Source organism: Ferrovibrio sp. GW821-FHT12E11, assembly GCF_058806975.1.
This window is the reverse complement of sequence record NZ_JBXAQG010000001.1, coordinates 275,996-331,322: the sequence shown is the minus strand read 5'-3', so window position 1 is coordinate 331,322 and position 55,327 is coordinate 275,996. Positions and strand designations below refer to the sequence as shown.

The 55,327-nt window shown below is 65.6% G+C and carries 54 protein-coding genes and 1 pseudogene (2 of these 55 cut by a window edge); 35 read left to right on the top strand and 20 right to left on the bottom strand.

The window, feature by feature from the left end; all coding sequences use genetic code 11:
• The 6 genes in view from glmU to AC1ROT_RS01680 are tightly spaced (at most 10 nt apart) and all read left to right on the top strand, a layout consistent with a single transcriptional unit that may run on beyond the window.
• A protein-coding gene (glmU, locus tag AC1ROT_RS01705; RefSeq protein ID WP_492997014.1) for a bifunctional UDP-N-acetylglucosamine diphosphorylase/glucosamine-1-phosphate N-acetyltransferase GlmU crosses the window boundary here: on the top strand, nt 1-55 show its end. The gene continues 1,295 nt to the left of window position 1, outside the view; only the last 55 of its 1,350 coding nucleotides appear in the window; its start codon lies off the left edge, out of view; the stop codon is at nt 53-55.
• Nucleotides 56-65: 10 nt separating this feature from the next.
• Nucleotides 66-1,892, top strand: coding sequence for a glutamine--fructose-6-phosphate transaminase (isomerizing) (glmS, locus tag AC1ROT_RS01700; RefSeq protein ID WP_492997013.1), 1,827 nt, complete (start codon nt 66-68; stop codon nt 1,890-1,892).
• 5 nt (nt 1,893-1,897) lie between these two features.
• Nucleotides 1,898-2,503 (top strand): tyrosine phosphatase family protein, encoded by a 606-nt coding sequence (locus AC1ROT_RS01695; protein ID WP_492970467.1) that lies wholly within the window; start codon nt 1,898-1,900, stop codon nt 2,501-2,503.
• Entirely contained in the window at nt 2,490-3,845 is a 1,356-nt protein-coding gene (gene gor / locus AC1ROT_RS01690; protein WP_492997012.1) for a glutathione-disulfide reductase, read from the top strand. Before AC1ROT_RS01695 ends, gor begins: the two co-directional genes overlap by 14 nt.
• A gap of 1 nt (nt 3,846) precedes the next feature.
• Entirely contained in the window at nt 3,847-4,362 is a 516-nt protein-coding gene (cobU, locus tag AC1ROT_RS01685) for a bifunctional adenosylcobinamide kinase/adenosylcobinamide-phosphate guanylyltransferase (RefSeq protein ID WP_492997011.1), read from the top strand.
• On the top strand, nt 4,359-5,816 hold the full coding sequence (locus AC1ROT_RS01680) for a cobyric acid synthase (protein ID WP_492997010.1): 1,458 nt from the start codon (nt 4,359-4,361) through the stop codon (nt 5,814-5,816). Before cobU ends, AC1ROT_RS01680 begins: the two co-directional genes overlap by 4 nt.
• On the opposite strand, the gene cbiB is transcribed toward AC1ROT_RS01680, so the two are convergent.
• Nucleotides 5,800-6,768 (bottom strand): adenosylcobinamide-phosphate synthase CbiB, encoded by a 969-nt coding sequence (gene cbiB / locus AC1ROT_RS01675; RefSeq protein ID WP_492997009.1) that lies wholly within the window; start codon nt 6,766-6,768, stop codon nt 5,800-5,802. The two genes, AC1ROT_RS01680 and cbiB, sit on opposite strands and share 17 nt — an antisense overlap.
• Nucleotides 6,769-6,818: 50 nt before the next feature.
• On the opposite strand from cbiB, the gene cobD reads away from it, so the two are divergent.
• Nucleotides 6,819-7,871 (top strand): threonine-phosphate decarboxylase CobD, encoded by a 1,053-nt coding sequence (gene cobD, locus AC1ROT_RS01670; protein ID WP_492997008.1) that lies wholly within the window; start codon nt 6,819-6,821, stop codon nt 7,869-7,871.
• On the opposite strand, the gene AC1ROT_RS01665 is transcribed toward cobD, so the two are convergent.
• Complete coding sequence (locus AC1ROT_RS01665; RefSeq protein ID WP_492997007.1) at nt 7,868-8,758, bottom strand: AraC family transcriptional regulator; 891 nt, start codon at nt 8,756-8,758, stop codon at nt 7,868-7,870. The two genes, cobD and AC1ROT_RS01665, sit on opposite strands and share 4 nt — an antisense overlap.
• A 147-nt stretch (nt 8,759-8,905) precedes the next feature.
• On the opposite strand from AC1ROT_RS01665, the gene AC1ROT_RS01660 reads away from it, so the two are divergent.
• Nucleotides 8,906-9,661: an SDR family oxidoreductase gene (locus AC1ROT_RS01660; RefSeq protein ID WP_492997006.1), complete on the top strand. Its 756-nt coding sequence runs from the start codon at nt 8,906-8,908 to the stop codon at nt 9,659-9,661.
• A 70-nt stretch (nt 9,662-9,731) separates the two neighbouring features.
• Here the strand turns inward: AC1ROT_RS01660 and AC1ROT_RS01655 are convergent, their stop codons facing one another.
• From AC1ROT_RS01655 to AC1ROT_RS01640, 4 genes are read right to left on the bottom strand one after another with little or no spacing between them, the layout of a single operon-like run.
• Nucleotides 9,732-10,517 carry an ABC transporter permease gene (locus tag AC1ROT_RS01655; protein WP_492997005.1) on the bottom strand — a complete coding sequence of 262 codons (786 nt, stop codon included), beginning with the start codon at nt 10,515-10,517 and terminating at the stop codon, nt 9,732-9,734.
• The gene (locus AC1ROT_RS01650; RefSeq protein WP_492997004.1) at nt 10,517-11,389 is read right to left on the bottom strand and encodes an ABC transporter permease; all 873 of its coding nucleotides are present in this window, start codon (nt 11,387-11,389) and stop codon (nt 10,517-10,519) included. Before AC1ROT_RS01650 ends, AC1ROT_RS01655 begins: the two co-directional genes overlap by 1 nt.
• The gene (locus tag AC1ROT_RS01645; RefSeq protein WP_492997003.1) at nt 11,386-12,450 is read right to left on the bottom strand and encodes an ABC transporter ATP-binding protein; all 1,065 of its coding nucleotides are present in this window, start codon (nt 12,448-12,450) and stop codon (nt 11,386-11,388) included. The genes AC1ROT_RS01650 and AC1ROT_RS01645 overlap by 4 nt, the downstream gene beginning before the upstream one ends.
• A gap of 4 nt (nt 12,451-12,454) precedes the next feature.
• On the bottom strand, nt 12,455-13,552 hold the full coding sequence (locus tag AC1ROT_RS01640; protein ID WP_492997002.1) for a polyamine ABC transporter substrate-binding protein: 1,098 nt from the start codon (nt 13,550-13,552) through the stop codon (nt 12,455-12,457).
• A 215-nt stretch (nt 13,553-13,767) separates the two neighbouring features.
• Here AC1ROT_RS01640 and AC1ROT_RS01635 point away from each other — a divergent pair, with 215 nt between their 5' ends.
• From AC1ROT_RS01635 to AC1ROT_RS01625, 3 genes are all read left to right on the top strand, one after another.
• Nucleotides 13,768-14,820 (top strand): glycosyltransferase family 4 protein, encoded by a 1,053-nt coding sequence (locus AC1ROT_RS01635; RefSeq protein WP_492997001.1) that lies wholly within the window; start codon nt 13,768-13,770, stop codon nt 14,818-14,820.
• A 213-nt stretch (nt 14,821-15,033) separates the two neighbouring features.
• Nucleotides 15,034-16,164 (top strand): helix-turn-helix transcriptional regulator, encoded by a 1,131-nt coding sequence (locus AC1ROT_RS01630; protein ID WP_492970478.1) that lies wholly within the window; start codon nt 15,034-15,036, stop codon nt 16,162-16,164.
• 95 nt (nt 16,165-16,259) lie between these two features.
• A complete protein-coding gene (locus tag AC1ROT_RS01625; protein WP_492997000.1) occupies nt 16,260-17,198 on the top strand; it encodes a 2-hydroxyacid dehydrogenase in 939 nt (312 codons plus the stop codon).
• Nucleotides 17,199-17,262: 64 nt separating this feature from the next.
• Here AC1ROT_RS01625 and AC1ROT_RS01620 read toward each other — a convergent pair whose 3' ends face one another.
• Complete coding sequence (locus tag AC1ROT_RS01620) at nt 17,263-18,126, bottom strand: transglycosylase SLT domain-containing protein (RefSeq protein WP_492970480.1); 864 nt, start codon at nt 18,124-18,126, stop codon at nt 17,263-17,265.
• 118 nt (nt 18,127-18,244) lie between these two features.
• Here AC1ROT_RS01620 and AC1ROT_RS01615 point away from each other — a divergent pair, with 118 nt between their 5' ends.
• From AC1ROT_RS01615 to AC1ROT_RS01585, 7 genes are all read left to right on the top strand, one after another.
• Nucleotides 18,245-19,372, top strand: coding sequence for a hypothetical protein (locus tag AC1ROT_RS01615; RefSeq protein WP_492996999.1), 1,128 nt, complete (start codon nt 18,245-18,247; stop codon nt 19,370-19,372).
• Nucleotides 19,373-19,405: 33 nt separating this feature from the next.
• Nucleotides 19,406-19,807, top strand: a complete 402-nt coding sequence (locus AC1ROT_RS01610; protein WP_492970482.1) for a rhodanese-like domain-containing protein — start codon at nt 19,406-19,408, stop codon at nt 19,805-19,807.
• Nucleotides 19,804-20,910, top strand: a complete 1,107-nt coding sequence (locus tag AC1ROT_RS01605; RefSeq protein WP_492996998.1) for a CaiB/BaiF CoA transferase family protein — start codon at nt 19,804-19,806, stop codon at nt 20,908-20,910. The genes AC1ROT_RS01610 and AC1ROT_RS01605 overlap by 4 nt, the downstream gene beginning before the upstream one ends.
• Complete coding sequence (locus AC1ROT_RS01600) at nt 20,910-21,671, top strand: SDR family NAD(P)-dependent oxidoreductase (RefSeq protein ID WP_492996997.1); 762 nt, start codon at nt 20,910-20,912, stop codon at nt 21,669-21,671. The genes AC1ROT_RS01605 and AC1ROT_RS01600 overlap by 1 nt, the downstream gene beginning before the upstream one ends.
• A gap of 42 nt (nt 21,672-21,713) precedes the next feature.
• The gene (locus AC1ROT_RS01595) at nt 21,714-22,496 is read left to right on the top strand and encodes an SDR family oxidoreductase (RefSeq protein ID WP_492970485.1); all 783 of its coding nucleotides are present in this window, start codon (nt 21,714-21,716) and stop codon (nt 22,494-22,496) included.
• A 160-nt stretch (nt 22,497-22,656) separates the two neighbouring features.
• Nucleotides 22,657-23,247 carry a TetR/AcrR family transcriptional regulator gene (locus AC1ROT_RS01590; protein WP_492996996.1) on the top strand — a complete coding sequence of 197 codons (591 nt, stop codon included), beginning with the start codon at nt 22,657-22,659 and terminating at the stop codon, nt 23,245-23,247.
• On the top strand, nt 23,244-23,669 hold the full coding sequence (locus AC1ROT_RS01585; RefSeq protein ID WP_492970487.1) for a PaaI family thioesterase: 426 nt from the start codon (nt 23,244-23,246) through the stop codon (nt 23,667-23,669). Before AC1ROT_RS01590 ends, AC1ROT_RS01585 begins: the two co-directional genes overlap by 4 nt.
• A gap of 3 nt (nt 23,670-23,672) precedes the next feature.
• On the opposite strand, the gene AC1ROT_RS01580 is transcribed toward AC1ROT_RS01585, so the two are convergent.
• Nucleotides 23,673-24,125 carry a carboxymuconolactone decarboxylase family protein gene (locus AC1ROT_RS01580; RefSeq protein WP_492996995.1) on the bottom strand — a complete coding sequence of 151 codons (453 nt, stop codon included), beginning with the start codon at nt 24,123-24,125 and terminating at the stop codon, nt 23,673-23,675.
• Nucleotides 24,126-24,363: 238 nt separating this feature from the next.
• Here AC1ROT_RS01580 and AC1ROT_RS01575 point away from each other — a divergent pair, with 238 nt between their 5' ends.
• The 4 genes from AC1ROT_RS01575 to upp are packed head-to-tail and all read left to right on the top strand — an operon-like array spanning nt 24,364 to nt 29,105.
• Nucleotides 24,364-25,911, top strand: a complete 1,548-nt coding sequence (locus AC1ROT_RS01575) for an acyl-CoA carboxylase subunit beta (RefSeq protein WP_492996994.1) — start codon at nt 24,364-24,366, stop codon at nt 25,909-25,911.
• Nucleotides 25,908-27,194, top strand: coding sequence for a GTP cyclohydrolase II (locus AC1ROT_RS01570; RefSeq protein ID WP_492996993.1), 1,287 nt, complete (start codon nt 25,908-25,910; stop codon nt 27,192-27,194). Before AC1ROT_RS01575 ends, AC1ROT_RS01570 begins: the two co-directional genes overlap by 4 nt.
• Before the next feature lie 5 nt (nt 27,195-27,199).
• A complete protein-coding gene (locus AC1ROT_RS01565; RefSeq protein WP_492996992.1) occupies nt 27,200-28,438 on the top strand; it encodes a URC4/urg3 family protein in 1,239 nt (412 codons plus the stop codon).
• 28 nt (nt 28,439-28,466) lie between these two features.
• Nucleotides 28,467-29,105 carry a uracil phosphoribosyltransferase gene (gene upp, locus AC1ROT_RS01560; RefSeq protein ID WP_492970492.1) on the top strand — a complete coding sequence of 213 codons (639 nt, stop codon included), beginning with the start codon at nt 28,467-28,469 and terminating at the stop codon, nt 29,103-29,105.
• A 2-nt stretch (nt 29,106-29,107) separates the two neighbouring features.
• Here upp and AC1ROT_RS01555 read toward each other — a convergent pair whose 3' ends face one another.
• The 5 genes from AC1ROT_RS01555 to AC1ROT_RS01535 all read right to left on the bottom strand — a co-directional run bounded on the left by AC1ROT_RS01555 (nt 29,108) and on the right by AC1ROT_RS01535 (nt 35,085).
• Nucleotides 29,108-29,890, bottom strand: coding sequence for a heme ABC transporter ATP-binding protein (locus tag AC1ROT_RS01555; protein WP_492996991.1), 783 nt, complete (start codon nt 29,888-29,890; stop codon nt 29,108-29,110).
• Nucleotides 29,887-30,933: a FecCD family ABC transporter permease gene (locus AC1ROT_RS01550; RefSeq protein WP_492970494.1), complete on the bottom strand. Its 1,047-nt coding sequence runs from the start codon at nt 30,931-30,933 to the stop codon at nt 29,887-29,889. The genes AC1ROT_RS01555 and AC1ROT_RS01550 overlap by 4 nt, the downstream gene beginning before the upstream one ends.
• A 2-nt stretch (nt 30,934-30,935) precedes the next feature.
• The gene (locus AC1ROT_RS01545; protein WP_492970495.1) at nt 30,936-31,820 is read right to left on the bottom strand and encodes a heme/hemin ABC transporter substrate-binding protein; all 885 of its coding nucleotides are present in this window, start codon (nt 31,818-31,820) and stop codon (nt 30,936-30,938) included.
• A 64-nt stretch (nt 31,821-31,884) separates the two neighbouring features.
• The gene (locus AC1ROT_RS01540) at nt 31,885-32,949 is read right to left on the bottom strand and encodes a hemin-degrading factor (RefSeq protein ID WP_492996990.1); all 1,065 of its coding nucleotides are present in this window, start codon (nt 32,947-32,949) and stop codon (nt 31,885-31,887) included.
• 69 nt (nt 32,950-33,018) lie between these two features.
• A complete protein-coding gene (locus AC1ROT_RS01535; protein ID WP_492970497.1) occupies nt 33,019-35,085 on the bottom strand; it encodes a TonB-dependent hemoglobin/transferrin/lactoferrin family receptor in 2,067 nt (688 codons plus the stop codon).
• A 388-nt stretch (nt 35,086-35,473) separates the two neighbouring features.
• Between AC1ROT_RS01535 and AC1ROT_RS01530 the strand changes: the two genes are divergently transcribed.
• The 3 genes and pseudogenes from AC1ROT_RS01530 to AC1ROT_RS01520 all read left to right on the top strand — a co-directional run.
• Nucleotides 35,474-36,106 (top strand): FecR domain-containing protein, encoded by a 633-nt coding sequence (locus AC1ROT_RS01530; RefSeq protein ID WP_492996989.1) that lies wholly within the window; start codon nt 35,474-35,476, stop codon nt 36,104-36,106.
• Nucleotides 36,107-36,579: 473 nt separating this feature from the next.
• Nucleotides 36,580-37,710 carry a type III PLP-dependent enzyme gene (locus AC1ROT_RS01525; RefSeq protein ID WP_492970766.1) on the top strand — a complete coding sequence of 377 codons (1,131 nt, stop codon included), beginning with the start codon at nt 36,580-36,582 and terminating at the stop codon, nt 37,708-37,710.
• 238 nt (nt 37,711-37,948) lie between these two features.
• Nucleotides 37,949-39,628, top strand: a pseudogene (locus AC1ROT_RS01520) (PAS domain-containing sensor histidine kinase); the annotation flags it as partial.
• Between the two features lie 30 nt (nt 39,629-39,658).
• Here the strand turns inward: AC1ROT_RS01520 and AC1ROT_RS01515 are convergent.
• Nucleotides 39,659-40,645: an NADPH:quinone oxidoreductase family protein gene (locus tag AC1ROT_RS01515; RefSeq protein WP_492996988.1), complete on the bottom strand. Its 987-nt coding sequence runs from the start codon at nt 40,643-40,645 to the stop codon at nt 39,659-39,661.
• Nucleotides 40,642-42,036 (bottom strand): MFS transporter, encoded by a 1,395-nt coding sequence (locus tag AC1ROT_RS01510; protein WP_492996987.1) that lies wholly within the window; start codon nt 42,034-42,036, stop codon nt 40,642-40,644. Before AC1ROT_RS01510 ends, AC1ROT_RS01515 begins: the two co-directional genes overlap by 4 nt.
• Here AC1ROT_RS01510 and mtnA point away from each other — a divergent pair.
• From mtnA to AC1ROT_RS01495, 3 genes are all read left to right on the top strand, one after another.
• Nucleotides 41,947-43,041: an S-methyl-5-thioribose-1-phosphate isomerase gene (gene mtnA / locus AC1ROT_RS01505; protein WP_492996986.1), complete on the top strand. Its 1,095-nt coding sequence runs from the start codon at nt 41,947-41,949 to the stop codon at nt 43,039-43,041. The two genes, AC1ROT_RS01510 and mtnA, sit on opposite strands and share 90 nt — an antisense overlap.
• A 97-nt stretch (nt 43,042-43,138) precedes the next feature.
• On the top strand, nt 43,139-45,193 hold the full coding sequence (locus AC1ROT_RS01500; RefSeq protein WP_492996985.1) for a bifunctional aldolase/short-chain dehydrogenase: 2,055 nt from the start codon (nt 43,139-43,141) through the stop codon (nt 45,191-45,193).
• Nucleotides 45,190-45,753 (top strand): septation protein A, encoded by a 564-nt coding sequence (locus AC1ROT_RS01495; protein ID WP_492996984.1) that lies wholly within the window; start codon nt 45,190-45,192, stop codon nt 45,751-45,753. Before AC1ROT_RS01500 ends, AC1ROT_RS01495 begins: the two co-directional genes overlap by 4 nt.
• Here the strand turns inward: AC1ROT_RS01495 and AC1ROT_RS01490 are convergent.
• The gene (locus tag AC1ROT_RS01490) at nt 45,750-45,971 is read right to left on the bottom strand and encodes a biotin/lipoyl-binding carrier protein (protein WP_492996983.1); all 222 of its coding nucleotides are present in this window, start codon (nt 45,969-45,971) and stop codon (nt 45,750-45,752) included. The genes AC1ROT_RS01495 and AC1ROT_RS01490 overlap by 4 nt on opposite strands.
• A 208-nt stretch (nt 45,972-46,179) precedes the next feature.
• Between AC1ROT_RS01490 and AC1ROT_RS01485 the strand changes: the two genes are divergently transcribed.
• From AC1ROT_RS01485 to AC1ROT_RS01460, 6 genes are all read left to right on the top strand, one after another.
• Nucleotides 46,180-46,488, top strand: coding sequence for a hypothetical protein (locus AC1ROT_RS01485; RefSeq protein WP_492996982.1), 309 nt, complete (start codon nt 46,180-46,182; stop codon nt 46,486-46,488).
• The gene (locus AC1ROT_RS01480) at nt 46,485-46,844 is read left to right on the top strand and encodes a hypothetical protein (RefSeq protein ID WP_492996981.1); all 360 of its coding nucleotides are present in this window, start codon (nt 46,485-46,487) and stop codon (nt 46,842-46,844) included. The genes AC1ROT_RS01485 and AC1ROT_RS01480 overlap by 4 nt, the downstream gene beginning before the upstream one ends.
• 220 nt (nt 46,845-47,064) lie before the next feature.
• Nucleotides 47,065-47,514 (top strand): hypothetical protein, encoded by a 450-nt coding sequence (locus AC1ROT_RS01475; protein ID WP_492996980.1) that lies wholly within the window; start codon nt 47,065-47,067, stop codon nt 47,512-47,514.
• 11 nt (nt 47,515-47,525) lie between these two features.
• Nucleotides 47,526-47,750, top strand: coding sequence for a hypothetical protein (locus AC1ROT_RS01470; protein ID WP_492996979.1), 225 nt, complete (start codon nt 47,526-47,528; stop codon nt 47,748-47,750).
• Complete coding sequence (locus tag AC1ROT_RS01465; protein ID WP_492996978.1) at nt 47,750-48,661, top strand: hypothetical protein; 912 nt, start codon at nt 47,750-47,752, stop codon at nt 48,659-48,661. Before AC1ROT_RS01470 ends, AC1ROT_RS01465 begins: the two co-directional genes overlap by 1 nt.
• A gap of 285 nt (nt 48,662-48,946) precedes the next feature.
• Nucleotides 48,947-49,792 carry an SPOR domain-containing protein gene (locus tag AC1ROT_RS01460; protein ID WP_492996977.1) on the top strand — a complete coding sequence of 282 codons (846 nt, stop codon included), beginning with the start codon at nt 48,947-48,949 and terminating at the stop codon, nt 49,790-49,792.
• Nucleotides 49,793-49,799: 7 nt separating this feature from the next.
• Here AC1ROT_RS01460 and AC1ROT_RS01455 read toward each other — a convergent pair whose 3' ends face one another.
• The 4 genes from AC1ROT_RS01455 to AC1ROT_RS01440 form a co-directional block, all read right to left on the bottom strand.
• Nucleotides 49,800-50,369 (bottom strand): hypothetical protein, encoded by a 570-nt coding sequence (locus AC1ROT_RS01455; protein ID WP_492996976.1) that lies wholly within the window; start codon nt 50,367-50,369, stop codon nt 49,800-49,802.
• A 14-nt stretch (nt 50,370-50,383) separates the two neighbouring features.
• Nucleotides 50,384-50,932, bottom strand: a complete 549-nt coding sequence (locus tag AC1ROT_RS01450) for a response regulator (protein WP_492996975.1) — start codon at nt 50,930-50,932, stop codon at nt 50,384-50,386.
• 282 nt (nt 50,933-51,214) lie between these two features.
• The gene (typA, locus tag AC1ROT_RS01445) at nt 51,215-53,035 is read right to left on the bottom strand and encodes a translational GTPase TypA (RefSeq protein ID WP_492970508.1); all 1,821 of its coding nucleotides are present in this window, start codon (nt 53,033-53,035) and stop codon (nt 51,215-51,217) included.
• Nucleotides 53,036-53,252: 217 nt separating this feature from the next.
• On the bottom strand, nt 53,253-54,245 hold the full coding sequence (locus AC1ROT_RS01440; protein WP_492996974.1) for a LysR substrate-binding domain-containing protein: 993 nt from the start codon (nt 54,243-54,245) through the stop codon (nt 53,253-53,255).
• Between the two features lie 80 nt (nt 54,246-54,325).
• Between AC1ROT_RS01440 and AC1ROT_RS01435 the strand changes: the two genes are divergently transcribed.
• Nucleotides 54,326-55,327: the 5' portion of an MFS transporter gene (locus AC1ROT_RS01435; protein ID WP_492996973.1), read on the top strand. The gene runs 375 nt beyond the window's last position; the window shows 1,002 of its 1,377 coding nt (coding positions 1-1,002); it begins with the start codon at nt 54,326-54,328; its stop codon lies off the right edge, out of view.

Here is a 55,327-nt window from a genome sequence, read left to right as displayed (position 1 = left end):
CGGCCTGGCCGCGAAGTTCCGCGCCATGAAGTCGGCCCTCAAGACTAAAAAGTAGGAGCAGCAGTATGTGTGGCATTGTGGGAGTGGTGGGGACGCGCAATGTCGTGCCGCTGCTGATCGACGGGCTGAAGCGCCTAGAATATCGCGGCTACGATTCCGCCGGCATCGCCACTCTGGTGCAGAGCGGCGCCATCGAACGGCGCCGTGCCGAGGGCAAGATCGTCAATCTGGAAGAGCGTCTGACCCAGCAGCCGCTGCAGGGGTTCATCGGCATCGCCCATACGCGCTGGGCCACCCATGGCGCACCCAACGAGGCCAATGCGCATCCGCATGCCACGGCGCGCGTGGCGCTGGTGCATAACGGCATCATCGAGAATTACCGCGAACTGGGCGAGGAACTGGTGGCCAAGGGCCACAGCTTCACCAGCCAGACCGATACCGAAGTGGCCCTGCACCTGATCGACCAGTATCTGGCCGAAGGCAACGATCCGGTTGCCGCGGTGCAGGCTGCGCTGAGCCGCCTACGCGGCGCCTTTGCGCTCGGCATCCTGTTCCATGGCAAGGAAGACCTGCTGATCGGCGCCCGTCGCGGCGCGCCGCTGGCCGTGGGCTTTGGCAATGGCGAGATGTATCTGGGCTCCGATGCCCTGGCGCTGGCGCCGCTGACCGACAGGATCGCCTATCTGGAAGAAGGCGACAGCGTGGTGCTGACCCGGGCTGGCGCGCAGTTCTACGATGCCGCCAATGCGAAGGTGGAGCGCGTGGTGAAGCCGACCGCGATCAGCGGCGCCATGATCGGCAAGGGCAACTACCGCCACTACATGCAGAAGGAAATCTACGAGCAGCCGGCGGTGATGGGCGACACCATCAATACCGTGGTCAGCCCGACCGACCGCCTGGTGCATCTGCCCGATCTCGGCCTCGATCTGGCCAAGATCACCCGCATCACCATCGTTGCCTGCGGCACGTCATATTACTCCGGCCTGGTGGCGAAATACTGGCTGGAGCGCTATGCGAAAATCAATGTCGAGGTCGATGTGGCTTCGGAATTCCGCTACCGCGAAGCCCCGGTCGATCCTGCCGGGCTGGCGATCTTTATCTCGCAGTCGGGCGAGACCGCCGATACGCTGGCCGCGCTGCGTTATGTGAAGCAGAATGGCGGCCGTACGCTGGTGATCGTCAATGTGCCGGAAAGCAGCATGGCGCGCGAAGCCGACGGCGTGCTGCCGACCAAGGCCGGCCCGGAAATCGGCGTCGCCTCGACCAAGGCCTTTACCTGCCAGCTGGTGACGCTGGCCGCCTTCACCCTGGCCATGGCGCAGGCCCGCAAATCCCTGCCGGCTGCCGATCTCGCCCGCATGATGGCGGCGCTGATGGAGGTGCCGGCCCAGGCGGCCGAGGTGCTCAACCACGACGATGCCCTGCATGCCCTGGCCGAGAAGATCATGGATGCGCGCGACGTGCTGTATATTGGCCGCGGTCCCTGCTATCCGCTGGCCATGGAAGGCGCGCTGAAGCTCAAGGAAATTTCCTATATCCATGCCGAAGGCTATGCGGCGGGCGAGCTGAAGCATGGTCCGATCGCGCTGATCGACGAAGTGGTGCCGGTGATCGTGATCGCGCCGAGCGACAGCCTGTTCGAGAAAACTATCTCCAACATGCAGGAGGTGATGGCGCGCGGCGGCAAGGTAATTTTCATGTCGGACAGGAAGGGCTTCGCCCATATCGACGAGCGCACCTTCGCCACCGTCGAACTGCCCGAGGTCGATCCCTTTGTGGCGCCGATCCTCTATGCCATTCCGGTGCAGCTGCTGGCCTATCATGTCGCCGTGCTGAAAGGCACCGATGTCGATCAGCCGCGCAACCTGGCCAAATCCGTAACCGTAGAGTGAGCTGAATGAGTGTCCGCGACCGGGGCCTGCTGCCCTATGACCTGAGCATCTGTGGCGTTGCCGAGCTGGAACAGTTTGCCGGCAACGTGACGCATATCCTCGGTATCCTCGATCCCGGCACGCCGCAGCCGGACGGCTATGTGCATCACCCGCAGGCGCTGCGCGATGAATTCCGCTTCTACGATATCGTCACCGAGGCGGCCGGCCGCACCCTGCCGACCGAGCATGACGTGGCCGCCATCCTGAAGGTGGGCGAGAAGCTGGCGGCGCAGCCGGTGAAGCATCTGCTGGTGCATTGCTATGCCGGCGTCTCGCGTTCGACCGCTTCGGCCGTCGCCCTGATGGCCCAGCGCAATCCGGGCCGCGCGGCCGATATCTTTGCCGCCCTGGGCGATATCCGTCCCAAGGCCTGGCCCAATACGGTGATGATCGGTCATGCCGACCGCCTGCTCGGACTGGGCGGCACGCTTGTCGAAGCGCTCCGCCTGCACCACATTGCGGTGGCTCACCGCTATCCTGAGGTCCGCACCCTGATCTCCAGCGTCGGCCGTGGGCATGAACTGCCTGCCGAATACGCTGCCGAAGGACCGGACCCGCATGACCCAGTATGATTTCGACCTCTTTGTGATCGGCGGCGGTTCCGGCGGTGTGCGCGCCGGGCGTATCTCCGGCGGCTATGGCGCGCGTGTTGGCGTGGCCGAGGAATACCGCTATGGCGGCACCTGCGTGATCCGCGGCTGCGTGCCGAAGAAGCTGCTGGTCTACGGTTCGGAATATGCCCATGCCTTCGCGGATGCCGCCGGCTTCGGCTGGACGGTGCCGGAGCCGAGCTTCGACTGGGCGACGATGATCGCCAACAAGGACAAGGAAATCGCCCGGCTCGAAGGCATCTACCGTAAGCTGTTCGAGAATGCCGGCGCAAAAACCTTCGACGGCCGCGCCACGCTCAAAGACGCCCATACCGTGGTGATCGGCGACAAGACAGTGACGGCCGACAAGATACTGATCGCCACCGGCGGCCATCCGGTCAGGCCGGCGATCCCGGGCGCCGAGCTGATGATCAGCTCGAACGAGGCTTTCCATCTGAAAGACCAGCCGAAGCGCATCGCGGTGGTCGGCGGCGGCTATATCGCGCTGGAATTCGCCGGCATCTTCAACGGCTTTGGCTCGGCCGTCACCGTGCTCTATCGCGGCGACCAGATCCTGCGCGGCTTCGACGACGATATCCGCAACCATCTGGCCGGCGAGCTGGTCAAGAGCGGTATCGACCTGAAGCTGAAAACCGACGTGACGAAGGTTGAGAAGGCGGGCGCCGCCCTGCTGGTGCATCTGACCGATGGCAGCACGCTGGAGGTCGATGCCGTGATGGCCGCCACCGGCCGCAAGCCCAATACCGACGGCCTCGGCCTGGAGGCCATCGGCGTGAAGACCGATGCCGATGGCGCCGTGGTGGTGAACGAATATTCGCGCACCAGCGTGGAGAATATCTATGCCGTGGGTGACGTCACCAACCGCATCAACCTGACGCCGGTGGCGATCCGCGAGGGTCATTGCTTTGCCGATACAGTGTTCGGCAACAAGCCGCGTTCGCCCGATCATGCCGATGTGCCGGCCGCCGTGTTCAGCCAGCCGCCGGTGGGCACGGTCGGTTTGAGCGAGGCCGACGCCCGCAAGCAGTATGGCGACGTCGATATCTACCGCACCAGTTTCAAGCCGCTGCGCGCCACCGTCTCGGGTGGCCAGGAGCGCGTGATGATGAAGCTGGTGGTGGATGCGAAATCCGACCGCGTGATCGGTGCCCATATGGTGGGCGAGAGCGCCGGCGAGATCCTGCAGGGCATTGCCATTGCCATCAAGGCGAAGGCGACCAAGGCCGATTTCGACGCCACCATCGGCATCCACCCGACGGCGGCGGAAGAATTTGTCACCATGCGCGAGAAGGTGAAAGCCTGAGATGGCAGCCGGGCCGCGCACCGATGCGAAGATCACCCTGATCCTCGGCGGTGCGCGCTCGGGCAAGTCGCGGCTGGCCGAGCAGCTGGCCGCCGAACGCCAGGGGCCGCTGGTCTATATCGCCACAGCCGATGCCTGGGATGACGAGATGCGCCAGCGCATCGCCGAGCATGTCGCGCGGCGCGGGCCGCGCTGGCAGACCGTGGAAGCGCCGCTGGAGATCGGCCTGCCTGTGGATGCCGGCGCCGTGCTGGTCGACTGCCTGACCCTGTGGTTGTCAAACCTGATGCATGCCGGCCGCGATATAGCGGCCGAGACCGAGCGGCTGATCGGGGCACTGAAGGCGGCGCGCTGTCCGGTGCTGCTGGTCTCCAACGAGGTCGGCCTCGGCATCGTGCCGGAGAATAAACTCGCACGTGACTTCCGCGACCATCAGGGCCGGCTCAACCAGGCCATCGCTGCGGCGGCGGATCATGTGATCTTCACCGCCGCCGGCCTGCCGCTGGTCCTGAAATGACGGCACGCGCGCTCATGTTCCAGGGCACCGGCTCCGATGTGGGCAAGTCGGTGCTCTGCGCCGGCGTGATCCGGGCGCTGGTCCGGCGCGGCCATCGCGTGCTGCCGTTCAAGCCGCAGAACATGTCGAACAATGCCGCCGTCACCGCCGATGGCGGCGAGATCGGCCGGGCGCAGGCGCTGCAGGCGCGCGCCGCCAATGTGCCGACCAGCGTGCATATGAATCCCGTGCTGCTCAAACCCCAGGGCGACCGCACCAGCCAGATTATCGTGCAGGGCAGGATCTATGCGCAGAGCGATGCGCGCGGCTATTTAAGCCGCAAGGCCGAACTCTGGCCCTTCGTCGCCGAAAGCTTCGCTAGGCTGCAGGCCGAGGTCGATTTCGTCATCGTCGAGGGCGCCGGCTCGCCGGCTGAGGTGAATCTGCGCGCCAACGATATCGCCAATATGGGATTCGCCACGCGGGCCGGTGTGCCCGTGGTGCTGGTGGGCGATATCGACCGTGGCGGCGTGATCGCCTCGCTGGTCGGCACGGCGGCGCTGCTGGAGCCGGAAGAGAAGGCGCTGGTTGCCGGCTATGTGATCAACAAGTTCCGCGGCGATGCCAGCCTGTTCGACGAGGGCCTGCAGGTCATCACGCAGCGTACGGGCTGGCGCAGTTTCGGCGTGCTGCCGCATCTGGCCGAAGTCAGTCGCCTGCCGGCGGAAGACGCGCTGGGGCTGGATAACGCCGAGGCCGGCGCCGGGGATACCGTGATCGCCGTGCCGCGGCTGAAGCATATCGCCAATTTCGACGACTTCGATCCGCTGCGACAGGAGCCGGGCGTGCGCCTGGTCTTCGTGCCGCCGGGCCAGCCGCTGCCGGCCGATGCGGCGCTGGTCATCCTGCCCGGCTCGAAGGCCACCATCGCCGATCTGAAATATCTGCGCGAACAGGGCTGGGATGGCGATCTGACCGCACATCTGCGGCGCGGCGGCCGCGTGCTGGGCATCTGCGGCGGCTACCAGATGCTGGGCCGCAGCATCAGCGATCCATCCGGCATCGAGGGTGCGCCGGAAGCGATCGAGGGCCTCGGCCTGCTGCAGGTCGATACCGTGCTGACCGATGCCAAGACCTTGATCGAGACCCGCGGCTTCGAACGCTTCACCGGCGAAGCCGTGCAGGGTTACGAGATGCATGTGGGCAATACAGCGGGTCCGGACACCGCACGGCCGTTGCTGCGCCTGCAGGGCCGTCATGACGGCGCCGCCGCGCTGGATGGCCGCATCGCCGGCTGTTACCTGCATGGCCTGTTCGGCAGCGATGCCTTCCGTGCCGCCTATCTGTCGCAGCTTACCGGGCGCTCTGTGGCGACGGGCGATTACGAGGCCGGCGTGGATGCGGCGCTGGATGCGCTGGCCGAAGCTGTCGAGCGGCATCTCGACATGGATGCGCTGATCAAAGCAGCGCGCTGACCAGGGCTGCGCCGAACAGCAGCGCCACGGCGATGCGATACAGATGCAGGCCACGGCGGATATCGCCGGCCACGGCCTCGGCGCGGCCATCACCCATCCAGTGATCCTCGACCCAGGTTTCGCCATAGCGGCGCGGCCCGGCCAGTTTCAGGCCGAGTGCGCCGGCCATGGCGGCTTCCGGCCAGCCGGCATTGGGCGAGCGGTGCCGGCCCGCATCGCGTTCCACGGCCTTGAAGGCCCCGGCGGCGCTGGCGTTCGGCAGCAGCGCGGCAGCCACAATCAGCAGCAGGGCGCTGAGCCGCGAGGCGGGCAGGTTGACCAGATCGTCCAGCCGGGCCGCCGCCCAGCCGAAGGCGCGATACCGTTCGCTCTTGTGGCCGATCATGCTGTCGGCGGTGTTGAGCGCCTTGTAGAGCGCGATGCCGGGCAGGCCGCCGACCAGCAGCCAGAAGGCCGGCGCCACCACGCCATCGGAAAAATTCTCGGCCAGACTTTCCAGCGCGGCGCGACTGACGCCGTGTTCGTCCAGGCTGTCGGGGTCGCGGCCGACGATCATCGCCACCGCCTTGCGGCCGCCGGCAAGGCCGTCGAGCTCCAGGCCGCGTCGCACGGCGGCCACATGGTCGTGCAGGTTGCGCGCCGCCAGCAGGCTGGCGCAGAGCGCGGCTTCCAGCAGCCAGCCCCAGGGCAGGCTGCGCAGGGCGGCGCTGACTGCCATGGCAATTACGGCGGTCGCCAGCAGCACCAGAAGCAGGGCGGCAGCACCGGCCAGCCGCCGCCAGCCATCGCTGCGCAGCGGACTGTTCAGGTTGCGCTCCAGCAGGCCGATCAGGCCGCCGATCCAGCTGACCGGATGGCCAATGACGCGATGGAACGCGGCCGGCCAGCCGATCAGGGCTTCCAGACCGAGCGCAACGACCAGGAGCCAGAGGTTGATTGCTGCAGGCTGCACCGTACAATCGCCCTTCGTTGATGAGATCAGGCGTTTCAGATGAGGTCACCATGGGCGAGGTCCCGCCGAGCCGTCAACCTGCCGCGCCTGTCGTTTCCGGGCCTGTCCATGGCGGCGACCTCAGTGCGCTGCGCGCCACACCGGATGCCTTCGCCGGCGACTGGCTCGATCTCAGCACCGGTATCAATCCGGTGCCGTATCCCCTGCCGGCATTGTCGCCCGATGCCTGGACGCGGCTGCCGGCCCGCGCGGCGCTGGCCGATCTGCTGGAGGCGGCGCGTCAGGCCTATGGCTGCAATACCGAACGTGCCGGCATTGTCGCCGTGCCCGGCACCCAGGCGGCAATCCAGTGGCTGCCGCGACTGTTCGCACCGGCGCGGGTCAGCGTGCTGGGGCCGACTTATGGCGAACATGCCCATGCCTGGCAGCAGAACGGCCATGCGGTCACCGAGATCGACGGCATCCCCGGTACGCTGAGCGGCACCGATATTCTGGTCGTGGTGAACCCGAACAATCCCGACGGTCGCGCCATCGGCGCGCAGATGCTGCAGCGCTGGCATACCGAACTGAGCGCGCGCGGCGGCTGGCTGATCGTGGATGAAGCCTTTGCCGATGTGGTGCCGGAGCTCTCGCTGGCGCCACTGGCCGGCATCCCGAACCTGCTGATCCTGCGCTCGTTCGGCAAATTCTTCGGCCTGGCCGGACTCAGGCTCGGTTTCGTGCTGGGCGATCCCGAGGTGCTGGCCGTACTTGATGCCGCCATCGGTCCCTGGGCGGTCAGCGGGCCGGCCCTGGAAATCGGCGCTGCGGCGCTCCGCGATACGCAATGGCAAGCCGCGATGCGCGACGAATTGCGGGCGCGCAGCCGCCGCTTCGACCAGGGCATGCGCGACCGCGGCATTCATGTGCTGGGCGGCATTTCCCTCTATCGCCTGGCCAAGCTGCAGGATGCCGCCGCCTTTGCCGTGGCCCTGCAGGGCCAGGGCATCCATGTGCGCCTGTTCGACTACCAGGCGCACTGGGTGCGGTTTGGCCTGCCCGGCGATGAGAGTGAATTCTGGCGCCGGCTTGATCTGGCGCTGAAGGATTTTCCGCTGACTTAAGCCACTCGGGCCTTGTCCTTCGCGGCAGAAGTCTCGCGCACCGGGGGCAGACCGAACAGCCGGCCGTATTCGCGAGTGAACTGCGACACGCTTTCATAGCCGACCGTGAAGGCCGCATGGCTGGCGCTGATGCCTTCCGACAGCATCAGCCGTCGCGCCTCGATCAGGCGGAGCTGCTTCTGAAATTGCAGCGGCGAGAGCGAAGTCACCGCGCGGAAATGCTGGTGGAAAGACGAGGGGCTCATGCCTGCGACATCCGCCAGCCGCTCGACCGGCAGACGTTGGCTGTATTCCGCACGCATGATCGCCACAGCGCGGGCTACGCGCTGCACATGGCCATCGGGCCAGCCCAGTCGGCGGATCGCGGAGCCATGCTTGCCGGCCAGCAGCCAGTAATGCATCTCGCGCACGAGTTGGGTCTGCAGCACCGGCACGGATGCGGGTCGCTCCAGCAGCTTCAGCAGCCGCAGCGCCGCATCGGCCACTTCCGTATCGGTTGGCTCCACGCGCACGGGCGCATGATCGGCGTCGCCTGTGGCGGCCTTCATTTCCACGGCCAGCTCGGCGATCACCGGCAGATCGAGATCCAGCACCAGCGACAGATAGGGCGTGGCGATGCTGGCGCGGGTGATCTGGCTGACGGTCGGGACATCGGCGGTGATCAGCAATGAATCGCCGGCGCTGAAAGCGAAGCCCTGTTTGCCCATGGTGACATGCTTGCTGCCCTGCAGGACGAGACAGACCAGCGGACGCGAGATCGCGTAGTCGAGCGCGCTGGGCCCGGCGGCGCGCACCAGGAACAGGTTCGGGATCGGCGTCCGTGCGATGCCCTGCGCATCGGCATGGGCTTCGGCATAGCGGCGGGCGAGATCGAACAAGGCGGTCATGGGGAAAGCCTAGCCGCTTGCGGCCCAGGGCGCACGAGGTTTTGGAGGATTAGGCAAAGAACCGCGAGCTTCCGGCAACAAAGCCCAGTTTTCCGGGCCGATATTCGGGGCGTCCCAAGCACTTTCCCCCCAACCCAGGAGGCAACCATGACCAAGATCGCTCTCGTTACCGGCGCCAGCCGCGGCCTCGGCCGAAATACCGCGCTGAGCATCGCCCGCCGCGGCGGCGACGTCATCCTCACCTATCAGAGCCGCAGCGCCGATGCCGAAGCCGTCGTTGCCGAAATCAAGGCGCTGGGCCGCAAGGCTGTCGCCTTTCAGCTCGACAGCGGCAATGTCGCCGCCTTTACGCCCTTCGTCGAAAAGCTGCGCACGGCCCTGCGCACGATCTGGGGCCGCGAGAGCTTTGACCATCTGGTGAACAATGCCGGCCATGGCGACTACGCCCTGATCGCCGACACCACAGAGGCGCAGTTTGATGGCCTGCTGAATGTGCATTTCAAGGGTGTCTTCTTCCTGACCCAGGCGTTGCTGCCGCTGATCGCCGATGGTGGCCGCATCGTCAATCTCTCCTCGGGCCTGACGCGCATGTCCTATCCCGGTTATGCCGCCTATGCAGCCGTGAAAGGCGCCATCGAAGTGCTGAGCGTGTATCTGGCCAAGGAGCTGGGGGCACGCGGCATCGCGGTGAATACCGTGGCGCCGGGTGCGATCGAAACCGATTTCGGTGGCGGCGCCGTGCGCGACAACCCGGAGATCAACAAGGTCTTCGCCGGCATGACGGCGCTCGGCCGCGCCGGCCTGCCCGATGATATCGGTCCGATGATCGCCAATCTGCTGTCGGAGGACAATCGCTGGATCAACGCGCAGCGGATCGAAGTCTCTGGTGGCCAGCTCATCTGAGGCGGGCGAGCGGAGGGCCGGGTGCTGGCGGAAGCGTCTCTGCCAGCGCCTGGGCCGCTCCGGTCCCTGTTCAGTCCCTGGCGAGGCTGCGCTTGTGCAGCAGGCTGGCGGCAATGACCAGCAGGGTCACCGCGGCGATCATGATGGTGGAGATCGCGTTGATCTCGGGCGAGATGCCTAAACGCACGGCGCTGTAAACCTTGATCGGCAGCGTCGTGGCCCCCGGCCCGTTCACGAAAGAGGCGATCACCACATCGTCGACCGACAGCGTGAACGCCAGCAGCCAGCCAGCGGCCAGGGCCGGCGCGATGCCAGGTACGGTGACCAGCAGGAAAGCCTGCACGGGACCGGCGCCGAGATCGCGGGCGGCCGCTTCCAGGTCGGGATTCAGCGTCACCAGCCGCGACTGCACGATCACCAGCACGAAGGCGGCGCCGAAGGTGGCATGAGCAATCGTCACCGTGAGCAGGCCGCGCTCGACATCCAGCGCCACGAACAGCAGCAGCAGGCTGACGCCGAGGATGACCTCCGGCAGCACCATCGGCGCCAGCATCATGGCGCCAAACAGACCGCGGCCGGGGAAGCGGCCAAGCCGGGTCAGCGCCAGCGCGCCGGCCGTGCCAATGATGGTGGCGAGCGTCGCTGACAGCGCGCCGATGCGCAAGCTGAACAGCGCCGCGTCCAGATAGGCGGGATTGGAAAACAGCGTCTCGTACCAGTGCAGCGACCAGCCGCCCCAGACCGTGACCAGCCGCGAGGCGTTGAAGGAAAAGATCACCACCAGCAGGATCGGCAGGTAGAGGAAAGCCAGGCCGAGGCCGAGCGCCGTGAGATGGATGCCGCCAAAGCGCTGCATCAGTGTGCCGCCCCCTTGTCGTCGGCGAGTTCCACCTTCTGCAGCCACAGGGCTGGCGCCAGCAGCAGGGCGGTGAGCAGCACGGCGATCGCCGAGGCCATGGTCCAGTCGCGGTTGGAGAAGAATTCGGTCCAGATGGTCTGGCCCAGCATGATGGTGCCCGATCCGCCCAACAGGTCGGGGATGACGAACTCGCCCATGGTGGGAATGAAGACAAGCAGCCCCGCCGCGATCAGGCCGGGGCGGGCCAGCGGCACGGTGACCAGCCAGAAGGCCTTCAGGGGCGAAGCGCCGAGATCGATGGCGGCTTCGGCCAGCTGGCGCGGCTGACCATGCAGGCTGGCATAGATCGGCAGGATGGCAAAGGGCAGGTAGCTGTAGGTCATGCCGATGATGATGCCGAAGCCGGTATTGATCATCACCAGCGGCTGGTCGATCAGCCCGAGCCAGAGCAGGGCGGCATTGATCAGGCCTTCAGGTTTCAGCAGCGCGATCCAGGCATAGACGCGGATCAGCAGCGAGGTCCAGAAGGGCAGCACGATGAGGGTGAGCAGCGGCGGCTGCCAGCGCTCTGCCGCGCGATCGACGGCACGGGCGATGCCCAGGCCCAGCACCAGGCAGAAGACGGTCGACAGGCCGGCATAGAGCAGGCTGTTGCCGAAGGCGCGCAGATAAAGTGCATCCTTGAAGATCAGGGCGTAATTGCCCAATTGTGCGTTCCAGACGCCATCCTCGATCAGCGGCGTATAGGGCGGCTGGGCCAGCAGAGGTTCGGCGAAGCTGATCTTCAGTACCAGCAGCAGCGGGATGGCGACCAGCGCCAGCAGCCACAGGCCGGGCAGGGCAAGCAGGGCGAGGCGGCGCCGGCTCACAGGCTGTCCCGCAACGGGATCAACGCATCGGCATCCCAGCTCAGCCACACGCTCTGGTCCAGTTCCAGCAACGGCTCGTGAATGGCATTGAGCTGCGAGGCCTTGATGATCCGACCATCGGCCAGCGTCACGTCCACCGTGGTCATGTCGCCGATATAGTCGATATCGGTGATCGTGCCGGTCGCGGTATTCGGCCCGGCGGGCAATGCTTCGCGGGCAATCTCGATCTGCTCCAGGCGCAGCGCCAGCAGCTGCCGGCCGCCGGTGCGGCCTTCGGGGCGGAAGCGCAGGTCGAGGCTGCCGCTCTTCGCCGCGCCATCGGCCGAGACGATCTCGGCCTCGAACAGGTTGGTCTCGGCCATCAGGCTGGCGACGAAGCGGTCCACCGGGCGGTCGTAGATGGTGCGCGGCTGGTCGATCTGACGGATGCGGCCATGATCCATCACGGCGATACGGTCGGCCAGCGCCATGGCTTCGTCATTGTCATGGGTGACGAAGACGAAGGCGATGCCGGTCTGGCGGTTCAGCTTGCGCAGCTCGGCCTGGGTCTGCTGGCGCAGGCGCTTGTCCAGTGCGCCGAGCGGTTCATCCAGCAGCAGCAGGCGCGGCCGCTTCACCAGCGCGCGCGCCAGGGCCACGCGCTGCTGCTGGCCACCGGACAGCTGATGCGGCTTGCGTTTCGCAAAGCCGGCGATTTCGAGCATCGCCATGGCCTCGCTGACGCGGGTTTCGATCTCGGACTTCGGCAGGCCGTCGCGGCGCAGGCCGAAGGCGACATTGTCGGCGACGCTCAGATGCGGAAACAGCGCATAGGACTGGAACATCATGTTCACCGGCCGCCTGTGCGGCGGCAGCGCCGTGATGTCGGCGCCATCCAGCAGGATGCGGCCGGCATCGGGCACTTCCAGTCCGGCGATCATGCGCAGCAGGGTCGACTTGCCACAGCCGCTGGGGCCAAGCAGCACCAGGGACTCTCCCGGCGCAACGCTCAGGTCGAGGGCATCGACTGCCGTTTCGTCGCCATAGGATTTACTGACGCCCTCGACCTGCAACAGACTCATGCGGTCAGTTGCCGCCCTTGATGCGGGTCCAGATGCGGGTCAGCAGGCGCTGTTCGGCCTGGTTGAAGGGCTGCACGGTATAAAGCGACTTGATGACATCGGCCGGCGGGAAGACATCCTTGTCGGCCATGGCTTCCTTGTCGACCAGCGAGAGCGAGGCGGGCACGGCATTGGGATACTGCACGGCATTGGTGATCTTCGCGATCACCTTGGGCTGCAGGATGTAATTGATGAAGGCATGGGCGTTGTCGGGGTTGGGCGCATCGGCCGGCATCACCATCACGTCGAACCACTGCTGCGCACCTTCGCGCGGCAACAGGTACTGGACCTTCACACCCTTCTTGGCTTCTTCCGCGCGTGTCCGCGCCTGCAGGATGTCGCCGGAGAATCCGTAGACCAGGCAGGCATCGCCGTTGGCGAGGTCGTTGATGTATTGCGAGGAGTGGAACTTGCGGATGAAAGGCCGGACCTTCAGCAGCGCCGCTTCGGCCTTGGCGAGGCTGGCGGCGTCTTTCGCATTGGGATCGAGGCCGAGATATTTCAGCGCGGCGGTCATCAGCTCGTCCGGCGCATCCAGCACCATCACGCCGCAATCGGCGAATTTCGACACGATCTCCGGATCGAACAGCATCTTCAGCGAATAGGCCGGCGGATTGGCCATGCGCTGCTTGATCTTGTCGGGGTTCAGGCCGATGCCGCTGGTGCCCCAGAGATAGATGGCAGCGTGTGCGTTGCCGGGATCGAATTTCGCCAGCCGCTCCATCAGGGCGGGATCGAGGTTTTTCAGGTTCGGGATCTTCGCCTTGTCGAGCGGGCGCAGCAGCTTCGCCTGCACCTGGCGCGCCATGTAGTATTGCGTCGGCACCACGATGTCGTAGCCGGTCTTGCCGGCCAGCAGTTTGCTCTCCAGCGTGTCGTTGCTGTCATAGACGTCGTAACGGACCTTGATGCCGGTCGCGGCCTCGAAATCCTTCAGTACCTGCGGATCCACGTAATCCGACCAGTTATAGACGTTGACCACCTTGTCCTGGGCCCAGGCGATGTTCTGGGCGGGCAGGGCAAGGGCAAGCACGGAAAAGGCCAGAATGGCGGCAAGGCGCATGATGGAAGTCCCCCGGAGTCAGTGACCGGATTATGACAATCCGTCCCCGCAGCGGCAATCCCGGGGCAAGCTGTCCCGGACTGTGGATTGTCATCGACCTGTCACGACTGTCTCCGACTTATCCCCAGGCTTTCATCGCCCTGTCATCGAATCGCGATGGAATAGGGAATCGGTGATTCGGCCGGAAGGGCCGGTTTAGGGAGAGAGATCACGCAATGCGCATTCTGATCGTTTCCGATGCATGGCACCCCCAGGTCAATGGCGTGGTGCGCACGCTGACCAAGACCCGTGAGATCCTGGAAAAGCGCGGCTATCTGGTCGAGGTGATCGGGCCGGAGCAATTCCGCCGCATCCCGTGCCCGACCTACCCGGAGATCGAGCTGGCTATCCTGCCATACCGCAAGCTGGTGCGGCTGATCGAGGTCTTTGCCCCGGACGCCATCCATATCGCCACCGAGGGTCCGCTGGGCATGGCGGCGCGCAAATACTGCAAGCGCAACGACCTAATCTTCACCACCGCCTATCACACCAAATTCCCCGAATACGTCCATGAGCGCAGCGGCCTGCCGCTCAGCTGGAGCTATGCCTTCATGCGCTGGTTCCACAATGGCGGCGCCGGCGTGATGGTGGCGACCGACAGTCTGGCCCAGAGCCTGACCGAGCATGGCTTCAAGAACCTGCGCACCTGGTCGCGCGGCGTGGATGTCGAACGCTTCAAGCCGCGGCCGAAGGACATCCTCGATCTGCCCCGACCGATCTATCTCTATGCCGGCCGCGTCGTGGTCGACAAGAATATCGAGGCCTTCCTGAAACTGAAGCTCGACGGCACCAAGCTGGTGGTCGGCATCGGCCCCGACCTGGAAGGCTATCGCGCCAAGTATCCGGAAGCGGTCTTCGCCGGTTATCTGGAGAACGGCCATCTGGCCAGCTATTTTTCGGCCGCCGATGTCTTCGTCTTCCCCAGCCTGACCGACACCTTCGGTCTGGTGCTGCTGGAAGCCATGGCATCGGGCGTGCCGGTGGCGGCCTATCCGGTCACCGGGCCGATCGACATCGTCGGTCCGCATCCGGAGGTCGGCTGCCTCGACGAGGATTTGGCGGTGGCGATCAAGGGGGCGCTGGGCAAGTCGCCCGAGGCCTGCCGCGCGCTGGCGCTGCAGTATTCCTGGGATGCCTGCACCGACCAGTTCCTGAAAAACCTGGCGCCGCTGCGCAAGCCCCTGCCGGACCAGCAGGCGACCACGACGGCGGCCAGCCGGGCCGCCTGAGGGTCCGTCTCTCTTTTTTGGAAATATTCCAGATAGAGAGACCGTCAGCATGCGGCGCTAATCCTGCGGGATTAGTTTGCGTGCATTGCATACAAGAGTCTGCTGTTCACGCAGATTTCATGCGGTGTTTCGGCGAGTCTCTCGCAAAAACGGCCTTGATCGGAAACGCCTCCGCCCCTATGGGTTAGCCGCGCGCGAGCCCAGGGGGATGTCATGCCGCATCTGACCGCCCGGAATTCTTCAGCCCTGCTTGAGAAGCTGTACATGACCGTCGTCGACGACGGCGCGCTGAAACCGTTTCTCAGCGAGTTGGCGCTGGCCTATGACGCCAGCCTGGCCACGGTCGCGACCATGGACGGCCACTCCCGCCACGATCACCTCCGCATCTCCAGCGCCGTCGATCCGCAGCAGGGCGCCAGCACGGTGCCCGGCTATTACGCGGCGCTCAGCCCCTTCCGTCCGGTGATGCTGCAGAAGCAGAATTACGGCCGCGTCATGACCTCGAGCCAGATCGTCGATCCCGAGCGGCGCGCGCGTGACGCCTTCATCAATGAATTCCTCAAGCCGGACGGCCATGAATACCTGGTCACTGGCATCTTCGGCGAGGGCGAGGGGCGGCATAATTATTTCGTGCTCAATCGCGGCGGCAGCCATGGCGAGTTCGACACCGATGCGGTCGCCGGCCTGGAAGACCTGGTGCCGCATTTCCGTACCATGCTGCGCATTCGCAACCGCATGATCGCGCGTGACCGCCACATCGATGTCATCCGCATGTCCGCGGACCAGCGCGGCGACGGTCTGGTGCTGCTGGATCGCCGCGGCAAGGTGCAGGTGATGAATGCGCAGGCCGAGGCCCTGCTGGGCGATGCGGATGGCCTGAGCCTGACGGATAGCCTGCTGCGGGCAGCGCTGCCCGAGGATGACGGCCTGCTGCAGCAGGCCATTCACCGTCTGCTGCAATCGGTTGCAGCGGGCGAGATGGAGCCTGCTGTATCGCTGGCGGTGCGTCGCCCGTCCGGCGCGCAGGCCTGGCGGGTGCATGTCATGCCGCTGGCGCTGCGCAAATTCCTCTTCGCTGGCGATGAAGTCGATCTGGCGGTGCAGATTGTCGGGCCGCCAGCAACGGTGACAACGGTGGACGAGACCATGGCCGAGCAGTTCGGTCTCAGCCGCGCCGAAATCCGCGTCGCCACCCATCTGGCCGCCGGCGTGCCGCCGAAGCGGATCGCCGATATGCTGGGAAACAGCATAAACACCATCAAGGTGCATCGGCGGAACCTCTACAGGAAGCTGGGTGTCAGCCGGCATTTCGATCTCGTGCGCTTGTTCGGCGGCAAGCCCTGAGCGCCGGGCCGGCGGAATAATCGCCGCTGCGCCTTGAATACGCCCCGCGGGCTTCGTTAGGCTTCACTCATATATCAGTATGAGGGAGGGGCCATATGGCCGTCGAAATCGTCCAGACCATCGCCATGATGCCGGCCGTGCAGCAGGTGCTGGATCGCGACTATGTCGTGCACAAGCTGTGGGAAGCCAAGGATCGTGACGCGCTGCTCAAGCAGGTGGCGCCCACTGTGCGCGGCATCGTCACCTCGGCAAGCTCGGGCGTGAACAGGGCACTGATGGAAGCCCTGCCCAAGGTTGAAGTGATTTCCAGTTTCGGCGTCGGCTATGATCCGATCGATATCGGCGCCGCGAAAGAGCGCGGCATCATCGTCGCCAACACGCCTGATGTGCTGACCGAATGCGTGGCCGATACCGCGATGTCGCTGACGCTGGCGATGATGCGCCGTATCCCGCAGGCCGATCAGTTCGTGCGCCAGGGCAAATGGCCGACCGACAAATTCCCGCTCACCGAGAAGCTGGGCGGCAAGGTGATGGGCGTTCTGGGGCTGGGCCGGATCGGCCAGGCGATTGCAAGGCGCGCCGAGGCTTTCGGCGTCGAGATCGCCTATTTCGGCCCGCGCAAGAAGGCCGATATTGCGTACAAGTATTACGACAACCTCGTCGCCATGGCGAAGGAGGTCGATATCCTGATGATCGCCTGCCCGGGCGGCAAGGAAACCCATGGCATCGTGAACCAGGCGGTGATCGATGTGCTGGGACCGAAAAGCTATGTCGTCAATATCGCGCGTGGCAGCGTGGTGGACGAGCCGGCGCTGGTGAAGGCGCTGGTCGACGGCAAGCTGGCGGGCGCCGGCCTCGATGTCTTTGTCGACGAGCCGAATGTGCCGTCGGCGCTGTGGAAGCTGGATAATGTGGCACTGGCGCCGCATATCGGTTCGGCCACGCATCAGACGCGTCAGGCCATGGGCGATCTGGTGCTGAAGAATCTGGCCGCGCATTTCGCCGGCAAGCCGGTGATCGCGCGCGTGGTCTGAATTTTCGAAGGATAGCCGTTTGCGGCAGCCCCGGTGCAGACCGGGGCTGTTTGCGTTTCAGGCGCTAGATGTCGGTATCGGTTTTGCTGCCGCTGGTCAGGCGGGTCTTGCCGCTCATGATCTTGTGCAGCAGTTCCATCGCCATCATCTTGACGCCGTGATCGACAATGCGGCGCTGTTCGTCCAGATGGGTCTGCACGGCCGAGCCGCCCTTGCCGCTACGCGCCACGGTCTCGGCGCTGTCCAGCGGCACGGTCTCCAGGCCGGTGGCATTGTTTTCCAGCTTGCGGGTGAAAAAGGCATAGATATCGCCCAGCGAGCGCGCCTTGCCATCGGGCGTGTAGAACACCCCCTGGTTGGCAGACGCGGCTTCCGGCAGCAGGGCGGCGCCGCTCTGCGCCGGATTGTCCTTCAGGCCAGAGAGGAATTTGGTGGCGCCGCTGGCGCCGAGGAAATGGCCGAGATAGAGATCGACCTTCTTCACATCGACGCCGAATTCGCGCGACAGGATCTGCTGGTTGCTGCGGGCATATTCCGCCGCCATCACCGAGGCGACGCGCGGATCGTCACGTAAAGACAGGATGTCGCGGCGGGCCTCGGCATCGCTGACACGCGGGCGGCCATCGCTGCCGGTGGAAATCTGCTGCGCTTCGCTGGCGAGGCCGTGTTTGGCGCCGTGGTCGCGCACGGTTTCCAGCCAGGTGCTTTCGATGAACTGGAACAGGCCGCGCGCCGAACTGGTCTTGGCCTGGGCATCGGCCTTGAAGCCGCTTTCCTGTCCGGCCTGCGCCACCAGATAGGCGAAGTCGACGCCGGTGCGGCTGCTGGCCTGCTTCATGGTGTTGAGCAGCTCGTAGCTCACCTTATGGCCGCCGATGCGATAGCTATCGGCGGTGGCGGCGGGCGGGAAGGGCGTGACAGGAGGCATGCGCTGAACCTGATAAGAGCAGTGTTTCCTTTAGCCGGCGCGCGGCAAAGATTCCGTTAACAACCGCGTCATAAGGTATCCCCTTGTTACAATTCGGGTTTTCAGGCAAACAGAACGCATGATCGAGCAGCTGTCGGCCAATATGGCGACTGTGGACTGGGCGGCCAACGGACCCTGGCTGGCCCTGCTGCTGATTCTGCTCAGTGGCATCGGCCTGCCGGCGGCCGGTTATGCCCTGTTTGACCGCTGGGCGGCGCGCCGCCTGCGCATCGATACCATCGCACTGGCCACCCGCTATGGCGGCTTCATGAATTCCTGGGCGGTGTTCGGCCGCCATGCCGGCGAATACCGCGATCTGCGGCCGCTGTTCCCTGAGGCGCAGGCGGCCGAACTGGCGCGCTTCCATGACGGCACCGCCTGCATCGCCGCGCGGTTCCGCACCGAGACGGCAGCCCAGTCTGCGGCCGAGCAGCGCTTCGCCAGCTTTGCCGCCGCCGGGGTGGAATATGCCGATGCCGGCGTCTCGTTCCAGACCGGCGGCGCCGGCGAGAAGAAACGCGGCTATGCCAAGGGCCAGTGGCTGGTGATCGGCGATACGCTGTTTGCCTTCTATGGCCCCGACAGTCCGGCGCTGGCGCGGCGGCGTCAGGCGATCCCGGCCCTGCGCGCCCGCCGCTTTCCCGGACCGCTGCGCATGCTGCACAGCCGCGGCGGTCATAGCGCGCTGGCGGGTTTATGGATTTTGCTGCATGTGCTGGTGGCCGGTCAGTGGCTGGAGCACAGCGCGCTGCGCGTCGGCGAGGGCGCGCCGGTGCCGGCCAGCGAACTGCGTCTGCGCCTGATCGGGCTGGATAACCGCAACCTGCGTCTCAGCACGATCCGCAAACCGGACGGCCTGACCATTGCCGGCCGCAGCGACGACCTGCGGCAGCAGGATCTTGGCCTGTTGGCCGGCCGCGACTGGATCACCGGCGTCGATCTCGTCATCGATCTCGAACGCAGCGTCGTCAAGGTGTTGCCGCTGGTCGGCCGCAGTCCGCCGCCCGAACGCCTGGGCGAGGCGCCGTCGCCACCCGAGCGCTGGCGCAACAACGGCCTGCTGCTCGACGACAACGATCCGCTGCTGCTGGCCGTGCGCGATGCGGTCGTGGCGGCCGGCTGGGACTGGCAGCCGGTGTTGTGGCCAAGCCTGCCCCGGTTGCGTCCGGGCTGGCTGCAGTGGGCATGGCCTCGTTCCGACGGCTGACTTATAGTTGCCTCCACGTATACGGAGGAAGCCATGCCCAAAGGCTACAAGGCCATGCTCGATGAAGCACTGGCCGAGATCGTCACGCTGACGCCGGAACAGGCGGCGGCCGAGCGGACCAGGCCCGATGTCGTCTTTGTCGATATTCGCGATCCGCGCGAGCTGGAGCGCGATGGCGCCATTCCCGATGCGCTGCATGCCACGCGCGGCATGCTGGAATTCTGGATCGATCCGGAAAGCCCGTATCACAAGCCGGTCTTCGCAGAAGACAAGCGCTTCATCTTCTTCTGCGCCGGCGGCCTGCGTTCGGCGCTGGCGACCAAGACGGCGAAGGATATGGGGCTGCAGAAGATCGCTCATATCGATGGCGGCTTCAGCGCCTGGAAAAAAGCCGGCCTGCCCACCATCGAATGGAAGCCGAGGAGCAAGGCATGAGCGGCGGTCCTCTCTCGGGTCTGAAGGTGATCGAGATGCCGGCCATCGGCCCGGTGCCGTTCTGCGGCATGCTGCTGGCCGATCTGGGCGCCGATGTGCTGCGCATCGACCGCACCGGCGATGTCGATCTCGGCCTGCCGATCGAGCCGAAATACGAACTGCTCGGCCGTGGCAAACGCTCGCTGGCGCTCGACCTGAAAGACCCGAAAGCCATCGCGCTGGTGCTCGATCTCTTCGGCAAGGCCGATGTGGTGATCGAGGGTTTTCGCCCTGGTGTGATGGAACGCCTCGGGCTCGGGCCCGATGTGGCGCAGCAGCGCAATCCGAAGCTGGTCTATGGCCGCATGACCGGCTGGGGCCAGGATGGGCCGCTGGCCATGGCCGCCGGCCATGACATCAACTACATCGCGCTCACCGGCGCCCTCCATGCCATCGGGCATAAGGATGGCAAGCCGGTGCCGCCGCTCAATCTGGTCGGCGATTTCGGCGGTGGTTCGCTCTATCTGGCCATGGGCGTGCTCGCGGCGCTGTTCGAGCGCCACCAGTCCGGCAAAGGCCAGGTGGTGGATGCTGCCATGGTGGATGGCGCGGCCTCGCTGATGACCATGTTCTTCGGCATGAAGGGCGGCGGCCTGTGGAGCGATGTGCGCGGCGCCAACATGCTGGATACCGGCGCGCCCTGGTACGACACCTACGAATGCCGCGACGGCGGCTTTGTCGCCATCGGCTCCATCGAGGGCAAGTTCTATGCAGATCTGGTCAAGGTGCTGGGGCTCGATCCGGCGACGCTGCCGAAACAGCATGACCGCAAACGCTGGTCGTCTTTACGCGCCGCCTTCGCCGCCACCTTCCGCACCAAAACGCGGGACGAATGGTGCGCGCTGATGGAGGGCAGCGATATCTGCTTCGCCCCGGTGCTGAGTCTGGAGGAAGCGCCGCGTCATGCCCATATGGCGGCGCGCCAGACCTTCGTGTCGCCCGATGACGTGGTGCAGCCGGCGCCGGCGCCCCGCTTCTCGCGCACGCCGGGCGCCATCCGCGCCAAGCCGCCGTCGCGCGGCGAGGGTGGGGAGACGGCGCTGAAAGACTGGGGCGTCGCCTGATGCCGCGTCTGGCGAACAAGGTGGCGCTGATCACCGGCGCGGCATCCGGTTTCGGTCTGGCGACGGCGAAACTGTTTGTTGCCGAAGGCGCGCGCGTCATCCTCACCGACCGTAACGCCGAAGGTGCAGCAGCAGCAGCAGCACTGGGCCCTGCTGCGCGCTTCCGCAGCCTCGATGTCACGCAGGAAGACCAGTGGCAGGCGGCGATTGCCGATGTGGCGGTGCAGGAAGGCCGGCTCGATATCCTGGTCAACAATGCCGGCATCGGCCTGTTCCGCAACGTGACGGAGATGACGCTGGCGGAATGGCGCCTGGTGCAGGCGGTGAATTCCGACGGGGTTTTCCTAGGCTGCAAGCATGCCGTGCCGCTAATGCGCGACAAAAGTGGCGGCGGCTCGATTGTCAATGTCGCATCGGTTGCCGGCAAGACCGGCGCGCCGGACATGACCGCCTACTGCGCCTCGAAGGGCGCGGTGACACTGTTCACCAAGGCGCTAGCGATGGAGGCGGCCTATGGCCGCTGGAATATCCGCGTCAATTCCGTGCACCCAGCCTATGTCGCCACCGCGCTGGTGGAGGCGCATATCGCCCAGGCCGAGGATCCGGTGAAGGCGCGCCGCTTCCTCGAACGCCTGCAGCCGGTCGGCCGCATGGGCACGGTGGAAGAGGTGGCGCATGCCATCCTGTATCTTGCCAGCGATGAGGCGAGCTTCGTTACCGGTTCGGAACTGATGGTCGACGGTGGCCTCACCGCGCAGTAGCCTTTTCTTCTTTTTGATTGAGCAAGCGAACAGGAGTATCGCATGGATTTCGGTATCAAGGGGCGTAACGCGCTGGTCTGCGCTGCCAGCAAGGGGCTGGGCTTCGGTTCGGCGCTGGCGCTGGCCAAGGAGGGCGTGCATGTCACCATCACCGCCCGTGGCGCCGAGACCCTGGAAGCGGCCGCGAAGAAAATCCGCGAGGCCGCGCCGGATGTCAGCGTGAAGACGGTGGCCGGCGACATCACCACGGTTGAAGGCCGCGAGCAGGCGCTGGCCACAGCCGGCGAGATCGACATCCTGGTCAACAATGCCGGCGGGCCGCCGCCGGGCGATTTCCGCGACTGGGACCGCGAGCACTGGATCAAGGCGCTGGATGCCAACATGATTACCCCGATCCTGCTGGCCAAGGCGGTGATCGACAAGATGGCGGCGCGCCAGTTCGGCCGCATCGTCAACATCACCTCCAGTTCGGTGAAGGCGCCGATCCCGATCCTCGGCCTCTCCAACGGCGCGCGCTCGGGCCTGCATGGCTTCATTGCCGGCTTGTCGCGCCAGGTGGCGAAGGACGGCATCACCATCAACAACCTGCTGCCTGGCCGCTTCCTGACCGACCGCCTGCGCGTGACTATGAACAAGGGCGGCGCGCTGCAGGGCGAGGCGCTGGACGCCGAGATCGCCAAGCAGGCCACCACCGTACCGGCCGGCCGCTTCGGCACGGCGGAGGAATTCGGCCAGGTCTGCGCCTTCCTCTGCTCGGTGCCGGCGGCCTACATGACCGGCCAAAATGTGCTGCTCGACGGTGGCAATTATCCCGGCAGTTTCTGACGCACTCATCGTCACCCCGGGCTTGACCCGGGGTCCCATTCCCAACGGCACGAAAACAAATGGGATCCCCGCTTTCGCGGGGATGACGTCAGCGAGCAGGGGGCTTCGGCCCCCTTTCTTTTGTTCTTGTCATAATTAGACCAGTCTATATAATTACGTCATGCCCAAAGCCGCTACCCTTGCCCGCAAGCGCCCCGCCACCACCCGCGACCGCTTTGTCGTGATGACGGCGAAACTGATGTCGCGGCGTGGCTATGCCGGAGTGGGGCTGAACGAGATCGTCGAGAAAAGCGGTGCTCCGAAGGGGTCGCTCTACCATTACTTCCCCGAAGGCAAGGAACAGCTTGCCGCCGCCGCCGTCACCTGGGCCTCCGACTGCTTCCTCGCCACCCTGACGGCCGAGATCGAACAGGCCGGTTCGGCCGCCGCCGCGATCCTGGCGCTCAGCGTCAAGATTGCCGGCTGGATGGAAGAGTCCGGCTTCAAGGACGGCTCGCCGCTCACCATCGTCGCGGTCGAGACCGGCGCCTTTGTCGAGCCGCTGCGGCTGGCCTGCCAGACCGGTTACCAGGCCTGGGCCGACCTGCTGGCCGACCAGTTGCGCCGCGACGGCAAGCCGGCGAAAGAGGCCAGCGACCTGGCGCTCTGGGCCGTGGCCTCGCTGGAAGGCGCCATCGTGCTGGCGCGCACCCAGCATTCCGCCGAACCGCTGCGCCGCATCGGCAAACTGCTGCACCGGAGTTTCAGATGAGCGAAGACGACACCCCGAAGCTGCTGCTGACGCGCGAGCGACTGGAGCATGTGATTGCCATCAGCACCTTCACCAGCTGGGTCGGCACCCGGGTGCTGGAGCTGGAGCCCGGCCGGGTCAAGGTGGAGGTCGATGTGCGCAAGGAGATGAAGCAGCATCATGGCTTCGTCCATGGCGCCATCATCGGCTATATGGCCGATACGGTCTGCGCCTGGGCCGCCGCCTCGGTGGTCGGCGATGTGGTGACGTCGGAATACAAACTCAACCTGCTGGCGCCGGCGCTGGGCGACAAGCTCACCGCCATCGGCACGGTGGTGAAGGCCGGCAAGCGCCAGGCGGTGACGCGCGCCGATGTCTTCATCGTGGCGGACGGTGTCGAGAAGATCGTCGGCACCGCCCTGGCCACGATTGCCCGGGTTTAGGCTTTACGCCTTCTCCACCGGATGCGCGGCGCGGAAACCGACCTGCAGCCGGTTCCACACATTGATCGCGCCGATCAGCAGCGTGAGCTGCACCTGTTCGGCTTCGGTGAAGGCGGCCTTGACCAGAGCGTAATCTGAATCCGGCGCGCCGGTCTCGGCGACCCGGGTGAGGGATTCCGTCCAGGCCAGCGCCGCCCGTTCGCGGTCGTTGTACAGCGGCGATTCCCGCCAGGCGTTCAGCATATAGAGCCGCATCTCGGTCTCGCCATGCTTGCGGGCATCGGTGGCGTGCATGTGGATGCAGAAGGCGCAGCCGTTGATCTGCGAGGCGCGCAGCTTCACCAGTTCGCGCAGGCCCTGTTCCAGGCTGCTGCTGTTGAAGCTGGCCTCCAGGGCCATCATGGCCTTGAGGCCTTCGGGGATGGATTTGAAGGGGGAGTTCAGGCGGGGTGTCATTGTCGTTTCTCCGTGGCGTGCACCATGCACGCTTCACTCCCATAGACGGGACAGGCCCAGCCGCTGTGACAGGCCACGCGGATATTCTCCGCCATGATCGGCCGGTTGTCCCGTTTCCGCCGGGGCAGGCCGGAAATGACGGTTTCGTGGAAGGGGTTATGGCCCTCCCAAAGCCGTTGTGCCCCTCTGCGAGCGGCGTTACACTCCATCGCTTTCCAGTGCCAAGAGGCCTGAATTTATGAGCTGGGAAGCCGAGATCGCCGAGCTACGGCGACGCGAAGAGATGGCCCGCCAGATGGGCGGGGCCGACAAGATCAAGCGCCAGCATGACGGTGGCAAGCTGACGGTGCGCGAGCGCATCGACCAGCTGCTCGACCCCGGTTCCTTCCATGAGGTTGGCGCCATTGCCGGCCGCGCGCGCTATGACGCCACCGGCCAGCTCCAGGAGTTCAGCCCGACCAATTTCGTTTTCGGGCGCGGCAGGATCGACAGCCGGCCCGTGGTCGTGGGCGGCGACGATTTCACCGTGCGTGGCGGTGCAGCCGATGCCTCGATCTGGCAGAAGCAGGTGCATGCCGAGCAGATGGCGCTCGAGCTGCGCATCCCGATGGTGCGCCTGGTGGATGGCACCGGCGGCGGCGGTTCGGTCAAGTCGCTGGAGATGGAAGGCCGCACCTACGTGCCGCTGATGCCGGGCTGGGAACATCTGGTCGCCAATCTCTCGACCGTGCCGGTGGTCGCCCTGGCGCTGGGTTCGGTCGCCGGCCTGGGTGCCGCCCGTGCCGTCAGCAGCCATTTCTCGGTGATGGTCGAGGGCATCTCGCAGATGTTCATCGCCGGGCCTCCTGTTGTGGCGCGCACCGGCGTGATCATGACCAAGGAAGAACTCGGCGGCGTCGACATCCACACCCGCGCCGGAGCGGTCGATCTGGCCGTGGCCAGTGAGGCCGAAGCTTTCGAGGCGGCGCGGCGCTTCCTGTCCTACCTGCCGCCGTCGGTCCATGAGTTGCCGGCGCGCGTGACGCCGACCGACGATGTGAACCGTCGCGAAGAGAAACTGATCGCCACCATTCCGCGCGACCGCCGCCGCGTCTACAAGATCCGCGAAATCCTCGACTCCGTCGTCGACGATGGCAGCTTCTTCGAGATGGGCCGCATGTACGGCCGCTCGGTGGTGACGGGTCTGGCGCGTCTCGATGGCTGGCCGGTCGCCATTCTCGCCAGCGATCCCTACCATTATGGCGGCGGCTGGACCGCCGATGCCGCCCACAAGATCACGCGCTTTGTCGATCTGGCCGAGACCTTCCATCTGCCGGTGGTGCATTTTGTCGATATCCCGGGCTTCCTGATCGGCCCGGAAGCCGAGCAGAGCGGCACCATCCGCCATGGCGCCCGTGCGCTCGCCGCCGTCTATCAGGCCAGCGTGCCCTGGTGTTCGATCATCCTGCGCAAGGCCTTCGGTGTTGCCGGCGCCGGCCATTCCAATCACACGCGCCTGCGCTACCGTTATGCCTGGCCGTCCGGCGACTGGGGCAGCCTGCCGCTGGAAGGCGGCATCGAGGCGGCCTATCGCGCCGACCTGGAAAAGGCCGAGGATCCGGCCGCACTGCTGAAAGACATCGAAGAGCGCCTCAATCAGGTGCGTTCGCCGTTCCGCACGGCGGAGGCCTTCCTGGTGGAAGAGATCATCGATCCGCGCGACACGCGGCCGCTGCTCTGTGAATTCGCCAACCTCGCCGCACCTTTGCGCAAAACCGGACCATCCACCTTCGGGTACAGACCATGAGCACCACCGAGATTCCGAATATCCCCAACGAGAAGAAGCCGGCACCGAAATCCATCGTGCTGACCTCGCATCCCAACAGCTCGGCCGGCAGCAAGCCGCTGTCGGTGGAATGGGGCGCCGCCGATCCGCAACAGCGCGGGCCCATCGTGGCGACCTTGAAGAATCCGGGTGGCAAGAATGCCGTCGGCACCCATTCGGGCGCCTATTCGCTCTATCGTGCGCTGGCCGTGGCATCGGGCCAGCTCAAGGCCGAGCACAAGCCCGATCTCACCAACACCGCACCGGCCGAGCCGCTTGGCCCGTTCCCGCAATGGGCCGATCCGGAAAAGATCGTCTCGCTCGATCCCTGGGGCCATATCACCAGCCAGGTCTTTGCCGAGCAGATCAAGGCCGGCTGGGATATCCGCCCGACCATCGCGGTGACCAAGGCGCATATCAACATGCCTGAGTTGCACGATGCCGTGCGCGCCGGCCGTATCAAGCCTGACGGTCATATCCTCGCCAGCAACGGCGATGTGAAGGTGACCAAGGTGGCGGTCGAGCCGGTCTGGTATCTGCCCGGCGTGGCCAAGCGCTTCAACATCAGCGAAACCGAATTGCGCCGAGGCCTATTCGAGCAGACCGGCGGCATGTTCCCCGAGCTGGTGACGCGTTCCGATCTCAAGGTCTTCCTGCCGCCCATCGGCGGCATGACCATCTATCTGTTCGGCGATGTGTCGAAGCTGGGCAAGCCGGCCACCAAGATCGCCTGCCGCATCCATGACGAATGCAACGGCTCGGATGTCTTCGGCTCGGATATCTGCACTTGCAGGCCCTACCTCGCGCATGGCATCGAAGTCTGCATCGAAGAGGCCCAGCAGGGCGGCGTCGGCGTCATCGTCTATAACCGCAAGGAAGGCCGCGCGCTGGGCGAAGTCACCAAGTTCCTGGTCTACAACGCGCGCAAGCGCCAGGAATCCGGCGACCGTGCCGAGACCTATTTCCAGCGCACCGAATGCGTCGCCGGGGTGCAGGACATGCGCTTCCAGGAGCTGATGCCCGATGTGCTGCATTGGCTGGGCATCAGCCGCATCGACCGACTGGTGTCGATGAGCAATATGAAATACGACCCCATTGTCGCCAGCGGCATCCAGGTGGTGGAGCGCGTGCCGATCCCGGACGAGTTGATTCCCGCCGATGCCCGGGTCGAGATGGATGCCAAGAAGGCGGCCGGCTATTTCACCGACAAGGTGCCGGACGAAGACGAACTGAAAAAGGCCAAAGGCCGCGGTCTCGAGGAGTAAACCTGGTGAGTAACCTGAACGATCCGGCACAGGCGGTGGCCTGGCTGCGGACGCCGAAGGCGATCCGTGAACGCTGCCATGCCCTGTTCAACCTGGCCGAACGCGAGGCCCTGCCGAATTTCAGCCTGCATCTGGATAAGCTGGAGCCCGCCGCCGATTACGTGGCGCAGGTGATCCGCGAGAATTATCCGACGCTGGCCATTCCCTATCATGCGCGCTGGCGGCATTTCGCCGCCGGGGGCGTCAATCGCTGGCGTGATCTGGAGGCGACGTTGAAGGGCGCCGATACCGACGAGATCGCCCGCATCCGTTTCGATCTCTGCGTCACCAGCGTGCTGCTCGATGCCGGCGCCGGGCCGGGCTGGTCCTATGACGAGACCGGCCATGGCAAGGTCGCGCGCTCCGAAGGCCTGGCAGTGGCCAGCCTGCATGCCTTCCGCGCCGGGCTGTTCTCCGGCGACAAGGCGCAGCCGTTGCGCGCCGACGCCGCCGGGCTTTCTCCCTTGGCCCCGAATGCCATCGCCCATGCCTTCCAGGTCTCGGATGCCAACCCGCTGGTCGGCGTGGAAGGCCGTGCGGCGCTGATGCGCAATCTCGGCCAGGCGCTGAAAAGCCGGCCCGACCTGTTCGGCCCGCAGGCCCGCATCGGCGGGCTCTACGATTACCTGAAAGCCCATGCGGTGACAGACGGCAAGCTGCCGGCAGCCGCCATCCTGGCCGCCGTGCTGGAAGGTCTGGGCCCGATCTGGCCCTCGCGCATGACCATCGACGGCGCCAATCTGGGCGATGTCTGGCGTCATCGCGGCCTGATGAGCGGCGATCTCACCTCCGGCCTGATCCCGTTCCACAAGCTGTCGCAATGGCTGACCTACTCGCTGGTAGAAATCTTCGAGGATGCCGGCATCGTGGTCAGCGGGCTGGACGATCTCACCGGCCTGCCGGAATACCGCAACGGTGGCCTGTTCATCGATCTGGGCGTGCTCAGCGTGCGCCACGACGCGCTGAAGAAATATCCGATCCCGGTCGAGGACGAGGCGGTGGTGGAATGGCGCGCGTTGACGCTGGCGCTGCTCGACCAGATCGCCGATCCGGTGCGCGCCCGTCTGGGCAAGACGGCGGCCGAGATGCCGCTGGCCCGCATCCTGGAAGGCGGCACCTGGGCGGCCGGGCGCAAGATCGCCAGGGAGAAGCGACCCGATGGCGGCCCGCCGCTGACAGTGGCCAGCGACGGCACGGTTTTCTAGGATTTCATTTTTCGGGGGAGAGTAGACGATGAATGCGTTTCCCAATGCCACGGTCGTCCAGCATCCGCTGGTGCAGCACAAGCTCACGCTCCTGCGCCGCAAGGAGGTCTCGACGGCCGAGTTCCGCCGCCTGGTGCGCGAGCTGAGCCTGCTGCTCTGCTACGAGGTCACCCGCGACCTGCCCATGGAGAAGGTCGATATCGAGACGCCGCTGGAGCATATGAAGGCGCCGCTGCTCTCGGGCAAGAAGCTGTGCTTTGTGCCGATCCTGCGCGCTGGCAACGGCATCCTCGACGGCATGCTGGATCTGGTGCCGTCGGCCCGCGTCGGCCATGTCGGCCTCTACCGCGACCCGGAGACCCTGGTGCCGGTGGAGTATTACCTGAAGCTGCCGGAAGACGTGCGCGAGCGCCTGGTGATCGTGGTTGATCCGATGCTGGCAACGGGTCATTCGGCTGCCGCCGCTGTCACCCGCCTGAAAGAGGCCGGCGCCAGCCAGATCAAGTTCGTCTGCCTGCTCACCGTGCCGGAAGGCCTGCGGGTGATGCAGGACAATCATCCTGATGTGCCGGTCTTCACCTGCGCCATCGACCGCCAGCTCGACGAACACGGCTATATCCGCCCGGGCCTGGGCGATGCCGGCGACCGGATCTACGGCACCAAATAGGGTTACGCCGCCGCCGGCGTCGCCGGCCCGCGGATGACCAGACAGCCGTCATAGACCTGCGCATCGACGGCGAAGACGCGGCGCAGCAGCTCGCTGTTCAGCACAGCTTGCGGCCGGTCCAGCGCCTCTATGCGGCCGCGGTTCAGCACCAGCACGCGGTCGCTGTAGCGATAGGCCAGCCCCAGATCGTGCAGCACGGTGACGACGGCCACGCCGCGGGCGGCCAGGTCGCGCGCCAGCGCCAGCACCGCATGGGCATGGGCAAGGTCCAGGCTGGCGGTGGGTTCGTCCAGCAGCAGCACGGGCGCAGCCCCGCTGAAATCCAGCTGCGCGATCACGCGGGCCAGCTGCACGCGCTGCTGTTCGCCGCCTGACAGCGTGCCATAGGAGCGGTCGGCCAGATGCAGGATGTCGGCGGCGCGCAGCGCCTGTTCGACGGCAGCCGCATCGGCGGCGGCCGTGCTGGTCTCGCGGAACGGCATGCGGCCCAGCGCCACCACGGCGCGCACCGGCAGAGCAAAGGCCAATTTGGAGGCTTGCGGCATCACGGCGCGACGACAGGCCAGCGCCAAAGGCGTCCAGCCGGAGAGCGGCGTGCCGTCCAGGCGGATGGTGCCGGCGCTCGGTGCCAGATCGCCCGCCATGGCCGAGAGCAGCGTGGTCTTGCCGGCGCCGTTGGGACCGACGATGGCCAGCAGTTCGCCGGCCGCGAGATCGAAAGACACGCCGTCCAGCAGGCGGCGGGTCGGTTTTTCGACGGTGACGGTGTCCACCTGCAGGCTCATGCGGCGAACTCCCCGCGGGCCCGCCACAGCAGGCTGAGGAAGACCGGCGCGCCGATCAGGCAGGTGAGCAGGCCGAGCGGCAGCTCGGCCGGGGCGACGATGATGCGCGCGATCAGGTCCGCACCGATCAGCAGGGCCGCGCCCAGGATGGCGCAGAGCGGCAGCAGGCGACCATGCTGTGGCCCGGCGACCAGGCGGACCACATGCGGCACCAGCAGACCGACGAAGCCGACGGTGCCGCTGACCGCGACAGCGCCGCCGACGGCCAGCGCCGTGCACAGGCAGGCCAGGCGCTTGACCCGTTCGATGCGGAAGCCCAGATGGCCGGCTTCGCGCTCGCCCAGGTTCAGCGCATCCAGCGCGCGCGAGAACCAGGGCAGGGCGATGATCGGCGCGGCGGCAAAGGGCGCCAGGATGGCCACGCTCTGCCAGCGCGCGCCGCCGACACTGCCGAAGGTCCAGAACGAGATGTCGCGCAACTGGACGTCGTTGGCGAGGAAGATCAGGAAGCCGGTCAGCGACAGCGCGATGGCGTTGAAGGCGATGCCGGCCAGCAGCAGCATCGGCACCACCGTCGTGCCGTTCACCAGGGCGACGCGGTAGATCATGGCGATCACGGCCAGGCCGCCGGCAAAGGCGCCCAGCGGCAGCAGCACCGGCTGCCAGACGGCCGGGAAGGCCGTGCCGGTCAGCACGATGATCGTGGCGGCGGCGACCGTGGCGCCGGCCGACACGCCGATCAGGCTGGGATCGGCCAGCGGATTGCGGAACAGGCCCTGCATGATGCCGCCGGAGATGCCGAGCGCGGCGCCGACCAGGCCGGCCAGCAGCACGCGCGGCAGGCGCAGGTAGAGCACGATGGATTCATGACGGCTTTCGGCAGCCTGGCCGAACAGGGCGGCCAGCACCTCCGATGGCGACAGCCGCACGGCGCCGATCGCCAGCCCGGCGATGGCGGCGATCAGCAGCAGGACCAGCGCACCGCCCAGCAGCAGCGGCAGACGCAGGCGCAGCGGCGCGACACCGGCAGGGGCTTCGATCACGCTCATAGCCAGGGACGGGCCGGCAGGGCCGGCAGGGCCGCGCCGGGATGCAGCAGTTCGGCCAGGTCATGGGCGGCATGGGCGATGCGCGGGCCGAGGCCGAGCATGTAGAGCGTATCCATGGCATGCACGCGGCCGGTGCGGATGGCCTTGGTGGGCGCCAGCGCCGGCAGTTTCGACACGCCGGCCGCGCCGCCCAGCGCCTCGAAGGAATGGCCGGGCAGCAGGACGACATCGGGATCGGCCGCAAGGGCTGCTTCCGCATTCAGCGGTTTGAAGTTCTTGTAGTCGGAGACGACATTCTCGGCGCCGGCCAGCTTCAGCATGGCATCGGCCGAGGTTTCCTGACCCGCGGCCAGGATATTGCCGTTGCTGGTGCTGAGCACGAACAGCACGCGGGTTTTTTTCAGTGGCGCGACCATCCGCTGCAGGGCCTGCAGGTCGGCCTCCACGGCATCGGCCATGGCCTTGCCCTGGGCCTGGCGGCCGACCGCCTCTGCGACAGCCAGAATCTTTTTCGGCACGGCCGGATCGATATAGCTTTCCGGCACCACCAGCAGCGGCAGGCCGGCGGCCCGCAACTGCGCGATCGTCGCCGGCGGGCCGGCATGGTCGGTGGCGATCAGCAGGGTGGGCGAGAGCGACAGGATACCCTCGGCGCTCAGCGTGCGCACATAGCCGATCTGTGGCAGCTTGCTGGTCAGGCTGTGTGGATACAGGCTGGTGGTGTCGACGCCGGCCAGCTGGTCGCCGGCACCGAGCGCCACCACGATCTCGGTCAGGGCACCGCCGGCCACCACCAGACGCGGCGGCGCGGCGGCATGGCCGGGGCGCGGCAGGGCGGTGGCGGCGAGGGCGCCCAGAAGGAAGCGGCGCGTGAGTGTCATGGCGATGCTCCTGTGCGTACAGGGAAGGTGCCGGCCCGGATCGGTATCCGGACCGGCCGTGAGATCAGGCCGCGGCGCGCGACACCAGCGATTCCGCCAGCGTGCGCCAGTCCTGCAGTTCCGGATTGCCCGGCTTGCGCTTGCCGAAGAAGGAGACGATCAGCTCGCCGTCCTTGTCGAACAGCTCCAGCGAGGTGACCGTGCCGTCCACGCTGGGCTTGCGCACCAGCCAGCTCGACACGATGGCATCCTCGCGCAGATGCAGGTTGAACATCGGATCCAGCACATTGAGCCACGGGCCGGTCGGCACCAGCCGCTTCACCGTGCCGGTGTGGATCTGGATCATGCCGGGATTGCCGACAAAGACCATGATCGGCAGGTCGGCTGCCGAAGCGGCTTCCATCATGCGCCGCGCGCTGTCGTTGCTGACCGGCACGGCGAAGTCCTGGCCGGCGAGGCGGAAGGCCTGTTCGCGCGCCACCTTGTGCTTGCGCAACAGCGGGAAGAAGTCGTGGGTATCCTTCAGCGCGGCCCATTCGCTGCGCAGGCCGGCAGCATCGATCTCGGCATCCGGGCGCGGCGCAGGCCTGGCCGCGGCCGGCTTGATTGCCAGTTCGGCCGACTGCTCGGGCGCACGGAATGCCTCGGCGATGGCCTTGAAAGCGGCGGTGTCGGTTTTCTCGGTGGCGTAGATCTTGTGGATCGCCTGGCCGGCGCCATCGAAGAACTGCAGGCTGATGCGCGGGCCGGCCTTGGTGTCCTCGGCAACCGCGAAGCCATGGGCCCAGGGACCGAAGAAGATGCGCAGGTCGATGTCGTCGCCGAGGATCAGGCCGACATGGCCTTCCAGCGACAGCGCGCCATAGACACCATGGCGCTCATGCACGATGGCGTTGTTGCGGGTCAGGGCCATCACTTCGCCAACGCCGCTGACAGCGCTGATGATGTCGGACCACGGACCCTGCAGGCGGGTGGCGCCCCGGTCGGTTCCTTGGCCCAGGCGGGTGGCCAGCAGCTCGGCCTCGGAGACGTCGAGGCGGGCGGCGGCATCGCGGATGCGCAGGTTGGGCTCGGCAGCGCGCAGCGCGGCCCAGCGGTCGGCGAGGGATGAGTTCGGTTGGCTGGTCATCGGAAAGCTCCAGGCTGTGTCGTGGCAGATACCGGCCGTCCCGATGGGGCTCGGGACGGCCGGGTTTAATCAGAATCCTTTGGTGTAACTGACAGAGATTCGGTAATCGCGGCCTTCTTCGTAGAGGCTGGCCAGATGACGGCGATAGGTATTGTCGAAGACGTTCTCGACACCGGCATCGACGCGGAAGCCCTGCAGATAATCCGGCATCGGCAGCCACGATACGAACAGGCTGTGCACCGCATAGCCGCTGGTCGTCGGCGTGGCCGAGGTCGGGGTACCTGTTACGAAGGGCACGTTGCTCACGCGGTCCTGCTCGGCGACGAATTCGCCGCGCCAGCCGAACTTCAGGCCGTATTGCGGCAGCTTGCCGCCGAGCACCGCGGTGAACTTGTCGGCGGGGATCGAATCCAGCGGGCGGCTGGTGCGGTCGTTCTCGCCGCGGATGCGTGAATATCCCATCGAGCCAAAGGCAAAGCTCGTATCATAGGCGGTCGAAAGCTCGGCACCCTGGATCGTGGCTTCGGGGATGTTCTGGTTGGTGGTGCTGCCGGCGCCGGCATTGCCGGTGACGATCGTCTCAATGAAGTCTTCCGCCTTGGTGTGGAAGTAGGTGGCGTTGACGCGAAGGCTGTCCTTCGCGGTCATTACATTGTCGAACTTCAGCTTGACGCCGCCTTCCGCCGTCTCGGTGGTCTCCGGCTTCAGGTTCGGGTTGGGGACGAACAGGTTGCCCGGGCCCAGATGCGCGCCGGCCACATACATTTCCAGCAGGCTGGGGGCGCGGAAGCCGTAGCCGTAGGAGCTGTAGAGGCTGAGCCAGGTCATCGGCTGCCAGTTGGCTGCGAGTTTCGGCGAGAACTGGCTTTCATCCTTCGGCGTCGAGATATTCGCCTGGCTTTCATAGGTATCGAACCGGCCCGATGGCGTCAGGGTGAAGCCGCGGAACAGCTCGATCTCGTCCTGGATGTAGTAGCCATAGACATCCATTTCGGCATTGGGATAACCGGCACGGAAGCTGTTGTTGCGATATGAGCTCTGATGGTCCTGGTAGTATTCGGTGCCGAAGGTTACGGCATGCTTGTAGCTGCCGGTTTCGAAACGCGACGTGTTGTAGATGTCGTAGCCGTCGGTGGTCAGCAGGGTCCGGTCATAACGGGCGGCAGCGGGGCGCGACCGGTTCTCGTTGGTGGCCAGCTCGTTGCGATACAGCTTCACCGTCGGGTTCAGCAATGGCATATCGGGATTGGTGAAGGAGTAGGCGGTGGTATAGGTCCGCATCTCGGTGTCGCGATACACCGGATAGGCCTCGTTGACGCTCTGCACGGCATCCGGGTTCGACAGGGTGTCGCCATCCTGCTTGAAGCGGATCGCGCTGAAGCTGAGCTTGTGGCCCTCGGCCGGTCGGATCGTTGCCTTCAGCAGCATGTCGCGCAGGTCTTCCGATGACGGGACCAGTTCGGTGCCGCCGCCCTGCTTCAGGGTACCGGCATCGCGATAGGAGAAATTACCCAGCAGGTCGACCTTGTCCTGGTAACGACCGAACACGCCGGCGCTGTAGTAGTTTTCGCGCGCGACCGAGCTGTAGCCATACTTGGTGCGGAAGCCCATGGTCTCTCCGCTGTCGAGCAGGTCGGAGGCATCCTTGGTTTCCATCGCGACGACGCCGCCGATGGCGCCGGAACCATGCAGGGCAGAGTTGCTGCCGCGCACGACCTCCACCTGTTTCAACAGGTCGGGGTCGAGGAAGAAGCGGCCCTTGTGGCCGGCATTGAAGTTCTGGCGGGCGCCGTCCAGCGTGGTGACCACGCGCTGGCCGCCCATGCCGCGGATGTTGACGTCCTGGCCGATGCGGCGGGGACCGCCGCTCATGTCGACGCCCGGCAGGTCACGCAGCAGGTCGTCGATCTTCGACGGGCTGCGGCTGTCGATCTGCTCGCTGTCGATGACCGAGACATTTGCCGGCACCTCATCAAGGGTGTGGGCGGTCTTGGTCGCCGTGATGGTGACCGGGTTGAGGTTCACCGCGTCGGCCACCTGCTGGGCCATGGCGTCCTGGACGCCCGCGCCGCCGAGCAGGGCGCCTGCCACGGCAACGCCGCGAAGAATCGGATGTCGATTGGATATAGTGGTCACGTAGGTCCCCATGCCTTGGTTAGCCGGTCATTTCTGATCTGGCTGGCTGCCTTGCGCGGGGCGTACGCTGGGTGGCTGGCTGTCGGTGTACAGCGTCTTATTACGAAGCTTCGCCTTTTGCAACTACGAGTCATTATTAAGTGTAAAAATTTGAACCCGTAAAACAACGGCTTGATCGCCCGATCTGGCGTCTGGGAAGCCCAGGGGTGCCCATAGGCGACCGGCGGGCGGCATTAGGGCGTGGCGGCACAGGCCTGACGACGGTTCGGGTCCGCCGGCCTCGCCGGTCATCGGCGGCCAGTCCCCTTCGTATCCACCATCACAGCGCCGGCACAGATGCGGGCGCATAGTGACGCCACACTAGAAATTCTCCCCGAGGAGCCGCGTCATGGCTGCCATTCTTCTTCGCCGCGCTCTGCGCGTGTCACTGACCCTTGCCGCCGCGGCTGTCGCCGGCGTCGCCGCCAATGCCTGGGCGGCGCCTGATCAGCCGGCCGGTTTCGGCATCCAGCCCGCCGCCGTCACCAGCCCGGCCCCCCGCGTGGTGGGCGAGGAGAGCCGGCGCGGCCTGCCGGTGGTGCTGGGCGGCCGCATCGCCAGCGGCCCCGGTTCGGGCGTGAAGTTCACCCTGGACGACCGCACCAGCGTCATCATCGGCCCCAACAGCGTCATCAGCGTCGACGAGTTCGCCGCCGACCGGGTGGTGCTGCGGCTCGAACGCGGCAGCTTCCACCTCGACAGCGCCAATCCCGGCAATGTGTACGTTGTGATGCCGGGCGGCACCGTGACGGTGAAATCTGCCACCATCGGTGGCCGCATCCTGCCCGATTGCACCGAAATCGCGCTGCTCAGCGTCGGCCGCGCCGAGGTGACCAGCTTCGGCGGCCACAGCGTCAAACTGGACAAGATCGGCGCCGCCACGCGCCTGACCGGCCTCGGCAGCCCGAGCCAGCCGCAGGTTCTGTCGCCGCAGCGGCTGCAGGATTTCATCGGCCTCACCAGCCAGATCGCGGCCCGCTGAGGCGCGGACTCGGTCTCGCGAGTCGCGCTGCGCGAGGCTGCCGCAGCGTCTCCGGACCGCCGCGGCGGCGCTTACCGAAATTTTATCCTGCGCCGCCGCACGCCGCTCGCTCGCGACCCGAAGATCAGAAAAAGCCGCAATCCATGCGGCTTTTTTGTATTGCGGCGAGATGATGGCGCAGCGCGGCTGTGACGCACAGAACACGCTGCCGGTAAAAAATTTTCCCCACAGGGCAATTTCCTATTGCAATGGGGGGGAGATGTTGTAAATACCGCTTCAACGACGCACCCGCACGTGCCGATGGCCCCTGGCAGGTTATGCAACGACGAACGCGTCCTTTTTGGTCGCACAGCCTGATAGCTGTGCCGGTTTAAAGCCGGTCCGAGAGGGAGGTTTCGATGCTTGCAGCCAGCGCTGGCCGCACCAATACCCGTCTGCGACGTAATTCGCAGAAGCGTATCGAGTTGGGTCAAATTACCCCCAAGATGCAGAAGTTTCTCGCCGAAGCGCGGGACACCGAGCCGTTCCTGGTCGTCGATGTCGATATCGTCGAGCAGAACTACCGCGAGCTGCGCCGCCTGCTGCCGATCGCCAAGGTCTACTACGCGATCAAGGCGAACCCGGCCCCGGAAATCCTGCGCCGCCTGCGCACGCTCGGTTCGAATTTCGACACGGCTTCGGCCAACGAGATCGAGCAGTGCATGCTGCAGGGCGTGACGCCCGACCGCATCTCGTTCGGCAACACCATCAAGAAGAAGCGCGACATCGCCTGGGCCTTCGAGAAGGGCGTGCGCCTCTATGCCTTCGACTCGCTCTGCGAGCTGGAGAAGCTGGCCGAGCTCGCGCCGGGCTCGCAGGTCTTCTGCCGCGTGCTGATGGAATGCGAAGGCGCCGAATGGCCGCTGTCGAAGAAATTCGGCTGCGCCCCGCGCATGGCCGCCGACCTGCTGGTCAAGGCGCGTGAGCTGGGTCTGGACCCCTATGGCATTTCCTTCCATGTCGGCTCGCAGCAGACCGATCTGAACCAGTGGGACAAGGCTGTGGCCCAGGTCTCGCAGATGTTCACCGTGCTGCAGCAGCACGATGTCGATCTGCGCATGGTCAATCTCGGCGGCGGTTTCCCGGCGAAGTACCGCACGGATATCCCGATGCTGGAGGCCTATGCCAAGGCGATCAGCGACGCGATGACCGCGCATTTCGGCAACAATCTGCCCGATATGATTATCGAGCCGGGCCGCGGCCTGGTGGGCGATGCGGGCGTGATCCAGGCCGAGGTCGTGCTGATCTCGGAGAAGGATTACGACGACGACCGCCGCTGGGTGTACCTGGATATCGGCAAGTTCTCCGGCCTGGCCGAAACCATGGACGAGGCGATCAAGTATCGCATCGTGACCCCCCGCGATGGCGGCCCGACCGGGCGCGTGTCGCTCGCCGGTCCGAGCTGCGACAGCGCCGATATCCTGTACGAGAAGGCGGAATACCAGATGCCGCTGGCGCTCGAAGTGGGTGACAAGATCCAGATCCTGTCCACCGGTGCTTACACGACGACCTATTCGTCGGTTGGCTTCAATGGCTTTCCGCCGTTGAAGAGCTACTGCATCTAAGCATTAGCGGTTTCCAGCGTACCGAGTGGGTTCCGAAAGGGCCGGCCGCGCAAGCGGCCGGCCTTTTTTCATGGCGGCACCTGCAACCGGGAGACGGATGGCCTCTGGCCACAACCCAACCCTAATTTGCCTAACCCATATGTATAACTGGCAAATTGCCGTTTCCTGTTGCGGTTAAGGCTGGCCTGTGTGACAAATTCCTGCCCGAAAAACGCGTAAAAAGCTGCGACTCAATGAAATGGGTCGAGAAACAGGGGATTTGGCCGGTTGCAGAGGATCTGAACCCGGCTTCCGTCCTGCGGCCACGGGCAGCCGAAGGGACGGCAAGGGGAATGCGGTGAAGGAACCACCCTTCGGCGAAGACCGCTTCATGGCCGCGCTTGCGCGCCATCGCGAATCTGCGGATGAAATTTCCCCAGCGCCGGCCGAAACCGAGGCCGCCCTGCTGCATGCCGCCCTCGACACCATGGGCGAGGGCTTTGCCGTCTGGGACAGCGGCCCCAACCTGGTGCAGGTCAACCGCCGCCTGCCCGATCTGTTCGGCATCCCCGAAACCTTGTTGCAGCCCGGTCTGCCGGCACAGGAATTCCTCGGCCTGCTGGTCTCGCGCGGGGTGCTGACCATTCGCGCCGAGGAGGCGACCGCCTGGATCGAGGCCTATATCGCCGCCTCCACGCGCGCCGACCGCAAGCAGGAAGTGCGCCTCACCGACGGCACCTGGCTGAACTTCGACTGGCGCCGTTTGCCGCCCAGCAACGGCAAGCCGGGCGGCTATGTCTCGGTCTTCACCGATATCACGGTGCGCAAGCGTGCCCAGATCCGCCTGCGCCAGGCGGAAGCCAAATACCGCCAGATCTTCGACAACGTGCATGAAGGCATCATCCAGGTGACGCCGGAAGGCCGCGTGCTGTCGGTCAACCGCGCCGGTGCCGCCATCTTTGGCTTCGCCTCGCCCGAGCAGATGCTGGCCAATGTCACCCGCGCCGGCGACCAGCTCTATGTGAATCCGGAACGGCGCCGGGAGTTGTTCCGGCATCTGGAACGCCATGGCCTGGCGCGCGATTTCCGCTCCGAGATGCGCCGCAACGACGGCAGCACGATCTGGATTTCCAAGACCATGCGCCGGGTCACCGACGAGAGTGGCAACGTCGTGATGATCGAGGGCATGTTCCGCGACGTCAGCACCCAGCGCCGCAACGAGCAGCAGCTGATGATGGCCAAGGAAGAGGCCGAAGCCGCCAGCCGCGCGAAATCCGACTTCCTCGCCAATATGAGTCACGAGCTGCGCACGCCGCTCAACGCCATCCTCGGTTTCAGCCAGGTGCTGATGGACGAGATGATGGGGCCGCTGGGCAATGCCAAGTATCGCGAATACTGCCGCGACATCGTGCAAAGCGGCGAGCATCTGCTGGCGCTGATCGGCGACATCCTCGATATGGCCAAGGTCGAGTCCGGCAAGATGGCGCTGGACGAGGAATGGCTGGATGCCAGCGAAAGCCTGGACGCGGCGCTGCTGCTGGTGCGCGAGCGCGCCGTCAACAATCGCATCCAGATCCGCAAGCAGTTCGCCAATCCGCCGCCGGCCATCTGGGGCGACATGCGCCGCCTGCGCCAGGTCTGGATCAACCTGTTCAGCAACGCGGTGAAATTCACCCCGCAGGGCGGCAGCGTCGATATCCGCTGCGAGCTGCAGGCTGACGGCCGGCTGGAAATCGCCGTCACCGATACCGGCATCGGCATCGCCGAAGAGGATATCGAACGTGTGCAGCAGCCCTTCAGCCAGGTGGCCAATGCGCTGTCGCGCAGCCATGAGGGCACCGGGCTCGGCCTGTCGCTGTGCCGCAGCCTGGTCGAGCTGCATGGCGGCGAGCTGTATATCGAAAGCCGGGTCGGCGAGGGCACCTGCGTGACGGTGACGCTGCCGGCCGAACGCTGCCGGCCGGGGCCGCTAGCCGGCGTTCAGCTGGCCGGTGCGCAGGACCAGTTTGCCAACGGCTTTGCGTTCGCCCAGGCAGCGCAGGGCGGCAGCAGCTTCCTCAAGCCGGTAGACGCCGCCGATGTGCGGCCGACCGACGGCCCCGTGCTGGCCGCCGACTAGCCAGTCGCGCAATCCCTGATCCAGCGCCCGGGCGGCGGCCGGATCGCGCCGGGCTTGCTCTCCCGCACGCACGCCGATCAGTTCGGCTTCCTTCAGCAGCAGGCGATTGGCTGGCAGCCTCGGGATGCCACCGCCCGCAAAGCCCACCACCAGCCAGCGCCCGCCGGGTTTCAGCGCGCGCCAGGCCGTGCTGAATATCTCGCCGCCGACCGGATCGAACACCGCATCGGCCTGCACGGTCTTTTCCCAGCCTTCGCTGGCGGGATCGATGCAGAGACTGGCGCCAGCGGCTTGTGCTGCCGCGCGCTTTTCCGCCGAGGAGGCCACCGCAATCACCTGCGCCCCGATCCGCGCGCCCAAAGTCACGGCCGCCAGCCCGGTGCCGCCGCCAGCACCCAGCACCAGCAGGGTTTCGCCGCGCGTCAGCCGGCCGCGCCACAGCAGCGCCACCCAGGCGGTGGCTGCTGCGACCGGGAAGGCGGCGGCTTCCTCCCAGCTCCAACCCGCCGGCTTGGGCAGCAGGGTCTCGGCCGGCGCGACGATCTCTTCGGCATAGCAGCCTTGGCCACGCAGCAGCACGGCCTCACCCACGCGGCAGAGATCGGACGCCGTTTCAATCACATCGCCGGCTGCCTCGAAGCCCGGCACGAAGGGCAGCGGCGGCTTGTGCTGGTAATCGCCGGCCACCTGCAGCAGATCGGGGAAGTTCACGCCGGCGGCGCGGATGGCGATGCGAACTTCGCCGGGCTTCAGCGGTTCACGCGCCAGCGTCGCCATCTCCAGCACATCGGGCAGGCCGAGCCGGCGGCAGAGCATGGCGCGGTAGGTGCCGTTCATGGCTTCCGGTGGATGATGCGCCAGCCGAAGCCGAGCGTCAGCAGCAGCAGGACGCCGCCGATCAGATAGGGCAAGGTGATACCCACCTCGTCAAACAGCAGGCCGCCCCAGATCGGCCCGGCGACGCGGCCGAGCGCCCCCACCGCCTGGTTGACGCCCATGGTCAGGCCCTGGCGGCCGTCGTCGGCGCTGCGTGAGATCAGGCTGTTGATGCTCGGGTTGACCATGCCGAAACCGCCGGCGGTGCACAGCATCGAGATCGCCATCAGCGGGATGCTGAACACGCCATAGGTCATCGCCGTGCCGATGGCGAGGATCACCAGGCCGATGCTCAGCACCCAGGCCTCGCCCATCCAGCGGGTCAGCGGGCCGATCAGCACGCCCTGCATGGTCAGCACGATGCAGCCGATGAAGGTGAAGGCGAGGCCGACGTCATAGGCATGCCAGTCCAGCCGCGTGGCGGTGAACAGCGGGAACAGCGTCTCGATCTGGGCGAAGACGAAGTTGATGGCGAAGTTGACCAGGATCAGCGCCAGCGCCTGGCGGTTGAGGTCGCCGATACCGGCCAGCGGATTGCGGAACAGGCGTCCGGGTTCGGTCGGCCGCGCATGGGTTTCGCGCAAGGTGAGCAGCGCCAGCAGCAGGGCCGTGGTGGAGGCCGCGGCGGCGGCGAAGGCCGGCCAGGCATAGCGCGGATGGGCTTCGTCCGGTCCGATCAGCAGGCCGCCCAGCACCGGGCCCAGGATCATGCCCAGCCCGAAGGCCGCGCCGATCATGCCCATGCCCCGGGCGCGCGTTTCCGGCGTGGTGGCATCGGCGATGATCGCCTGCGCGATGCCGATCTTGCCGCTGCCGATGCCGGCCAGGATGCGGGCCAGGAAGATCACCAGCAGGGTGTCGGCGAAGGCGAGCCAGATATAGCCGAGCGCGCTCACCGCCGTGCACAGCAGGTAGACCGGCTTGCGGCCATAGCGGTCTGACAGGCCGCCCAGCACCGGCGAGGCGGCAAACTGGGCGATGGAAAACACCACCGCCAGCAGGGCCACCGTGAAGGGCGAGGCGCCGTAATGGATCGCGTAAAACGGCAGCAGCGGCAGGATCAGGCCGAAGCCGATCAGGTCGACCACCGTGGTGAAGAAAATCGCGACCAGCATTGAGGCGACAATCTCGTGAAAAAGCGCGAAACAGGCGGGAAACAAAGCGGATTTGCGGCTCCCGGCATTGCCCGGTGGAGCCCGCTCCGCTACTTTCCGCGCAATTTTCTGCCGCGCGGTTTCCGCTGTACTGGCGAAGGACGGGACATGAAGGTTAAGGGCGTAGCCTACCGTACGATCTGGGTCAACGGCGACGGCTGGTCGGTGGGCATCATCGACCAGACCAAGCTGCCGCATGCCTTTGTCACCACCAGCCTGACCACCTGGGAAGAGGCCGCCCATGCGATCAAGGCGATGATCGTGCGCGGCGCGCCGCTGATCGGCGCCACCGGCGCCTACGGTCTGGCGCTGGCCATGCGCGTCGATCCTTCCGACGCCATGCTGGATAAAGCCTATGCCGTCATCAACGAGACGCGGCCGACCGCCATCAACCTGAAATGGGCGCTGGACCGCGTGCGCAACGCGCTGCACAACCAACCGGCCGAACGGCGCGCCGCGACAGCCTATAAGGTCGCGGCCGAGATCACCGACGATGACGCCGCCACCTGTTCATCCATTGGCGACCATGGCCTCAAGATCATCGAAGACCTCTACGAGAAGGCCGGCCGCAAACGCACCATCAACATCCTGACCCATTGCAATGCCGGCTGGCTGGCGACGGTGGACTGGGGCACGGCGATTGCGCCGATCTACAAGGCCCATGACAAGGGCATTCCGGTGCATGTCTGGGTCGACGAGACGCGGCCGCGCAACCAGGGTGCATCCTTGACCGCCTGGGAACTGAACAGCCATGGTGTGCCGCATACGGTGATCGTCGACAATGCCGGTGGCCATCTGATGCAGCATGGCAGCGTCGACATGTGCATCGTCGGCACCGATCGCACGACCCGCGAGGGCGATGTCTGCAACAAGATCGGCACCTATCTGAAGGCGCTGGCGGCGCATGATAACGGCGTGCCGTTCTATGTGGCGCTGCCGCATTCCACCATCGACTGGACCATCCGCGATGGCGTGAAGGAAATCCCCATCGAGGAGCGCGCCCAGGAAGAAGTCACCGTGATGAGTGGCCGCACGGCCAGCGGCGAGATCGTGCCGGTGACGATCACGCCCGAAGGCAGCAGGGCCGCCAATTTCGGCTTCGACGTCACGCCGGCACGCCTCGTCACCGGTCTGGTCACCGAGCGCGGCGTCTGTGCCGCCTCGGAAGCTGGCCTGACGAAACTGTATCCCGAGTTTGCGTAAGCCATCACCCGTCATTCCCGCGAAAGCGGGAATCCAGACGACAGAAGAACTAGACTCCCGCTTTCGCGGGAGTGACGATTTAAACAGGAACTGCCCCATGAAGAATCTCTGGTCCGACCGTGACGCCAAGGCCGCCATTGCCCATTACGCCAAGCAGGGCGTGAATGCCGATCTGGCGATCCGCACCTATACGACGCGCCTGCTCGGCGGCGTGCCCGATCTGGTGCAGCATGGCGGCGGCAACACCTCGGTGAAGACCCAGATGCCCGATCCGCTCGGCAAGCCGGTGGATGTGCTCTGCGTCAAGGGTTCGGGCTGGGATATGGCGGTGATCGAGCCGCCGGGCCTGCCGGCTGTGAAGCTTAAGCCGCTGCAGGAGCTGATCGCGCTGAAAAGCCTGACCGACGAGGACATGGTCAATATCCAGCGCTGCAACCTGCTGGACTCGACCTCGCCCAATCCCTCGGTGGAGACGCTGTTCCACGCCTTCCTGCCGCACAAGTTCATCGACCATACCCATGCCAGCGCCGTGCTGGCGATCACCGACCAGCCCGATGGCGACGCCATTTGCAAAAAGCTGTACGGGAACCGCGTCGCGCTGGTCGAATACGAGATGCCGGGCTTCGGCCTTGCCAAGAAGGCCGCCGCCGCTTTCAAGGCCAATCCGCAATGCCAGGGCCTGATCCTGCTCAAGCATGGCATCTTCACCTTCGCCGAGACGGCGAAGGAGGCCTATGACCTGATGATCGAATTCGTCAGCAAGGCCGAGGCGCATCTCGCCAAGGGCAAAAAGACCGTCTTCACGCCGGGCAAGGCCCTGCCGAAAAAGGTTGCCGCCGCCGAAGACGTGCTGCCGATCCTGCGCGGCCTGCTCAGCATCCCGGTCGATGCCGATGGTGCCGTCACGCGCTGGGTCTTCAACCTGCGCGACAGCGCCGATATCCAGGCCTTCGCGCGCGGCAAGGATGTGATGCGCTACAGCCAGGCCGGCACGGTGACGCCCGATCATGTGATCCGCACCAAGCCCTGGCCGCTGGTGCTGCCGGCGCCGGAAGCCGGCAGGCTCGATGCCTTCAAGGCGGACGCGCAGAAGGCGGTCGATATCTATATCAGGAAGTACAAGGCCTATTTCGAGCGCCACAATGCCAAGGCGCAGCCGAAGAAGATCATGCTCGATCCGATGCCGCGCGCGCTGCTCATTCCCGGCCTCGGCCTGGTCGGCGTCGGCAAGACGCGCAAGGATGCCGTGATCGCCGGCGACGTGGCCGAGATGGCGGTCAGCATCATCACCAAGGCCGAGGCCATTGGTAAATTCACCAGCATCAAGGAGCGCGACATCTTCGATGTCGAATACTGGTCGCTGGAACAGGCGAAACTCGGCAAGGGCGGCGAGAAGCCGCTGTCGCGCCAGGTGGCCGTGATCACCGGCGGGGCCGGGGCCATTGGCGCCGCGACCGCGAAAGCCTTTGCTGCCGAGGGCGCCGAAGTCGCCGTCTTCGATCTCGATGGCGCCCGGGCCGCCGAAGTGGCGAAGAAGCTCGGCGGCATCGGCATCGCCTGCGACGTCACCGATCCGAAAGCGGTGCAGGCAGCCTTTGCCAAGGTCGTACAGCATTTCGGCGGTGTCGATATCGTCGTCTCCAATGCCGGCAATGCCTGGGGCGGCAGGATCGGCGAGGTCTCCGACGACCTGCTGCGCAAGTCGTTCGAGCTGAACTTCTTCAGCCACCAGTCTGTCGCCCAGGCTGCCGTGAAGGTGATGCTGCAGCAGAAGACCGGCGGCTGCCTGCTGTTCAACGCCTCCAAGCAGGCGGTCAACCCGGGTCCCGATTTCGGGCCGTATGGTCTGCCGAAAGCCGCGACGCTGTTCCTGTCGCGCCAGTATGCGCTGGATTACGGCGCAGCGGGCATCCGTTCGTCTGCCGTGAATGCCGACCGCATCCGCTCGGGGCTGCTCACCGACGAGATGGTGGCCAAGCGCTCGAAGGCGCGGGGCCTGAGCGAGAAGGATTACATGTCGGGCAACCTGCTGCTGCGCGAAGTGAAGGCGACCGATGTGGCCCAGGCCTTCGTGCAGCTCGCGGTGGCATCCAAGACCACGGCGGCGGTGGCCACCGTGGATGGCGGCAATATCGCGGCGGCACTGCGGTGAGCGCGGAGGTATCTGCGCCGCGCTGGCTGAAGCCGGTCACCGAATACGGGCCGCTGGTTGTCTTCTTCGGCGTCTACAGCGCCGAGGGCCTGCTGCCGGCGACCGCGGCGCTGCTGGCGGCCACTGCTATCGGCCTCAGCCTGTCGCTGTATTACCTGCGGCGCCTGCCGCTGCTGCCGCTGGTCACCGCCGGCGTGGTTGCCGTGTTCGGTGGCCTGACCCTGTGGCTGCAGGACGAAACCTTCATCAAGATGAAGCCGACCATCGTCAACGCCATCATCGCCGTCCTGCTGCTCGGCGGCGCGCTGCTGAACCGTTATCCGGTGAAGCTGGTGCTGGGCGCGTCCCTGGCGCTGACCGAGGCGGGCTGGCGTCAGCTGACCTTGCGCTGCGGCCTGTTCTTTGCCGCCATGGCGGTGCTGAACGAGATCGTCTGGCGGACCCAGAGCACCGATCTCTGGGTGGCGTTCAAGGTCTTCGGCCTGATCGGCCTCACGGTCGGGTTCATGCTGCTGCAGATGCCGCTGATCGCGCGGCACCGGATCGAACGGCAGAGCTAGGCTTCGATCACCGCCAGCACCTGGCCTTCCTTGACGCTGTCGCCCTCGGCGACCGTCACGGACGCGAGCCGGCCGGCCTTGGGCGCCTCGACCGGGATTTCCATCTTCATCGATTCCAGGATCATGACGACGTCGCCGGCCGCCAGGCTGGCGCCGATGGCCGCTTCGAGCTTCCAGACCTTGCCGGTCACGTCGGCCTTGATGGATATGCTGGGCATAACTTCTACGCTTCCTGTAGAATAAAGCTTTTCCGATATTTTGTCAGGAAATAGCGAAATAGCACTTTATTCTTAATTAGAACATGAAAAGAACGTGAGTCAATATCAGTCCGGGCTCGCATACGGGGGTATCCACTAGAATCTGGCCCATTCACGGCCCGACTGGGCACGGCTAGGGTTCGCTCCGGGGGAACGATAGGGGCATGGCATGGATAAGCTGAAGGGCGCGATCAGGCGCGTTGACACATGGGCGGTCCTGATCGGAGCAGGGGCGATCCTGCTGGCGGGCTTCTTCGCTATGGGTGACGAGTACCACCACAGGGGCAGCCTGATCTGGAACCTCCTGAACACGGACATCCGGTTCAACAAGGAATGTCCGAAGCCGAGATTCGCAATCATACCTGACGATCCTCCGAGCCTGTGGACGTGCGGCGCATACCTGCCGTATCGCGTGCTCGCCATGATCACCATTGCGATCACCGCTGTGCTACTGATCGCGAAGAGGATCGTGAAGTGAGCGAAACCAACTGGGTCCTCGAAGGCATCAAGCTGGTAGGCCAACTCGGTGGCGCTGCGGTCATCGCGTACATCACGGTGCGTCTGGCCCTGACCCGGTACAAGAACGAGAAGATTTGGGAGAGGCGGCTCGCCATCTACGCGGACCTTATCGAGGCACTGACCGAGATGAACTTCGTCAACGATGTCTGGCTTGAACGCGACCGAGAAGGTGCGCGGGACAATCCCGAGTACGAGAAGGAACTGACCGAGCGTTACAGGACTGCACGTCGGAAACTGGATAGTGCCGCCGCGCATGCGCGCTTGCTCCTGCCTGGTCAGATCACGACCCTGATCCGGGACATGGACAAGCACTAAGAGAACAATCGCCAAGCTTACATAGTGGACGCCCTCGATTTCGAAGAGGCCCATAAGAGTGACATGCAGAAGGCCATAGAGACCATCGAGGCCATTCTCGTGATCGCCAAGGCGGACACCAAGCCATGAACGAGCGCGACATCTGGGCGACCGCGAGCATGATCGATGTTCCCGAGGGCAAGGCTCATTGATCAAGATGGTTCTGAACTAGGGGGAGTCGATGCTGATCAATTTCACTGACGGGCAGAATGCGGCACCGAATGCCGAGCACATTCTGGGCTTCTACATGGATGAGCCCGGGATTATCGAGCTGGCCCAGACTATCCATGGCAGGGTCCCGCGCCATCTCGTTGACATCCTCGTGGACATCTTCGTGCACGTGGCCGGGAGAGGGACTTTCTACGCGACGGCATTCCGCAACCTGCCGGAGCCAATAAAGAACACACATCTCATTGATGTCCACACGACCGACGCTGCAGACATGCCCATGCTCAAGACCATGGCGAACACCCACAGGCATATTGCCCCGCTCAAGGCATGGCGGGACGTGCATGTGGGCTTCACGGAACTAAGGGTCGCAGGCGGTGGCCCGGACGAGGTCTACAACTGTCACTTCAGTGTGGGTATCATGGCTGGTGGCAATCCGCAGGCCACGACCGATCTGCTCTGAAGGAGGTACAAGTGGACGACGATGATGACGTGGTGATCCATCACCTGCAATTCGACTTGGAACTGCACCTCACGGGCCCAAACGACAAGACTGTCACGCAGTGGACCTCTGCGATTCTCCGTCGTCTCGCTGACCAGCTTGACAGGGACGAGTTCGAGTCCGGTTGGCACGACCTACCGGACAACACGGGGAAGAAGGTCGGTCAGGTCTACGTCGATTTCTCGGGCGAGCAGTGATGTACGAGCGGAGCGAGGGTCAGAAGCGAGACGACGCCCTGCTTCAGGAACTCAATGACCTGCTCCATGAGCACAACGTCTACTCGATCACGTCCATGGGCTGGCAGGACGAGGATACGCCAGACCCCGAGTATATGGGCTTGAACATGTGGTCCCAATCTCCCCCGGTGGAATGGGACTATGGGTTCATGCTTCGTGGTGGGCCCACGATCAACCCAGACCGGGCCACGGAATGGCAGAAGGCACTCGCCATCGCATGCTCGGACTTTGAAGGCCTCATGGTGGCATCGCGCCTGAGCATCGGCATGACCCTCAAGCACTCGGACGTGGTCCTGAACAACGTTTTCGGGGAGGATACGTTCTACAGTCTCCATCGCATGAACACGCTGGCCCACTTGGGCGCGGCCTCGGAGCGTATCCGGGAGGTGTTCATCGGGGGTGTGCTCAAGATGCGCCGGCAAGACTTCAAGCCAAACGAGAAAGGCCGTAACGACTATTGCGCGCCCATCTTGGAGGCCCGCACGGTTCACGCCAATCAAGTTCCGGGTTGGCATGACGAGTTGAACAAGCTCGAAGCCCTGTGTTTGAAGGTGGTTGAGATTCAGCGGGTAAGGAACGAGACCATCCACGGCATTGCCACGCGATTGGGCAAGAACGAGCAGCGGTTCATCGACAACTGGATACCCACGACGGACGGGGAGGAGCTAGTCATGCCCACGCTTGAACAAGCACGGGCAAGCTCCAAAGCCATGGACGACCAGCATCACAAGGACATCAAGGCCGAGATCGCCACCCTGATTGAGTGGCACGACACGCTCACGCACATCGCCAACTCGGTATTCCTGTGCGAGTACGCCGTCAGGAGCCGGATCGAGGGTGAGCCAGTGCTGGTCCATCATTGGCGAGCGTGATCAAGGCTGCTTCTCGACCCGGTAGAACTCACACGGGCTGGGCTCCATGTAGACATCTTCATCGTTCCAAACAGGGATGTGACGGTAGGCACCCCGACAAGGGGCCATTGCGTACAAGGCTGGTTACATGGGATTCAGGGGGTGCGTAAGTGACTGAGACTTGAGGCCAATCGACGCCCTTGACGATACTGGGCATTGTTCCTCCTGTCTTAACCATCTTAATACCTTGGTCATGCTTTGCTCGTCAGCCTAAAATGCCCCGTGCTGCTTCAGAGTGCCGTCCAGATGAGCCGTCTGCCGATCTATTGCCGTAACGTCATGCCCGTCCTGCTCGCGGCCCTGCTGCTCAGCGGCTGCGAAGGCTATTACCAGGCGCGGCGCGAACTCGGGCTCGATCCGCAGGATCCGCCGCGGCCGGAGGTGCAGCTGCCGCCGCCCGGCACCATTTCCCAGGCAAGCTGGACCGCCCAGCGCACCGCCAGCATGGCGAAGAGCGACCAGAGCAACACCACGCCGGTGGGCTACAAGGAGCCGGACAAGCCGGCCCAGCCAGCCGCAGCCGCAGCACCGGCAGGCGCAACGCCGATGGCTGCCGCGCCGGTCCCGGCCCAGTCTGGGTCGTCCGCCCCGCCGCGCATGGCCAGCGCACCCGCCAGTGCGCCAGCCGCGCGTCCCGCACCCGCGATACCGCCCTCGACCTCCAATCCGGCAGCGCTGTCCGTGACGCCGTCGCCGGCCCTGCCGGCCGGCTACAAACCGTCGCCGTCTGTCGTCGACCAGCCGGGCGCCGCCCAGGAGCAGCAGCAGATCGCCGCCACCGCCGGTGCGATGCCGACCCCGCCGATGCTGTCGGGCAGCATGAAAGACTCAGCCTCGGCCATGGCCGGCGGCTGGAAGGCGCATCTTGCTTCCCACCGCACGGAATCCGCCGCCATCAACGAATGGCAGGAGCTGCTGAAGGCCAATGCCGCGCTCTACGGCCAGTACGATCCGCTGGTGGAATGGACCGACACGCCGCGCGGTGCCTTTGCGCGCCTGGTGCTGGTCGGCTTCGCCGAGCGCAAGGATGCGGATGCCGCCTGCGCCAGGCTGCGCTCGTCCACGCGCTACTGCGCGAGCATCAAGGACTGATCGGTTTTCAGTGCGGCTGATCGGCTGCGGCGTCGGGCTTTTTCGGCCTGGGCGGCGGCAGCGGGCGCGGATATTTCGCCACGATCTTGCGCAGGCCGGCCAGCAGTTCGGCGCTGTCATCCGGCGTCTTGCGGCTCTGGTCGGCGGCGCAGAGCAGCCGCAGCACCGACTGGTGCATGGCGATGGCTTCCGGACTGTACAGGCCGGCGGCATGCAGACGGTAGAGCAGCTCGCACAGGCTGTCGGCGGCTTCGGTCACCAGCGGCGCGCCGAAGGTGCCGCCGAGATCGCGGATCTGCATGGCCTGGCCATACGCCGCCTGCAGGGCTTCGGGGATGCTGCCGGGCAACTGGTCGAGGGTGGTGTCCAGCGACTGCAGCGCATCGCTCACCCAGGTCAGATAGCGCCCGCGCTCGGCGCGCACAAAGGCATCGGCGGCACCCAGCAGGGCGGCGGCCGACTTGCCACCCTCGCGCAGCGCCAGCATGGCGAAGCGCGACTTGATCTGCACGATCTTCACCTCGGCCTTGGCGGGTTCGGGCTGGATGACCTGCAGATCGGTTTTGGTGTCGCTCATGACAGGCGTATCCGTCAGTGCAGCGCCATCCGCGCTTCGTCGGCGGCCAGCACTGGCAGGGCGGCGCTGCCGCTGCGGCGGTCAGGCGCCAGCGCCGGCCCGGCATCGCCCTTGAAGCGGCGATCCGGCCCGTTATAGACCGACGCCATCACGAAGGGGCGCGGGTCTTCGGCGATCCACAGCAGGCGGTCATACAGCAGCTTGGGCGAGATCGGCTTGGCTAGCACGAAATTGGCGCCGCAGTCGCGCGCGCGCTCCACGGTCTGCGCCTGCGCATGGCTGGTCAGGACGATCACCGGGGTATAGCGGTTGGGGTTGTTATGGTCGGCGCGGATGCGGCGCACCAGGTCGAAGCCGTCGAGCTGCGGCAGGTTGCAGTCGCAGACCAGCAGGTCGGTAATCTCGGCGCGGCTGCGCGCCAGCGCGTCATCGCCGGTACCGGTAACAGCGATATGCTGCGCGCCCAGCGCATGCAGGATGCCGTAGAGCAGGGTCTGGAAGTAGGCATTGCCGTCCGCCACCAGGAAGCGGAGGCTGTTCAGATTCAGGGCCGGTTTCGCCATCGCAGTCGCTTTCTGTGTTTTGCAGCGGACGCGGTTACGTCTGACTCGGGGTGGCTATCTGGGATAGTATTTATCCAGAAAGAAAAACAATCATCAAGAGAATATCTGGCTAGAGTTGTATTGCGGTCGCTGTAATAAACGTTAATTTGCAGGAAGTGTTTGAAAAGTCAAATATATCCGTCCACGGAGCAGCGTCCGGTTCCGGCATCGGCCCGGCAGGCCCGGAATCAAAAAGGCCGGGGTTTCCCCCGGCCTTTGTCGTCTTGATATCGGCTGCCTGCTTTAGGCGGCGTCAGCAGACCGTGACGCGCGCTTGCGGTCGTTCGGGTCCAGCAGCTTCTTGCGGATGCGGATCGACTTCGGCGTCACTTCCACCAGCTCGTCGTCGCCGATGTAGCTGATCGCCTGTTCCAGCGTCATCTTGCGCGGCGGGGTGAGGCGCACGGCCTCATCCTTGCCCGAGGCGCGCATGTTGGTCAGCTGCTTGGCCTTCATCGGATTGACTTCGAGGTCGTTGTCGCGGCTGTTCTCGCCGATGATCATGCCCTCATAGACCGGCGTGCCGGGATCGACGAACAGGGTGCCGCGCTCCTCGATATACCACAGCGCATAGGCCACGGTTTCGCCGGTGCCGTTGGCAATCAGAACGCCGTTGCGGCGGCCCGGGATGACGCCGCGATGCGGGCCGTAACCATGGAACAGCTTGTTCATGATGCCGGTGCCGCGCGTGTCGGTCAGGAACTCGCCGTGATAGCCGATCAGGCCGCGCGAGGGTGCATGGAAGGTGATGCGGGTCTTGCCGCCGCCCGACGGGCGCATGTCGCGCAGCTCGGCCTTGCGCAGCGACATCTTTTCCACGACCACGCCGGTATAGGCGTCGTCGACATCGACATGCACTTCCTCGATCGGCTCCAGCAGGTCGCCGTTCTCGTCCTTCTGGAACAGCACGCGCGGGCGGCTGATCGACAGCTCGAAGCCTTCGCGGCGCATCACTTCGACCAGCACGCCGAGCTGCAGTTCGCCACGGCCGGCGACCTGGAAGGCGTCCTTCTCCTCGGTCTCGCGAATGTGAATCGCGACGTTGCCTTCGGACTCGCGCATCAGGCGGTCGCGAATGACGCGGCTCTGCACCTTGCTGCCTTCCTTGCCGGCGAAGGGTGAATTGTTCACCGAGAAAGTCATGGCCAGCGTCGGCGGATCGATCGGATTGGCCGGCACCGGCTCGGTGACGGCGGGATCGCAGATGGTGTCGGCCACGGTGGTGGTGGTCAGGCCGGCGATGGCGACGATATCGCCCGCATCGGCTTCTTCCACCGGCACGCGCTCGATGCCGCGGAAGGCCAGCAGCTTGGTGACGCGGCCGGTCTCGATCTCGGTGCCATCCGCGCGCAGCGAATGGATCGGCATGTTGACCTTCAGCTTGCCCGAGTAGATGCGGCCGGTGAGGATGCGGCCGAGGAAGTTGTCGGCCTCCAGCGTCGTGACCAGCATCTTGAACGGCGCATCCTGTTCGGCGGTCGGCGCCGGCACATGGCGGACGACGAGGTCGAACAGCGGGGCAAGGTCCTTGCGCGCGCCTTCCAGGCTGTCATCGGCCCAGCCGCTGCGGCCCGAGGCGAACATGCAGGGGAAGTCGAGCTGCTCTTCGCTGGCATCCAGCGCCGCGAACAGGTCGAAGACTTCCGAATGCACTTCCACCGGACGGGCGTCCTGGCGGTCGACCTTGTTGATGACCACGATCGGACGCATGCCGAGGCCGAGCGCCTTGCCCAGCACGAACTTGGTCTGCGGCAGCGGGCCTTCGGCGGCGTCCACCAGCAGGACGACACCGTCGACCATGCTCAGGATGCGCTCGACTTCGCCGCCGAAATCGGCGTGGCCGGGGGTGTCGACGATATTGACGCGGGTGCCGTGCCACTCGACCGAGGTGCACTTGGCCAGGATGGTGATGCCGCGCTCACGCTCCAGATCGTTGCTGTCCATGACGCGCTCGGCGACCTGCTGGTTCTCGCGGAACGAGCCGGACTGGCGCAGCAGGGCGTCGACCAGCGTGGTCTTGCCATGGTCAACGTGGGCGATGATGGCGATATTGCGAATGTCCATGCGGCTTACACGAAAGGCCCGGTCCATCCTGAGGGCAGGTGGCCAGGCGCGATTCCTTTGGGTTCGGGCTTAAGTTGCGGGGTTTATACGGGTCCGGACCCTTTGTGACAAGGCCAGATTTGTTGCGCCGCAATGACGGCGGCGCAGGGCTGGTATGCCCGGCGGATATCGGGAAAAACCTAACACCGTTCAAAGGGTTAAGGCAGAACGATTCGTCTCAGCGGGCACGCCGGATCTGGCGCACCGGAGCGGGGGCGGCCGGGGCGGTCTGGCCGGCTGAAACCTGGGCCACAGTTTCGGTCGCCTGGGCCGCCAGCCAGGTCACAAAAGATCGCACGCGGGTGTCGTTCGACAGCCGCGCCGGCCAGACGGCGATATGGGCCTTCTGCGAGGTCATGTCCCAGTGTCGCGGCAGCACCCGCACCAGCCGGCCCTCGGCCAGCGCGTCATGCACCAGCAGCGACCGCCCCAGCGCCACCCCGGCGCCTTCGAGGGCAGCGCTCACCGCCGTGCCGATCTCGTCGAAGCGCAGGCTGGCGCGCGGCCGGGTGGTCACGCCCAGCCGCTTGAACCAGGTGCTCCATTCCCATTCCTGGCCCTGGCCGCCTTCCGCGCTCTTGAACAGCAGCGGCAGGCCGGCGATCTGCGCCGGTTTTTTCAGCGGCGAGTCCAGCACCGTGGGCGCGCAGACCGGAAACACCTGTTCATGGAACAGCAGGCGCTGGGTGCTGGTGTTGCGGCCCTCGTCGGGCTTGACCCAGCCGACGCGCAGATCGAGATCGCCGCCGCGCGCCTCGGCCTGGGCGCGGGTGGTGAAAATCACCAGCTCCACATCGATGCCGGGATGGCGCCGGGCAAAGGCGGGCAGGCGGCGCAGCAGCCAGTGATGTGCCAGCGCCGCGCCGATGCCGACCCGCAGGCGCGCCGGCGCCGCGGCCAGGCGGCAGCGGGCGCGCAGCCCGGCCATGCCGTCGAACACATCGCCCAGACCCTCCGCCAGCGCGGTGCCGGCCGGGGTTGGCGCCAGGCCGGCGCGGCGACGCAGCAGCAGCGGCGTGCCGATGAAAGCCTCCAGCCGGCGCAGGCGATGGCTGATCGCGCTCTGGGTCACGCCCAGCTCAGCCGCCGCCGCCGTCATGCTGCCATGGCGCAACGCGGCGTCGAAAGCGACGAGGGAGTCGAAAGGCGGCAGCGGGTGCTGGACAGACATGCAGAGTAGTATGAATTAGATTCATGATGCTGTGAAGCCTTGTCGCGCACGCGCAACCGCCGGCCGTGGCATGCAGGGGCATGACCGATCTCACATCCGCTCCGCGCGCCGGCCTGCTGGCGCATCCGATGGCCGTCGCCTGGGTGCTGGCGCTGTCGGTCAGCCTGGCCAACTTCGATGTCACCGCCATCGCCGTGGTGCTGCCGGCGATCCGCGACGAACTCGGCTTCTCGATCAGCGCCACCGCCTGGGTGATGGATGCCTACAGCCTGGCCTTTGCCGGCACGCTGTTCGCGGCCGGGGCGCTGGCCGATCGTTTTGGCCGCCGCCGCATCCTGCTGCTCGGCAATGTCGGTTTCGCGCTGGCCTCGCTGCTCTGCGGCCTGGCCTGGGATGGGCCATCGCTGTGGATGGCGCGCGCGCTGCAGGGCCTGTGCGCGGCCTTCTTCATCACCGGTGGCCTCGCCGCGGTCTCGCTGGCCTACCCCACATCGAATACGGCCGCCCGCGCTCGCGCCTTCGGAATCATCGGCGTCACGAGCGGCGCGGCGATGGCGCTGGGCCCGACGCTCGGCGGCTTCATCGCGGCCGGCTTCGGCTGGCGCTGGATCTTCCTGGTCAACCTGCCGATCTGCGCCGTCTGCGAATGGGCCGTGCGCCGCGTCACCGCGGAATCGCGCGACGAGGCGGGCCGCGCGCTGGATCTTCCGGGCGTGGCGCTGCTCACGCTGGCCATCGCGCTGCCGGTGCAGGCCCTGCTGCATGCCGACGGACCGGTGCTCTGGCGCTGGGCGGCCGTGATCGCGGGGCTGGCGCTGGGCGTTATGCTGGTCGTGCAGCAGAAGCGGCGCGCCAAACCGATGCTGGACCCGCTGCTGTTCCGACGGCGCGAGGCCATCGGCATCGGCTGCCTTCTGCTCTCCCTGTCGGTCAGCTACTGGGCGACGCTGATCTACCTGCCGCTCTGTCTGCTGGCAACCTTCGGCCTCGGCATCGAACAGGGCGGGCTGGCCATGCTGGCCGCCACGGTGCCGATGCTGGTGCTGCCGCCGGTCGGCGTCTGGGCGACGCAGCGCTATGGC

Excerpts from the sequence above, each read along its gene's own strand:
- AC1ROT_RS01530 (WP_492996989.1), top strand. The coding sequence starts at position 35,474 with ATGGCTGCCATTCTTCTTCGCCGCGCTCTGCGCGTGTCACTGACCCTT.
- AC1ROT_RS01630 (WP_492970478.1), top strand. The coding sequence starts at position 15,034 with ATGCCGCATCTGACCGCCCGGAATTCTTCAGCCCTGCTTGAGAAGCTG.
- AC1ROT_RS01490 (WP_492996983.1), bottom strand. The coding sequence starts at position 45,971 with ATGCCCAGCATATCCATCAAGGCCGACGTGACCGGCAAGGTCTGGAAG.
- mtnA (WP_492996986.1), top strand. The coding sequence starts at position 41,947 with ATGAAGGTTAAGGGCGTAGCCTACCGTACGATCTGGGTCAACGGCGAC.
- AC1ROT_RS01600 (WP_492996997.1), top strand. The coding sequence starts at position 20,910 with ATGCCGCGTCTGGCGAACAAGGTGGCGCTGATCACCGGCGCGGCATCC.
- AC1ROT_RS01680 (WP_492997010.1), top strand. The coding sequence starts at position 4,359 with ATGACGGCACGCGCGCTCATGTTCCAGGGCACCGGCTCCGATGTGGGC.
- AC1ROT_RS01645 (WP_492997003.1), bottom strand. The coding sequence starts at position 12,450 with ATGAGTCTGTTGCAGGTCGAGGGCGTCAGTAAATCCTATGGCGACGAA.
- AC1ROT_RS01595 (WP_492970485.1), top strand. The coding sequence starts at position 21,714 with ATGGATTTCGGTATCAAGGGGCGTAACGCGCTGGTCTGCGCTGCCAGC.
- AC1ROT_RS01575 (WP_492996994.1), top strand. The coding sequence starts at position 24,364 with ATGAGCTGGGAAGCCGAGATCGCCGAGCTACGGCGACGCGAAGAGATG.
- AC1ROT_RS01500 (WP_492996985.1), top strand. The coding sequence starts at position 43,139 with ATGAAGAATCTCTGGTCCGACCGTGACGCCAAGGCCGCCATTGCCCAT.
- AC1ROT_RS01460 (WP_492996977.1), top strand. The coding sequence starts at position 48,947 with ATGAGCCGTCTGCCGATCTATTGCCGTAACGTCATGCCCGTCCTGCTC.
- AC1ROT_RS01545 (WP_492970495.1), bottom strand. The coding sequence starts at position 31,820 with ATGACACTCACGCGCCGCTTCCTTCTGGGCGCCCTCGCCGCCACCGCC.
- AC1ROT_RS01540 (WP_492996990.1), bottom strand. The coding sequence starts at position 32,949 with ATGACCAGCCAACCGAACTCATCCCTCGCCGACCGCTGGGCCGCGCTG.
- AC1ROT_RS01455 (WP_492996976.1), bottom strand. The coding sequence starts at position 50,369 with ATGAGCGACACCAAAACCGATCTGCAGGTCATCCAGCCCGAACCCGCC.
- AC1ROT_RS01695 (WP_492970467.1), top strand. The coding sequence starts at position 1,898 with ATGAGTGTCCGCGACCGGGGCCTGCTGCCCTATGACCTGAGCATCTGT.
- AC1ROT_RS01605 (WP_492996998.1), top strand. The coding sequence starts at position 19,804 with ATGAGCGGCGGTCCTCTCTCGGGTCTGAAGGTGATCGAGATGCCGGCC.
- typA (WP_492970508.1), bottom strand. The coding sequence starts at position 53,035 with ATGGACATTCGCAATATCGCCATCATCGCCCACGTTGACCATGGCAAG.
- AC1ROT_RS01580 (WP_492996995.1), bottom strand. The coding sequence starts at position 24,125 with ATGACACCCCGCCTGAACTCCCCCTTCAAATCCATCCCCGAAGGCCTC.
- AC1ROT_RS01450 (WP_492996975.1), bottom strand. The coding sequence starts at position 50,932 with ATGGCGAAACCGGCCCTGAATCTGAACAGCCTCCGCTTCCTGGTGGCG.
- cobD (WP_492997008.1), top strand. The coding sequence starts at position 6,819 with ATGGGCGAGGTCCCGCCGAGCCGTCAACCTGCCGCGCCTGTCGTTTCC.
- AC1ROT_RS01590 (WP_492996996.1), top strand. The coding sequence starts at position 22,657 with ATGCCCAAAGCCGCTACCCTTGCCCGCAAGCGCCCCGCCACCACCCGC.
- AC1ROT_RS01660 (WP_492997006.1), top strand. The coding sequence starts at position 8,906 with ATGACCAAGATCGCTCTCGTTACCGGCGCCAGCCGCGGCCTCGGCCGA.
- AC1ROT_RS01610 (WP_492970482.1), top strand. The coding sequence starts at position 19,406 with ATGCCCAAAGGCTACAAGGCCATGCTCGATGAAGCACTGGCCGAGATC.
- AC1ROT_RS01620 (WP_492970480.1), bottom strand. The coding sequence starts at position 18,126 with ATGCCTCCTGTCACGCCCTTCCCGCCCGCCGCCACCGCCGATAGCTAT.
- AC1ROT_RS01465 (WP_492996978.1), top strand. The coding sequence starts at position 47,750 with ATGTACGAGCGGAGCGAGGGTCAGAAGCGAGACGACGCCCTGCTTCAG.
- AC1ROT_RS01555 (WP_492996991.1), bottom strand. The coding sequence starts at position 29,890 with ATGAGCCTGCAGGTGGACACCGTCACCGTCGAAAAACCGACCCGCCGC.
- glmS (WP_492997013.1), top strand. The coding sequence starts at position 66 with ATGTGTGGCATTGTGGGAGTGGTGGGGACGCGCAATGTCGTGCCGCTG.
- AC1ROT_RS01515 (WP_492996988.1), bottom strand. The coding sequence starts at position 40,645 with ATGAACGGCACCTACCGCGCCATGCTCTGCCGCCGGCTCGGCCTGCCC.
- AC1ROT_RS01665 (WP_492997007.1), bottom strand. The coding sequence starts at position 8,758 with ATGACCGCCTTGTTCGATCTCGCCCGCCGCTATGCCGAAGCCCATGCC.
- upp (WP_492970492.1), top strand. The coding sequence starts at position 28,467 with ATGAATGCGTTTCCCAATGCCACGGTCGTCCAGCATCCGCTGGTGCAG.
- AC1ROT_RS01510 (WP_492996987.1), bottom strand. The coding sequence starts at position 42,036 with ATGCGGCAGCTTGGTCTGGTCGATGATGCCCACCGACCAGCCGTCGCC.
- AC1ROT_RS01625 (WP_492997000.1), top strand. The coding sequence starts at position 16,260 with ATGGCCGTCGAAATCGTCCAGACCATCGCCATGATGCCGGCCGTGCAG.
- AC1ROT_RS01615 (WP_492996999.1), top strand. The coding sequence starts at position 18,245 with ATGATCGAGCAGCTGTCGGCCAATATGGCGACTGTGGACTGGGCGGCC.
- AC1ROT_RS01570 (WP_492996993.1), top strand. The coding sequence starts at position 25,908 with ATGAGCACCACCGAGATTCCGAATATCCCCAACGAGAAGAAGCCGGCA.
- AC1ROT_RS01440 (WP_492996974.1), bottom strand. The coding sequence starts at position 54,245 with ATGTCTGTCCAGCACCCGCTGCCGCCTTTCGACTCCCTCGTCGCTTTC.
- AC1ROT_RS01640 (WP_492997002.1), bottom strand. The coding sequence starts at position 13,552 with ATGCGCCTTGCCGCCATTCTGGCCTTTTCCGTGCTTGCCCTTGCCCTG.
- cobU (WP_492997011.1), top strand. The coding sequence starts at position 3,847 with ATGGCAGCCGGGCCGCGCACCGATGCGAAGATCACCCTGATCCTCGGC.
- AC1ROT_RS01485 (WP_492996982.1), top strand. The coding sequence starts at position 46,180 with ATGGATAAGCTGAAGGGCGCGATCAGGCGCGTTGACACATGGGCGGTC.
- AC1ROT_RS01585 (WP_492970487.1), top strand. The coding sequence starts at position 23,244 with ATGAGCGAAGACGACACCCCGAAGCTGCTGCTGACGCGCGAGCGACTG.
- AC1ROT_RS01655 (WP_492997005.1), bottom strand. The coding sequence starts at position 10,517 with ATGCAGCGCTTTGGCGGCATCCATCTCACGGCGCTCGGCCTCGGCCTG.
- AC1ROT_RS01475 (WP_492996980.1), top strand. The coding sequence starts at position 47,065 with ATGCTGATCAATTTCACTGACGGGCAGAATGCGGCACCGAATGCCGAG.
- AC1ROT_RS01635 (WP_492997001.1), top strand. The coding sequence starts at position 13,768 with ATGCGCATTCTGATCGTTTCCGATGCATGGCACCCCCAGGTCAATGGC.
- gor (WP_492997012.1), top strand. The coding sequence starts at position 2,490 with ATGACCCAGTATGATTTCGACCTCTTTGTGATCGGCGGCGGTTCCGGC.